Raw genomic sequence first — 57671 nt, 5'->3', positions numbered from 1 at the left:
GACTCATTGATCGATAAATACTGGCCTTCAATAGTAATGCGTTCGGGGTCATCTGCCGTGCTGGCTGATACTGAGGTATTAAAGGTAAGCGCTGCGGCAACTACTGATAGTGCAAATTTCAAACTAAAGTCTCCAGGTATGCTGAGCTGAAATATCGGTCAACAGCCTCACCAATCTGGGTTGGTTGAGGATTGATCGACTGCAAAATTTGAGAGAATAGTAATGCGAATAATTCTTGATTACAACCAGAGTTTTAATTTAGATTAAAGTCTATGTTTAGTTTTACTTAACCTGGATGGCCTGGTTGGAAAGCTGATTGAAAGGGTAAAAAGCAGGAATGAGCCTGCGGTTTAGCAGGTTAAGTGTCTAATTGAAAAGACAGCCTGTCAGTGGCAGGACGGTAAACAAAGCTTACCGTGCTAAGTTCACAGAAGCAGGCGCATTAAGGGGTAAGCACCTGCTGCATGTAGTGTGCAATCATCCATTCTTCATTGGTGGGGATCACTCGCACAGTAACGGCGGATGATGACGTGCTGATTATAGAGCGGTTCTCCAGGTTGGCGGTGTTATCGAGCTCAACGCCAAGCCAGCTCAGCTGCTCGCAAACCCTGCGGCGAATATCTGCTGCGTTTTCTCCCACTCCCGCGGTAAATATCAGCGTATCCAGGCCCTGTAACTCGGCCGTCAGGCTGCCAATGGCCCGCACGATGTAACGGCAATAAAGGGCTAGTGCCTCAGCCACCGCAGGCTCATCAGCATGTTGCGCCAGAATACGCATGTCACCAGAACAACCGGAAACCCCCAGCAGCCCGGATGATTTATACAAGGCACTGGTCACTTCTGCGGCAGACATTCCCAACTGGGTTATGCAGTGTAATACCAGCCCAGGATCCAAAGTGCCGCAACGAGTCGCCATCATCAGGCCATCAAGCGCGGTAAAGCCCATGGTTGAGCTAACGCTTTTGCCTTTAGACATAGCGCAACCACTGGCGCCGCTACCCAGGTGCAATACTACGCACCGGCCACCGGCCTCAGTATCTGAGGCCGCCAGCTGATGACTAATGTAATCATAAGATAAACCATGAAAACCATAGCGGCGAAGCCCCTGACTACGCAGTGAGTCAGGCAATGCATAAGCGGTTGAAACCTCAGCCTGCGTAGCGTGAAAAGCGGTATCAAAGCAGGCTACCTGAGGTAATTCCGGGTGCAGCTCGCGCAGTACTTTTACGGCATGCAAATTATGCGGCTGGTGCAACGGGGCCAGATCGCACAGTTTATCGAGTGATGCGAGGGCGCTATCATCAATCAACAGCGGTTGAGTATAGGCGGTGCCGCCATGCACCACCCGGTGTCCTACGGCGCTGACATAACCGCCATGGTGCAGCACTTCTTCCAGCGTTTCGGCGTAATTATCTTCGCTGAGTTCGAATATCCCCCGTTCCATTACTGCCAGGCTGATAGCGTCAAATACGGCGTATTTCAATGTGGAAGAGCCGCTGTTTAAAACCAGGTAGTGGGGGGTATCGGTTTGCTTGCTCATAGCGGCAGGTCTCCGCGTTTACGCTGATAAACCAGTGCCATGGCACAGGATACTTTGCGGGTAAGCGGGCCGCCAGCCCGGCTGGTAAGAATAATCGGTGCCCGGGCCCCTAAAACAATGCCTGCTCCCTCTATCCCTGAAAGATAGCGCATCTGTTTAAACAGCATATTGCCTGATTCCAGATCCGGTGCTACCAGGATGTCGGCATCACCGGCCACCTGTGACATTATGCCTTTCGATTGAGCCGCTTCAGCAGAAATGGCGTTATCCATGGCCAATGGGCCATCGAGCAGGCCGCCCACTATCTGGCCTCGCTCGGCCATTTTGCACAGCGCCGTGGCATCCAGGGTTGAGGGGATTTTTTCCTCCACGGTTTCTACAGCCGACAGGATAGCAACCTTGGGCGTTTTGTTGGTCAGGGTGTAAACCAGTTCAATAGCGTTTTGGATGATGTCTTTCTTGGTGGCCAGATTGGGCCGGATATTAATGGCCGCATCGGTCAGAAACAGCGACTTGTGATAGCTTGGGGCATCCAGAGCGAAAATGTGACTCATTACCCGGCCGGTGCGTAGCCCGTAGTCTTTGTTGAGCACCTCGTGCATCATTTCGTCGGTGTGCAAATGGCCCTTCATTAATGCTTCTGCCTTGCCACTGCTTACCAGCTTTACAGCGGTCTCTGCCGCGGCATGACTGTGCGGAGTATCCACCAGTTCAAAAGCCGAAATGTCGAGCTTATTTTCCAGCGCCACCTGCTCAATTCGAGCCTTGGGGCCTACCAGTATAGGTGCGATAAGGTTATCTGCTGCGGCCTCGACAGCGCCGGCCAAAGAATTGAGGTCAACAGGGTGCACCACGCAGGTTCTGAGTGGCGACATACCTTTTGCCATGTCCATAAACTGCTGATAGCGGTCGCTGCTCTGTTCTTTTAGCTCAACCGCCGGCAATACGGCCCGGGGCCGATCGATTTGTTCGGTGGGGGCTTTCACCAGCGCCTGACCATCGATCACCACTTCACCCTCCTGATTAGTGCAGGCGCAGTCGAGCAGGATCTGATGATGTTCACGTTTTTCCACCACGGTGACCGTTACTGTCAGGTTATCGCCTAAGGATACCGGGCGGCGAAAAGTGAAATCCTGCTTCAGGTAAATGGTGCCAGGGCCGGGCAGTTGGGTTCCCAGCACGGTGGAAATTAATGCGCCGCCCCACATGCCATGGGCGATGATATGGTGAAACTGGGAGCTGTTAGCGTACTCCTCGTCTACATGGGCCGGGTTAACATCGCCCGACATAATGGCAAACAGCTGAATATCTTTACGGGTCAGCGTGCGGGTGAGTGCGGCTTTATCGCCCACTGTAATGCTGTCGTAGGGTTTGTTGCGGATCATTTCCATATTGATTCTCCGGCCAGAGGCGCCAAAAAGTAAATTCTGTAATTCGCTTTGTAATATTACATGCTCACACTACAAGTAGATGAATAAATGTGCATTGATACCCATCAAGATCAAGCTTTTTAAGGGCGGGTACTGCTATGCTGGGCAAAATAGTCAGGGAGACTTGTTATGATAAATCACGAAAGTAACGTTATTGAGTACACTTACACCGATCAGCATGCGGTCCCCGACGATGTTAGCGAACCGCTAAAACCTGATTATGCCATTAACCAGTTACTCGCACAGTTTACCGGCGGTATCGATCCGGTGGCCTATTCGCTGGCCTTCACCGACTGGTTTATTCATTTACTGTTGTCGCTGGGTAAGCAGCAAGCGCTGGCGGACCTGACACTGACCAACGCCAGTACGCTGAACAAAAATCTCGAAGACGCCGCAGACGACAACCGGTTGTCCGGGCCTGAATGGCAAGCCTGGCCCTATGCTGTGTACCGGCAGAATTACCTGGCTATGCGGCAGTGGTGGCAACTGGCCACCCGTGATGTGCAGGGCGTTGAGAAGCACCATACTGACATGGTGAATTTTTCGGTGCGCCAGTGGTTAGAAGCCTTATCACCGGCTAACTACCTGACCACTAACCCCAACGTCATTCACAAAACCCTGGAATCTGCTGGTGCTAACCTGGTGAAAGGGGTTGATAACCTAATCGAGGATATCCAGCAGCAGTACTTCAGGGAAGCTGAGCCCAAACGCGAGGAAACCTACCGGGTTGGTGAAAATATTGCCGTCACACCTGGCCAGGTAGTGTTCAAAAACAACCTGCTGGAGCTTATTCAGTACAGTCCGGCCACCGAAGAAGTCTGCGCTGAGCCAGTGCTGGTGGTGCCGGCGTGGATAATGAAGTATTACATTCTCGATTTGTCGGAACATAACTCCCTGGTGCGTTACCTGGTCCAGCAGGGCCATACTGTCTTTATGATCTCCTGGAAAAACCCTCAGCATGAGGATCACAACGTTAGTCTGATTGATTACCTCAAACAGGGCCTTGGTGAGGCGATAGAAGCGGTGCAGCAACGGGTACCCGGAGAACAAATCAACGGGGTTGGCTATTGTCTTGGTGGTACTCTGCTGACGATGGCCGCTGCCTGGCTGGCCCGGGAAAAGCGTAATCCATTCTGCGCGCTAACGTTACTGGCGGCACAGACCGATTTTAGTGATGCTGGCGACCTGCGGTTGTTCATCGATGAAAGCCAGCTGTCGATGCTGGAGGCGGTAATGGCTAAAAACGGTTTTCTGCCCAAAGAGAGTATGGCGGGCACTTTTACCCTGCTGCGGGCAAACTACTTATTGTGGTCGCGCTGGGTAAAAGAATACCTGCTGGGAGAGCGTCAGCATCCCAATGATTTGCTCACCTGGAATAAAGACGCCACCCGCATGCCTGCGCGCATGCACGCTGAATATTTACGCCAGTGTTATTTGCATAACTCGCTGGCCAGCGGTCAGTTTATGGTTGATAACCGGCCCATTGCCCTGGCCGATATTCAGGTGCCACTGTTTGTTGTGGGTACGGCGAAAGACCACGTGGCACCGTGGCAGTCGGTATACAAAATCAATTTGCTGATTGATAAAGACATAACCTTTCTGCTGACGAACGGTGGCCATAACGCCGGCATTATCAGCGAGCCTGGTCATGCTCACCGGGTCTATCAGATGGCTACCCGCAAGGAAGACGGGGCTTACCTGCCACCCCAGGCATGGCTTGATGAAGTACCCTTACAGGAAGGCTCCTGGTGGCCGGCATGGCAGCAATGGCTGGCCTCGCAGTCAAGTCGTAAGGTTAGCGCCAGAACTGTGGAAGCGGTTAAGCCGTTACCGGCCGCGCCGGGTGATTATGTTCTGGCACCTTAGCATAGGCCATTAATCAGGCAGATTGGTGCGCACCAGTCGCAGGTAGACGGCCCGTTGCTTTTCTTTAATGGAGTAGCTGGCGTTAAAAAAGGCTACGGTCCAGACCCTTTCCGGATCGTTCAGGCTCGGCGTAGAAGACCAGAAGCTGTCTTGTGGTGTGGCCGGAAAAAAACTGGTATTCACCGACGGTCTGACACAGTTACGCTCGGTTAGCGAGGCCAGCTCTTTGACGTTAGGCATGCGCCATCCCTCCAGTAACTCAGCGTCGTAGTCACGGGCGTACACCAATGCCTGTTGCCAGGTAAGTTGCTCGGCATCGCCGGTACAGGTTTCGGTTTCACCATTCCAGGTTTGCCCCACCGCGCAGCGCTGCCAGATTAGACCGGTTGGGATGTGTAAAATGGTATCGTCGGTCACCTGACTGAAAACCTCATCCGGCGTGGTTTCTACGGCGTTAGTCAGGCATTCCTGCGCTGTAACCTCAGCCACCCAAAGTAAGCTAAACAAGACAGTGATTAAGCGTTTCATGATTATCGTCCCGCTCTGACCAGTCGGATGCTGACGGCATCTGACTTATTAAGAAAATTATCCACCCCACTGATGAAGTCAATGGCCCAGGCGTTCTGCGCCGCATCATTGCTTACACCATCGGCGCTGGGCTGGGCGGTCCAGTACCAGAGCGTAGCGGCGCTGTCGGCTCCGGTGTTGGGAAAGTATTGCGTGTCAATGCGGGGCAGGGCGGTACGGCCAAAATGCACCAGCGACATTAACTCCTGATGATTGGGCAGGCGCCAGTCATAGAAACCACACAATCCGGCGCTGTTTACTGCGTCGATGTATGCACTGGTGTTACAGCTCGCCAGCGTGCAACTGGTGTTTGTGCCATTAAGGTTGCCGGGCGCGCCGCCGTTGTCTTCTTCGGCATACCAGCTGTAGCGGTGATCAAGGTCGCGCAGGCCGCCGTCGGTAGTTTTTACTTCCCACACCAGCCCGGTAACATTATCCCGTACACAGCTGAACTGCGGTGCATCCACATCCTCTTCATCGCCATTGGCATTTAGCTTGGTAAAATCGAAGCCGTTTTCGCCGCGCCCCGCTTTTTCCAGTACATTACTGTCGGCCAGCGCATCGGCACCGCGCTGACCATCCTGGCCGGGAAACGCGTTTTGCTGAGAGGCCGATAAAGTCGTGTTGGTGGCTTGCTGCGTCATGCCGGTATCATTGAGCACCCGCACAGGGAATGGGCGTACCAACACTCGCAGATGGTCGGTTACTTCGTTACCGAACATATCTTCCCCGGTGAGGTAAAAATCCAGGGTGGTGGCACTGTCTACCAGCGGCGCTATAGCATAGGTGTCGGCAGTATTGGGGTTGATGATTTGCGGCGCTGCATCACCGCTGTAAGTCCACAAGGTGGCAATCGGCGCGGCTGCCGGTACTGTACTGGTGGCAGTGCCGGCCAGCACAATTCGTTCACCGCCAAACAATGCCTGGTCGATACCAGCATCTACCTCGGGCGGCGTATCAGCGTCGGATAATACGGTAATCGAATGGGTGGTTGTATCCTCGGCCCCTTCATCGTCTGTTACCGTCAGGCTGAATGTCAGAGTTTGCCTGGCATCGGTAACCGGCGTGTCGATCACCAGTGTCGACTGGTCGGTTTCAATGCCGGTTAGCACATCGTCACCAGCGGTTTGTTGCCATGCCCAGGCGCTGATTTCTTCGCTGCTGGTACCGTCGGTGTCAGTGCTGTTGCGCCCGTCAAAGGTCAGGGACACGCCTGCCGGGTAGGTGCCGGGCTGTAAATCGGGCCAGTCGCTAAGGGTGATAATGGCGGTGGGAGGCAGGTTGTCCGGGGTTACGGTAAGCGTAAAACTATCTGAGGCCGATTGACCGGCACTGTCGGTAGCACTTACGGTGACCACATACTGCGTGTCGGCGGTAACAATCGGGGTGGTAAGGCTGGCCGTGGCAACGCTGGTGTCATCGTGGGTGATGGTAAGCGCCGGTGTTGACGACCAGCTGTAAACTACCGCCCCGGATGGGAAAGACACCTGCGCCGATAAACTAACATCAGTTTGCTCCGCTGCTGAGCGATCGCGACCAGCATTGACGGCAAAGGCTTCGTCCGAGTCATCCTTACTCAGCCCACCGCCGCAAGCACTCAATAGCAAGGCTAGCGTCAACAGGGCGGCCCGCATCATCAAATGACGGGTACGTAAAGGCAACAGGCTCATTCTTTTCATCAGACGTTATCACTCTTTTTGGCACAACACTGTGGGTGTTATCGGCCACCCCCGGCTGATTATTGAGTATTTTGTGTAATTTTACGCTGTACAGTGGCAGGAACGCCGTAAGCGACGGCATTGGCAGGGATGTCGCTGGTCACCAGGCTGCCCGCACCAATCACCGCGTTATCGCCAATCGTCACGCCGGCGCATATGATGGAGTTAGCGCCAATCCATACCCGATGACCAATTAAAACCGGCATGCCCGCCTCCTGTGACGGATAATGTTCTGGCCAAATCTGTGTCCTGCCCACTGCGCTGGAGATAATGCAATTGGGGCCGATAAGTACCTGATTACCCAGTTCGATTGGGCAGACATCAATAAAGATAGCGTTATGATTGATAAAGCTGCCTTTGCCAATTGAGCAGTTAAGGGCGTATTCGATTTGAAAAGTAGATTCAATCTGAACCGACCCCGGGCACTTTAGTTGTGATATCAGCATAGCCTGGCGCTGGCGGGTATCGGTAAGCTGGTTGAAACCGTGACACCATTGCCGGGCAGCCTGCCTTGCCTGCGAGAAAGACACGTCAGCCGGGGCGTTTTGGGTGGCTTTACTGGTCAAAAATTTACCTTGATGTCAGAGAGTTAAGTTGAAATTATAAGGGGTAGCAGTGATTTGGTACATTGTTCGACAAAAGTGTGGTACCCGACACTGGTACTTTGAGCTAAACTCTGTTGTAATTTAACTAATAATTATACGAAGTTATAAAAATATATGCGCATTGGTTGGCGTTCTTTCCTCAAACAAAAATTCCAAAAAAAATCTGGCTACCACGCAATCGGAATTGCAGTGTCGCTGGATTCGGTAACGTTTTGCGCGCTTAAAAAACAAAACGGCGAAGTTACCCTGGCGTTTGAAGAGACGGTCAGCTTTTCTCATTGGGGCGCTCACCTTGCCAAATGGGTCGATAAACACGGCCTGACCGGTACCCCAGCCTATGTTTCGTTTTCAATTCACTGGTATCAGATTCTGCAGATCGACCGCCCTTCCGTGGAAGCCGATGAAATCACCGCGGCACTATCCTGGTCGGTAAAAGAACTCACCGGCAGCGATAAAGAAATGGCTATCGATTACACCGATTTACCGGTGCCGCTGGCCGGCAATGCCAGAATTAACGTGTTTGCCCTACCCAAAGAAGATGTCGAGAATGTCAGCGAAGCGGTATTTAACGCAGGCCTGGTACTCCAGTTAATTACCGTTGAGGAGCTGGCTACCTGCGAATTAGTGCCGGTGCAGTCTGACCCTATCCTGACCGTGGTTCAGGAAGCCGGGGAAGAAATTTGTCTGAATATCATCAAGGATGGCCAGCTGTATTTCAGCCGCCGTCTCAAAGGCTTTGAGAACCTGGGGAGCTTTACTGAAGACGAGCTCAGAATGGGCATTGGTGAGTCGTTAAGTGTGCAGATTCAGCGCTCTATGGATTTTTATGAAAGCCAATTACGGCAGGCTCCGGTCAGACAGATTATGATGCGCCTCGATACGCCTCATCGGGATGCCCTGGCCAGCCAGATTGAGCAGGTGGTGAGCGCCACTGTCAGTGATCTCACTCCCGCAGTGACTGCCGCCGAGCCGGGCATCTCGGTAACGCGGGTGAATTACTCTAGTCTTGGCGCAGCGATTTGCGGATCTGCTGAGCCGCAGAGCAAAAACGAGGCTGCGGCATGAAGAACAGAATTAACTTTTATTCTGCCGAGTTTGCACCGCGCCTCGACTTGCTCTCACTTACCAGTGTGCTGCTGGCATGGGGAGCAACCCTTACTGTATTGCTACTGATTTGGGCCGGTGTCGCCTGGTACGGCGCATCGAAACGTACCGAACTGGCAGAGGTTCAGGATCAGCAACAGCAGTTATCCGCCTCGGTAAACAATCTTAAAACCACGCTTGAGCAACGTAAGCCTGATGCCGGGCTTACCCGCACGCTGGAGCAACGTCAGCAGGAACTGGCAAATCGAGAACTGCTGGTGCGTGAACTCAGTCAGCGGGAACAAATTAAGCAGCAGGGCTTTGCCGGGATGCTCGATAGCCTGGCTCAGAAAGACAGTCAGGATATCTGGCTCGATACCATTGAAGTCAGTGAAAACATGATGGTGCTACAAGGGCAACTGAGTACCCCGCAGGCCATGCCCAAGTGGTTACAACGTTTGGGACAGACTACGGCTTTCTCCGGCCGCACCTTTGATTCCACCCGACTGTACCGGGACGACGAGCAACTGCGCTTTGAATTAAATATGGCCCGGGTGCCGGAAACAACGCAACAAGGTGGTCTGCGGTGACTTTTGACCAGTATGAAGAAAAATTTGCCGCGCTGAGTCAGCGCGAGAAGGTGTTAATCTTTGCCTCGGGAATGGTGGTGGTCCTTGCCGTGCTGGTTTTTTTGCTGATTGAGCCTGGCATTAAGGAAAACGGTAAAACGAGCAGTAGTATTGAGATTGCCCGCAACGAAGTTACCACCCTTAAAGAGCTGCAACTGGTTTATGAGCAGGCGCTGGCCGAAGATCCGGATGCCAGCCTGAAGCAGCAGATAGCCCAGGTAGATAAGCGCATGGTGCGCCTGCAGGAAAACTTTGCCGCGCAATTATCTGATTTAGTCCTGCCCCGGCAAATGCCCGCGCTCATCGAGCAGGTGTTTTCCCAGGCCGATGGGCTAAAACTCATCGAAATGGCTTCAGTCAGCCCGGAAAATATTTTTGCCGATAACCCGGCTATGGCAGAGGTCCCGCTCTACCAGCACGGGGTTACGCTGACCTTCGAAGGGCGTTATTTTGCGGTACGCGATTTTCTGGCCCGCCTGGAGCAACTGTCAGACAAACTGTACTGGCGCTCCATGGCCTATCATGTAAAGGAATATCCCACTGCTGAGGTAACCCTTCAGGTTTACACTCTGAGTACTGAAAAGGCGTTTATAGGTGTTGAATAAAGTGTCCCCTTTGTTGCTGATATCCATGCTCGTTAGCCCCGCGGGAGCGCAGGTGCTTGAGGATCCAACGCGCCCGTCACGCACGGCCCCTCAGGCCAGTACGGCGGTAGCAGCAGCGGCAGTTGATTTACAGCTCGAAGCAGTGTTGCAGCTAGGCGCCAGCCGGACTGCAGTAATAAACGGTAAAACAGTTAAACCGGGGCAGACAATACAGGGCGCAGTAATCAAAGAAATTAATCCACGTAGCGTGGTGATTGCGCGTGATGAGAACGGGGTTTGGAAAACAATGACTTTATGGGTCAGCCAACGGGGCAACGTGAAAACCAATGCAGCAGAGAATTATTAAAATGAGTAGCATGAATAAACGTTTGATATACATCGCTCTGGCTATGGCACTGGCGGGCTGTCAGTCGACACCCGAAGAATCCGTGGTAGAACAATCACTAAAACAGCAACTGGCTGAACAAATTGCACATGAACAAGCCGCGCAGAAAAATGCCAAAGCGACACCGGATTCCTTGCAGGATGTGCCGGACAGTGTAACCAATCTGCTTGGCGATGTGGCAACCACTGGTGAGCGCCCGTCGTTATTCGGCCCGGAAAAATACGATATCGAAGCCGACGGCGTTGGCGTAAAAGCCTTTTTTACCGGCCTGGTGGCAGATACCCCCTACAGCGTGGCGATTCACCCCGACGTCAGCGGTGAAATTTCCCTGAGCTTAAAACAGGTCTCCATGGAGCAGGTGATGGAGCTGTTGGGCGACCTTTACGGCTTTGATATAAGCCGTAAGAGTAATGTGTTCAGGGTTCTGCCGGCCGGCATGCGCACTGAAACCCTGGCGGTAAACTACCTGCTGATGAAGCGTGATGGCTCGACCCAAACCAGCATTATCTCTGGCGGTGTTTCCCAGGCCGATAACAACGGCAACGGTAATTCCAACAGCAATTTTAATAATTTCAGCGGTAATTCGGCCAACAGTAACAATCTGGGGAACCAGTTTGGAAACAACATAAACGGCACCTCTATTTCAACCCGAACAGAGACCGATTTCTGGACCGATCTGAAAGCGTCACTGGAATCGATGATTGGCACCGAAGGCGGTCGCGCGGTATTTGTTACGCCACAGGCCGGCCTGGTCACCATTCGTGCTATGCCGGATGAGATCCGTGATATTAAACGTTTCCTGAAAACCTCTGAGGCAAGCCTGCAGCGCCAGGTTATTCTGGAGGCCAGAATTCTTGAAGTGGCGCTTGATGACGGCTACCAGCAGGGCATTAACTGGTCTGAGGTAGTTGCAAATGTTGGCAGTACCGACTTTACCTTCAGTAACACCGCGGCCACCATTGGTAATGAAATCTCAGCGTCGCTGGGTGGCGTTACCAGCTTATCCTTCCTTAACCAGGATTTCTCCGGAGTTATCTCACTGCTGTCTACGCAGGGAAATGTACAGGTGTTGTCCAGCCCCAGAGTCACCGCCATTAATAACCAAAAAGCGGTGATAAAAGTGGGTGACGATGAGTATTTCGTAACGGATGTGTCGAGTCAGAACACCATTACCTCCACCACCACATCGGTTGTTCCTAATATCGAACTTACGCCGTTCTTTTCCGGGATCGCGTTGGATGTAACGCCGCAAATTGATGAAAACGGCTCGGTGTTGCTGCACGTTCACCCTTCTGTTATCGAAACCCAGGAGCAGGAAAAAGTGGTAAGCCTGAATCAGGAGCAAATTGTCCTGCCGCTGGCGCAAAGTACCATACGTGAGTCTGACACCATCATTAAAGCAGCGTCGGGCGAAATTGTTGTAATTGGTGGCCTGATGCAAACCAGCCTGACTGATTCAGAATCAAAAACGCCGCTGCTTGGCGATATTCCGCTACTGGGCGAATTGTTTACTAACAAAAGCCAGCGTGAGACCAAGAAAGAGCTGATTATTCTGCTTAAGCCCACGGTTATCGGCAGTGGGACATGGGCAGAGCAAATTGAATTAAGCCGTGAAAAAATGGCCGACTGGTTGTACGTAGACTAATTATGTACCTGTATCACTTTGGTATCCGTGAACTGCCTTTTACGCTGACCCCGAATACCAGCTATTTTTTCGGTTTGCCGAGCCACAATGAGGCCATGCAGGTATTGCTGACGGCACTGAAAACCGGTGAGGGCTTTATCAAGGTTACCGGCGAAGTGGGTACCGGTAAAACGCTGATTTGCCGAAAGTTGCTTAATGAGTTACCGGATTTTTTTGTGGCTGCCTACGTGCCGAATCCGATGCTGTCACCGACCGAGTTACGGCGTGCGGTGGCCAATGAGTTAGGCGTGGAGCTGGGCAACGACTGCGATCAGCAGGAGTTCACCCAAAAGATTCAGGAACGTTTGATTGCCATTCATCAGCAGCAGAAAAGTGCGGTGCTGATTATTGATGAGGCTCAGGCGTTGCCCACAGAGAGTATTGAAGCGTTGCGGTTGATGACCAATCTGGAGACTGAGTCGCGCAAGTTACTTCAGGTAGTGTTATTCGGGCAGCCGGAGCTGGACGAAAAGCTGGCCTTGCCGGAGTTACGCCAGTTACGGCAGCGAATTACCTTTAGTTACAGCCTGGCGCTTATGGATCCCGATCAGGTGTATCAGTACGTCAGGCACCGGGTCAATGTGGCTGGATATCATGGCACCGATTTATTTAATCGCCAGTGCTGTGAGTTACTCTACCGCGCGAGTGCCGGCACGCCACGGGTAGTGAATGTGCTGGCCCATAAAGCGTTAATGCTGGCTTATGGCGAAGGCAAGTCTGCCGTAGAACCGGAGCACATCGCTGCGGCATCTGCCGATACAGAAGCAGCGCAAACGGTGAGCAGTAAGTGGTGGTTTAACCCGCAGAGTAAATGGTTGCTATTAGCGACCACAGTAGTAGTGATTGCGATGATTGCAGGGATATGGAACATGAGGGCGACACTGTGAGTGTAGTCAATAAAATGCTGAAAGACTTAGAGAACCGGGAAGCCAGTCAGGCTACGCCGGCTAACTATCAGCCGCCTGCTAAAAAGTCCTCGTCAGTGTTGCGCATTGCTGTCATTCTGCTGCTTGGCGTAATAGCTATTGGCGCCGTTTACTTATGGCCGGTTGCCAACGAGGATAATCTGTCACAAAGCCCCTCAGTAGGGCCGATTAACCAGATTGTACCTGATGCCGTGGCCGCCCGGGCAATAGCGCCTGAAGAGCCGGAACCACAAACGGCTGAGCCTGAAGAACCCAGACAGATTACAGCTTCACCAATTACAAAGCCGCAAAATACCATGGGCGTAATGGATGGTCCGGTCGATATCACTGCGCAACCTAAACGCACCGAGTCCTCTGCCGGTGATCCTCAACCCAGTGCGCTGGAGAGAGTGGCTGCGTATTCAGGTGGCAACGCATCTGTATCAGAACCTTCCCTAACAGCAGCCCCCGAGCCTGATAAAGCGCCCGCTGAGCCGGTGATTAAGCCCAGTGCCGCGAATCCGGAAGAAGCCCTTAAAGCGCAAATCCGTCAGGCTTTGAGCCAGAACGATACACCAATGGCTGTGCAGTTGTTACGTACGCTGATCCGCCAGCAACCTGATAATGTGGCCGCCCGTAAACGTCTGGCCGCCCTGTATTTCAGTGCTGGCCGCACCACCGACGCCCAGCAGTTACTGCAACAAACCGTGGCGGATATGCCCGCCGACAGTAGTGTCAGACTAATGTATGCGCGCTTGCTGGTGCAGCAAAACGAGACCAAGCTGGCTTATTACACGCTGCAGGACGTTAACGACTACACCCAGCCATCTATTGAACTGTTAGGCTACCGGGCATCGCTGGCGCAAAAGCTCGGCCTGCTCGATGACGCGCTGCAGGACTACGCACAACTGGTTGTGCTTGATAGTCAGACCGCTAAATGGTGGCTCGGTCAGGCGGTGGTTGCCGACAAACAGGGTTACACAGCCCTCGCGCTAAGCAGCTATCGGGAAGCGTTGTCACTAAGGCAGCTCGAGGACGGTATAGAACAATTTATTCGCCAGCGCTTAACTAATCTGACAGGAGTTTCATCATGAGTGGTGTAAAAGTCAGGCTGGGTGATCTGCTGGTTCAGCAGGGGCTGATAGACGAGCCTCAACTGATGTCGGCGCTGGCTGAACAACGCCAGACCGGCCGCAAGCTCGGCGCCACTTTGATAGCCATGGAACTGGTTACCGAAAAGCAGTTGCTGGAACTGCTCTCCACCCACTTAAATGTGCCACTGATCGACATTGATCACTTTAATGTTAATCCGGCTGCGGTCAAACTGCTGCCGGAAGTGCAGGCCCGTCGATACCGGGCACTGGTGCTGGAAGACCGTGGCGATAAGTTACTGGTGGGAATGAGCGATCCGGCCGACCTGACCGCCGTGGATAATCTTGGCGAGATCCTGCCCAAACCTATTGAAGTGGCCGTAGTGAGCGAACAGCAATTGTTTGGCGCTTACGACAGCTTCTACCGGCGCACCGATGAAATTGCCTCTTTTGCCCAACAGCTGGCCAATGAGTACCGCGATGAGCAGGAGTTTGAGCTTACCGCCGGGCTAGAGGACGAGCAGGATACTGCCGTTGCCCGCCTGCTGCAGTCGATCTTTGAGGATGCGGTACAGGCCAAGGCCTCGGATATCCATATCGAGCCAGATGAGCAGCAATTACGCATCCGGCAGCGGGTAGACGGGGTTTTGCAGGAAACTGTTATTCCGGAAAATAACATTGCCGCAGCGCTGGTATTACGCCTTAAACTGATGGCGGGTCTGGATATTTCAGAAAAGCGTTTGCCGCAGGATGGCCGTACCCAGGTCCGCGTAAAAGGTCACCGGGTGGATGTGCGTTTATCAACTATGCCGGTACAAACCGGTGAAGCAGTGGTTATGCGTTTGCTGGATCAGTCAGCCGGTGTATTAACCCTGGATGAAACCGGCATGCCCAGACCATTGCTCGACCGTTTAAGGGTATTACTGAAACGGCCTCATGGCATGATCCTGGTAACCGGGCCGACCGGTTCCGGTAAAACCACCACGCTGTATGGTGCCCTGAGTGAATTAAACCAGCCGCAGCGCAAAATTATTACCGTTGAAGACCCGGTTGAATACCGTTTGCCACGCATTAACCAGGTGCAGGTAAACAGCCGTATCGGGCTTAATTTCTCAAGCGTACTGCGGACCACCTTGCGTCAGGACCCGGATATCATCATGGTGGGTGAGATGCGGGATCAGGAAACCGTGGAAATTGGATTACGCGGTGCGTTAACCGGTCACCTGGTATTATCCACGCTGCACACCAACGATGCCGTATCCAGCGCTATTCGTTTGCTCGATATGGGCGCTGCAGGCTACCTGGTTGCCAGTTCATTGCGAGGCATCATTGCCCAGCGTCTGGTGCGGCGGATTTGCGATAATTGTGAAGTAGAACATCAACCTTCACACGATGAACTGTTCTGGCTCGGGCATATTGATAACAACCTGGATAACGTTACCTTTAAACGGGGCAAGGGATGTCAGAAGTGTAATCATACCGGTTATCGCGGCCGGATGGGCGTGTTTGAACTGCTCGAACTGACCGACCCGATGATGAATGCATTAAAAGCCGGTGACACTGTTGCCTTTGGTGAGCATGCCTTAAAAAGCCCGGGATATAAGCCGCTGTCTCACGTTGCGCTGACCTATGCCAAAATGGGCCAGACAACGGTAGAAGAGGTACTGAAGCTGGTGGAAATGGTTGCCGAGCTCCCGCAAAGCGACGAGCAGGATGAGCAATCCGAAAAGAGCGATTCTGGCAATAATAGCAATACAGGCGGCCTGAGTCTGGAGGACTTACCGGATGCCTAGGTTCAGCTATACCGGCCGTGAGCCTGGTGGCGAAATGAAAAGCGGCATGCTTGATGCGCTTGACGCTAACGCAGCGGCTAAAATGTTGCTGGCGCGCAGCATTACACCTATTTCTATTAATCCGGTAGAGGGCGGGGCGACACAGAGCGAGGTAAAGGTTAATTTCCTTACCCCTAAGGTGAGTCTTGATGAGCTGGTGATTTTGTCTCGTCAGATGTACTCCCTCACTCATGCCGGTATTCCAATTCTGCGAGCGGTAAGCAGTCTGGCCGAATCGTCATCGTCGTTGCGCCTGAAAATAGCCCTGACCGATATCATCAGCCTGTTGGAAAGAGGGCGCACGCTATCTTCAGCTATGCACCAGCACAGCGAAATCTTCGACCGGTTATACGTTAGCGTGGTGCACGTGGGTGAGAATACCGGTCGTCTGGATGAGGCCTTTTTGCAGTTAGCCGGTTACCTTGAACGTGAGCAGGAAACCCGCCGCCAGATTAAAGCGGCAACCCGCTATCCGATTTTTGTAGTGTTCGCCCTGGTGGCGGCGCTCATCATTATGAACATTTTTGTTATCCCGAAATTCGCCGATATGTTTAATAAGTTCGGCGCCGAATTACCGGTGATGACCCGCTTCCTGTTAGGCATGTCTGACTTTTTTATAAATCAGTGGTACATATTAATTGGTGCCCTAATTGCTATAGTTCTCGGTGTACGTAACTACTTACAAACGCCGGATGGAAACCTGACCTGGAGCCGCAAGAAACTGAAGCTACCGATTATCGGAAAAGTCATAGAGCGCTCGCTGCTGGCCCGTTTCTGTCGCAGTTTCTCGATGATGCTGCAAGCCGGTTTACCGTTAACCACGGCACTTAATCTGGTGGCTGAAGCGGTGGGCAACCGCTTTATGGAAACCAAGATAATTGATATGCGCCAGAGTATTGAGAAGGGCGAGAACCTGTCGAGGGTCACCCAGGCTAGCGGCCTGTTTACCCCTATGGTGCTGCAAATGGTCAATGTGGGTGAAGAAACCGGTCGGGTAGATGAGCTATTAGCTGAGGTGGCCGATTTTTACGAACGCGAAGTTGACTATGACCTCAATAGCCTGACGGCCAAGATAGAGCCGGTATTGATTGGTATTGTGGCAGGTATGGTACTGGTGCTGGCACTGGGTATCTTTACGCCGATGTGGGACATGATGAGCGCGATTAAGGGGCAATAAGCTTGAAATCAAAAGACGTTGCCGAACATAACCTTAACCGGGTGCTGGTTAACCTGGCGGTTATCGTTGTGTTTACCATATTGATGGCGACCGCGATTGTTTATGTGTACGACAGTGAACCGGATGTGGAAGCGGAAATTATGCAGGGCTACGCCCGTCAGTTTGCGACCAGCGCAACGAATGCCCACTGGCAGTGGCAGGCCGAGGGTCGTCCGGAAATGATTATGCTGGTGCACTACGACAACGAAGGTAAGGAAGTCGGTCGCCGGCCGGTCAGAATGGCCCACTTTGGCTGGCCAAAAGTCGAGCCGAGTTCAGAGAGTTGTTTGCAGCTCTGGGAGCAGTTACTGAATACTTCAACCCGGGTTGAAGGATTTCGGGTGCTGGGTGATTACTATGCCAGTGATAACGAAGGGGAGCAAACGCCGAATGCACGGTGTCGCTACCGGGTGAGTACCGGGCCCTATTTCGACTACAGTATTTATACGGGTATTGTTCAACAATCAGGGAATGACTAGTTCGTGAATAAATTGGGAGTTCAGGAGTTATCTATGACAAATTGTAAACGTCACAACGCGGGTTCGCATATCGCGGGTGTAAAAGGTTTTACCCTCATTGAGCTCACTATTGTAGTGGTCTTACTGGGGTTACTGGCGGCAGTGGCTATTCCGCGTTTCCTGGATGTTACCGAACAGGCCGAGGATGCCACTATTGAGGCGGTTTCCGGAGGTTTCGCGACCGGTGTTGGCCTGGTCAGGGCAGAGTGGGAACTTGAGGCCCGGCCGCGGGATAATCAGGGCGCCAATCTGTCGTTTGTCACCATCGACGGTATTGTTGTTGGTGTCGACCGTAATACTGGCTACCCTACCGGGCAACTGAACAACGATAACAGTACCGAAGATGACGCCATGTCAGCGCTGGACTGCGAGAGTATTTTTAACCTGATTATGCAGAGCGCACCAACTATTACGTCTAACTGGGCAAACCGCCCGTTTGACAGCTTCCGTTATTTTACTAACTTCAGTAATGGTACAGGCTCCGGCGGTAATGACCTGTGCTTTTATTATTTGAGTAAATCAGTGCGGAATTTACAGAATGCACCAACCGATGACACTGTTGGGGATGGATTTATATACGATCCAAGAATCGGTCAGGTGGTAGTCTTTAGCAACAATACTAGCAATTCGTCTAATTAGTACAGTAAACACTGTACTCGATTGAAAAATAGTGAATAATAGAAAAACTTGTTTTGAGGGGAATTAACATGCAACAGCGTGGTTTTACTTTAATTGAACTGATCATTGTGATCGTGATCCTGGGCATTTTAGCCGTAACCGCCGCACCGCGTTTTATTGACTTCCAGGGCGATGCTCGGGCATCAACCCTTCAGGGTCTTAAAGCTGCGTTACAAGGTGGCTCGCAACTGGTTTACGCAAAATCATCTATTGCTGGTGAGCAGGCGACTGCTGCGGCGGGTGACGCAACTACTCAGGTTACTATCAATACCATCACGGTTGAGACTGACTTTGGTTACCCTGATGCTGAAACCATGGCTTTTGCTAACATCACAGCCTGGGCAGATGTATCTGACACAGACTGGGATCTGACCGTTGGTGATGGTGGAGCCGGAAATCCAGCAGCAGGTATTAATGCGTTTACACCTGAAGGTGTTGATTATACGTCTACCGCTGCAAACGCCTGCCAGGTGCTGTATGAAGAAGCTACAGCTGCAGGTGATTCACCAACTATCACAGTGGAATCTGCAGGCTGCTAACAGGCTGCTTTCCTTCTGAGATTAACTCTGGTCGCGCTATGGCAGGAAAACGTTGTAGTGCGGGCTTCAGTCTTGTTGAGTTAATCACAGTCATTACCTTAATCGGCGTGCTGGCCGTTGTGGCCGGCACCCGACTTCAAAGCCGCCAGGGCTATGTTGAATACGCCTATCAGGACCGCCTCGTGTCCGCCCTTCGTAATATGCAAATCAGAGCCATGCAGGATACCCGCGACGGGTTTTGCTTTCGGCTCAACTTTCAGTACGGCGCCAGTAGCGCATATGGACCGCCAGCTCTCGATTATGCGCCCGGTAATGGCAGTGCTACGTGCGGTAGCGGCATAGCCAGTGATGCACCGGCTTTTCTGGCCACCGTGGGCACCGAGCTTACCGATGAAGGACTGAGCTTATCCAGTGCCGATGGTGCGCTGATTAATTTCAGTTACATAGGTTTTGATGCCCTGGGCAGGCCGCTGAACAATGCTGCTAACTGTGGTACGGGCACGCCTTGCCGGGTAACTATCACCGGTGAGTCCAGTGTGGATGTCTGTATTGAAAGCGAGGGTTACATCCATGCCTGCTAAAGCTGCAAAAGGATTTACCCTGGTCGAGCTGATTATTGGCATTACCGTGTTTTCTATCATTATGATGGTGATCATTGGTTTGATTGGCCCGCAGTCGCGCCTTAGTGTGGAGCCCATCTGGCAGGTCCGGGCCAGCGAGTTGGCGCAATCGCTGATGAGCGAAATTAATGCCCGGGCATTTGATAACAACCTGGCTAACAGCAGCACCGGCGAGCGCTGCAATGAATCTATACCCTGCACGGCCTCGGGAAATCTTGGTCCCGATGCCGGCGAAAGCCGTGCTCAGTATGATGATATTGATGATTACAACGGCCTGAATGAATCCGGAGCAACGATATTGTCGGCTCAGGGCCTGCCAGTGCTTTACAATGGCGAGAGCCTGTATACCGGTTTCTCTGTCGCCGTTCAGGTTTACTATGATGATAACGAAGACGGCGTAAATGACGACGCCGGTGGTAGCGGTGCGGTGATCGGCAATGTAAAGCGGATTGTCATAACCGTAACTACGCCCGGCGGTGAAGCAATAACCTTCAGTAGTTACCGGTGGAACGTATGATTAGCACCACCCAGCGTAACCGCGGATTTACCCTCATTGAACTGGTCACCGTTATTGTCATCCTCGGTGTGGCCAGCGCTGGCATTGCCAGTTTTGTGCGTGGTTCCATGCAAACCTATATTGATGTCAGTACTCGTGAGCAACTGCTGTCCGAAAGTCGTTTTGCTATTGAACGGCTAAAACGTGAACTACGCAATGCCTTACCTAACAGCGTTCGGATAACCGGTAACACCAGCTATCACTGTATGGAGTTTGTGCCGATTAACTGGGCCACGGTGTATACCGATTTGCCTGATGCCGGCGATTCCACCTACGAAATCGACGTGGTTGCCCTGCACGATATAAACAATGTGCCCTATGAGCTGCCCGGCGGCGATAATTTTGCAGTAGTGTATCCTACACGCAGTGAGGATGTGTTTGATGCTAATAATGGCCACCGGGTTACCGTGTCCGGTTGCAGCGATGATGGTGACGGCGACTGCACCACGCTGGATGACAGTGATAACATTGTGCAGCTTGAGGTGACCGGGTTACTGGCGCAGGAATCGCCTGCTTCCCGGGTTTATCTTATCGACCGCGCCGTGAGTTACTGCGTATATCAGAATCGCCTGATCCGCTATGAAAATGATTTACTGGTGAATCAGTTAGGGGCTTTTCCCGGCCTGCCGGTGATTGCCGAGCATGTGGCCAATGTCTTGTCGGCTGATCCGGTGAATAATCCGCAGGAGGACGACCCGTTCCGGATTATTTCTACCAGTCTGCAGAGTAACTCGATAGCCGAAATTCGCCTGCGCTTTATCGATAATAATGAACAGATTGCTTACCAGCAGGAGATCCACATTGATAATATTCCCTGACAAACGCCAGCGCGGGAGTATGTTGGTAATGACGTTGTTCATAATAATCATACTCGCCTTTCTGGGCATCACCATGGTTAATCTGCTATCGTCGTCTAATCAGTCGGTGGTGTATGAGGTGCTCGGCGCCAGAGCGAAAATGGCGGCTCAGAGTGGAGTACAGCGATTACTCAGCACCGCTTTTCCATTAAACAGTCCGGTAGCAACCTGTAGTACCACTGTTACCAGTAATGCTGCCTTCAGCACCGGCGATGGGCTGGAAAACTGCAGTTATCAGGCAACCTGCACTACCACTCAGGTGGTAAAACAAAATGTCGATTATAATTACTATCGCTTTGAGAGTACCGGTATCTGCCGGGCGAATGATACTTGGGCCAGCCGGACCTTCGAGCTGGATGCGTTCGAAGAACGTTAATAAAGGGTAAGCAGTGACTGTATTGCGTTGTTGTATTCTACTGTTATGGTTGCCTGCCATGTTGGCGGCGGCTGCCAGCTGCTCCAGTGTTTTTCCCGATCCGGCCGGGTCCTATTCCTCTTCCGGTTATATTCAGTTTCAGCCGCAAACTTCGCTGGTTGGCAGTGACGGGCAAATAAGTTTTGCCAGTATGGTGGATAACAGCGGCGGCAGTAGCTGCGATACCGTCGCCTGTCAGCTAAGCGGCAGCAGTGCAGCGGGAATGGCCATTTCTGCTTACCAGTATTCGCCTTCAACCACCGACCGCTATATTCAGGATAATACCTCGGCAACACTGAGCGCTGGTGATTACCGTAATATTACCCTCGGCAACGGTTCGAGTCTTACCGCTGTATCCAGCAATAACACCTTTAAAATTAAATCGTTGTCAGTAAATTTCAACGCTGTGCTAACGCTGCAAAGTGGGGTGTACTGGATAGAAAGGCTTAACCTTGGACAAAATGCCCAGCTCCAGGTGGCCAGTGGCGCCAAAGTGGTAATATATACCCGCGACTTTTCCACCAATATCAGTAATCAGGTAAATACCAACGGTAATCCGGATCAACTGCTGATGTACTCCGAAGGTAACATCACCTTTGGGCAGTACTCTCAGGTAAAGGGCTATTTTTATGCTGTGGCGTCGGCAAGCTATAACACCGATGTGCAGCATACCGGTGCCGTTAATGCGCTGAATGTGATTATGCAGGACCGCGCAAAAATCACTTACGATCAAAGTGGGGTGTCGACCTTTGCCGCCGATAACCTGTGTACTCAGGCCGCTTTTCTGCCCACAGCTACCGCCCGTTGGACAATGAATGCCTGTGCCTTAACCGGCGCCAGCGGCGAGGTGGTGGATGCCATTGCCGGTGTCAACGGCCAGTCCTTTGAGGACCCGAGTATCGACAGCAATGGTAAGCTCTGTCAGGCCGCTTATTTCAGGGGCGACGGTGATCATATTCGCTTACCCCACAACAGTCGCTACCAGGTTAGTGCTGGTACGGTATCGTTCTGGATGAAAACCGATAACCTGGCTTTCGTTAATTTTGATCGTACCCAGGCGGGTGGCATGGCGCTGCTGTCGAAAGACAGTATCAATAATTACAGTGGCCAGTTCACTATATGGGTTACATCCACCGGTGCAATTAAGGTCAGTCAGGAGTCCGGTAATAATACCTACCAGATAAACTCTACCCCGGTGATCACAGAGGGGCAGTGGCACCATGTGGTTTACAGTGTTGGGGCTGCTGGTATGCAGGTCTACGTAGATAAAGTGCTGGTGGGCTCGAACAGCAGTTACACCTCAGGCTGGCAGAATAACAATCGCACCACGGTGATAGCGGCTAATACCAATCGGCACGATGTTAACAATTCTTCCTATTCTGATATTGGTGATTTTTATCAGGGCCGCATGGATGATGTGCGCCTGTATAATTCTCAGTTGTCGGAAGAACAGGTTGCGCTATTGTTTGCTGAGTCAGAAGCTAACTGCACCAGTTGTAGTTCAAATGCCACGCTGCTTTCACACTGGAATATGGATGTGTGTAGCCTGAACGGGTCGTCTGGCGAGGTAGTTGACGTAGTCGGCGGCATTAATGGTCAGGCGGTCGATGGCGCCCGGGCCGAAAATTACGGGCGTTTTTGTCAGGCGGTCGGCTTCGATGGCTATAATGACCATATTAATATTCCTCATCATAGCAGCTACGAATTAAGCAGTGGTTCTATTTCCCTCTGGTTTAAAGTAGCCAATCTTGATCACAATTTGGATAATAACGGAGAGTCATTCCAGGCTTTATTCTCCAAGGACTCAGCCGGCCTGGATAATGGCGGACAACTAACGATATATGTAAATCAGGAAGGCCGCTTTCTGTTTAAACATGAAACCCAGTCAACCACCTATAACGTATATTCGTTACCAGAGGTCGAAGAGCGTGAGCGTTGGTATCACCTGGTGTACACGTGGAGTTCTGCGGGGCTCAATGCTTACCTGGATGGCGTTTATCTTGGCAGCTATGCGGCTAATGGCCTTACATTACGCTATAACCGCGAACCCATTATTCTTGGCGCCAGCGCCTCTAATTCCAGTAACAACGCGTCTTACAGCAATGAGCTGGCCTATCATATGTTAGGTGATATTGATGATGTACGGATTTACGATGCCGAGCTGTCCACCGCAGACGTGCAGGGGCTGTATACCGCGTCAGACTACACCTGTACTACCTGTACCGGCGCGGTGGCTAAGTTACATTATCAGTTTGAGGAAGCCTCATGGGATGGCGCTGGCTCAGTGATTGATTCATCAGCTGAGGGGAACAATGGTACACCGGTGGGGCTGGTAACGCCTCAGTTACCGGCTAACGACATTTCATGCCGGGCATTGGATGTGCCTTACAATAACAGTTATAACCAGCTCGACGAAGTGGATAGCAATCTGGATCTCAACAATATCGGGCCGCGGGGAACGGTATCGTTCTGGTATCGTAGCGATAGCGCCTGGATGGGCGGCGGCTATCGTATGCTATTTGATGCCAGCCGCAGTGAAGCAAATGACGGCAGTGCCGGCAAGTATTTCTTTATGTCGTTAACCAGTAACGGTGAACTGGCCTTTGGCATGGAAGATTACTACGACGGTGACATGCTGGTTAAATCGCAGTCGCTGGGATATTCCGCTAATGAATGGGTGCATATAGCATTAAGCTGGGACGTCGCCTCTGAAGACGTTAATTTATACGTCAATGGTAGTCGCGTGTACATGTACGGCAGCTGGGCCTTCAGCAGCTCAGCGCTGGGCAATGTCTCGTCGGTAAAAATTGGTGATAGCTCATCGAATTATTTTGTTTCTGAAATGACAGTCAGCTCCGCCAATGGGCAGATTGATGACTTCAGACTGTATGATTACGAACAGTCCCGTGAGGCCATCCGGGCAGATTTAAACAGCACGGTAGACTGTGTGAGCGTGCATCACTATGAAATCACACACCCCGATCAAACCCTCACCTGCAGTGCAGCCACGGTTACCATCAAGGCCTGTGCCAATGCCAGTTGTTCAGAACTGGTGACCGATCCGGTAAGTGTTAATTTACCCAATGGTGACTGGTCGGTGTCGATGCCGGTAACGTTCTCCGGCTCTGTAACAACTACCTTAGAGCAATCTGTAGCGGGCACTTTCCCGCTTTCAGTAACTGCGGCGAATACCGACTCTGCCCCGCAATCTCCCGCGGAGTGTACAACAGACTGTAACATCGACTTTGTGAATGCCGGTTTTGAATTCTACGATACCGCCGCCCCTTATTCCTCAGTACTGCCTGATATTATTGCCGAAGCAGACCTTGGCCGCATTGGCCTCAGGGCGGTACGGGATAACGCCGGCGTTTGTCAGGCGTTACTCACTGGCAATCAGTCGGTTTCGCTAAGCTATGACTGTATCGATGGCGGTACCGGTTATTCACCGGATCAGTGTTCAGTACCGTTAGCTGGTGTACCCGTAAGTGGCTCGGGCACCGGCCAGAATACTGCCAGTGTAACGCTGAATTTTGATGCCGACGGCGAAACCAGCCTGAGTGGTTTCTCGTACGCCGACGCAGGTCGGGTTGCACTTTCTGCCACAGCCAGTGTAAATGGCGTGATAATTGATTCGGGCAGTGCCCAGTTTGATAGCATTCCAGACAGTATTTCGCTGGGTGCCACGGCGTCCTATCCGCAAACCGCCGGCGCAGAGTTTACGCTTTCCATGTCAGCCCGAGGGGCTAACAACAGCGTTCTGCCCGGTTATCAGCCTGGTACTATGCAGATGAGCCTGCTTAGGGTTGCGCCGGTTTCGGCAAATGCGGCAGAGGCGCAGTTGTTTGTGGCAGCCTCACAATCGGTGACCAGTGCTGCCAGTCAGGCCTGGTCAGATGTCAGCATCGCCGCTTTCAATAGCGGTAACTGGAGCTTTGCCCAGGCTTATGTTAGTGAGGTGGGGTCATATACCTGGGATGTGCAGGATGCTGACTATCTGGGCAATGTTATCAGCGCCAATCAGGTGGGGCCGGGGCGGATCATTCCTGCGTATTTTGACGTTAGCGCCTCCACCACCCCGCAATTTGAAGATCAGTGCAGCAGCCAGTTTACCTATATCGGGCAACCTTTCGATTTTGTTACCGGCAGCGAACCTGAGTTATCAGTAACCGCCTATAATGCCAGGGGCCAGGTGACCCGCAATTATTCGGACAGCCTGTGGCAGTTAAACCCGGGGAGCAGCGGTTTAAGTGCCATCAGTTTTGCTGATAACTCTGCTTATAGCGGCGCACTGAATATCCTGAACGCAGGGGATATACCCGTTGTTACGGATCACACTGATTATGACGGCGAAGGTAAGATAACTGTGCTCAACACTCAGGTTAGCTACAGTAAAATTGCAACACCATCTGCAGGTACAGGCAATGGCTCACCATTCACCGCTGATGCCGCTATGACTTTTTCCGCGTCATTCCTTACCGATGCTGACGGGGTGTGTTACCAAACCGCTTATCCTGGTAGTTGTGAGGCATATAGTTTTAGCTCAATTCAGGGCACTGATCTTCGCTATGGCCGGTTACGCATTGAGAATACCTTTGGTCCGGAAACCGAAACCCTGACGGCCCCTCTGGTCACGGAATACTATGATAGCGGTAACTGGATGGTAAACGTGCAGGACAGCTGTACTGCATTGAGTTTGTCGCAAAGCAGTGGGCAGGTGTCGATTGCCAGCGCTTCTGAAGGTACCGATGAGCAGGATATTACCAGTCACCTTCCAGGCATTAGTAGTACCGGCGTGTTATCCGCGGGTAAAAGTCCGGACTCTATGATTAATCTGGGGCCGGCCATGCAGAACGGCGTAGCGCTGCGTGGGGCGGTGAGAATAACCCTGGAGCCCGGCGCAACCGGAGCGAACTGGGCCGGGTATCTCAACATCGACTGGGATGGCGACGGTGATATCGACACCGATGACAAACCAAGCGGTGAGGCCTTCTTTGGTATTTACCGTGGCAACGACCGCACTATACACATTCGGGAAGGCTACTAAACCATCGGCTGGCAGGGCAACAGCGTAACCTTGTATAGGCATAAATACCTGCCGTCAGGTTAAAGCTTGTATAATAGTTGAACGCTGCGCATGCTCCATGGTCGAAGCGACAGGCAAATCAGGGCAATGGCTGGTTTTTTTCGGTTTAGTCAGGGAGTTTACTTGCTCAAAATAGCCCCCATTGTTAAAGTGTGCGGATAGTTGTTAAATCACGTCCAGCCGCCTTATTCCCGCACTTCACGGCGCAGTGACAGGTGCTTATTACAGGAAATACCACTTCATGTTTAAAAAACTTCGAGGCATGTTCTCTAACGATCTGTCCATCGACCTCGGAACAGCCAATACATTGATCTACGTAAAAGATCAGGGCATCGTGCTGAATGAACCCTCCGTTGTTGCTATCCGCCAGGAACGTGCTGCCGGCCCTAAAAGTGTTGCTGCGGTAGGTGCCGAAGCTAAGCGCATGCTGGGCAGAACGCCGGGTAACATTCGTGCCATCCGGCCAATGAAAGATGGTGTTATCGCCGATTTCTACGTGACCGAGAAAATGCTGCAGCACTTCATCAAGCAAGTGCACGACAATAACTTCCTGCGCCCCAGTCCTCGTGTACTGGTGTGTGTTCCCTGCGGTTCTACCCAGGTTGAACGTCGCGCAATCAAAGAGTCGGCGCTCGGTGCCGGTGCTCGTGAAGTGTATCTGATTGATGAGCCCATGGCGGCGGCCATCGGTGCTGGCTTACCCGTATCCGAAGCAACCGGTTCAATGGTGGTTGATATCGGTGGTGGTACTACCGAAGTGGCGATTATCTCTCTTAACGGTGTGGTCTATTCCTCTTCCGTGCGTATCGGTGGTGATAAGTTCGATGAAGCGATTATCAACTATATCCGCCGTAACTTTGGCTCGCTGATTGGTGAAGCCACAGCTGAACGCATTAAGCACGAAATTGGTGCCGCCTATCCGGGTGAAGAAGTACGCGAAATTGAAGTTCGTGGTCGTAACCTGGCCGAAGGGGTACCACGCGGCTTTATTCTTAATTCAAATGAAATTCTGGAAGCACTGCAGGAGCCATTAACCGGTATCGTATCGGCAGTCATGGTGGCCCTTGAGCAGTCACCGCCAGAATTAGCCTCTGATATTTCAGAGCGAGGCATGGTGCTCACCGGTGGTGGCGCATTGCTTAAAGATCTCGACCGACTCCTGATGGAAGAAACCGGTATACCGGTGGTAATAGCCGATGATCCACTCACTTGTGTGGCGCGTGGCGGAGGCAAAGCCTTCGACATGATAGACATGCATGGTGGGGATTTGTTTAGCTACGAGTAAATAGACAAGGCAACCTTCTCAGGTTGCCTTCTTGCATTATGGATACAATATTTACCCGTGGTCCCTCACTCAATATCCGGCTGGCATTAGCTCTGGCAATGTCGGTGATGTTGATCGTACTCGATTTTAAGCTCGATGCGTTTTCGACCACCCGGGTATTTCTGAACTCCCTGGTCAGCCCGGTTCAGTATCTTGCCAATTTGCCCGGTCAGCTGCTCAATGCCAGCGCCCAGCGCCTTACCTCTCAACAAGCTCTTATAGAAGAAAACGAACAGCTCACCAATCGCCTGCTGTTGCAAAACGAGAAGCTGCAGCGGTTTGAGGCGCTTGAACAGGAAAACAAAGAACTGCGTCGTTTGCTCGATGCGCCGGTGCGTCAGAATATGCGTAAGATGGTGGCTGAGTTAATGGCGGTGGATAATACCCCCTACAGCCAGCAAATCGTCATTAACAAAGGCGCCATAGACGGCGTCTACTTGGGCCAGTCTATTCTTGATGAAAGGGGTATTGTGGGTCAGGTGATGGAAGTAGGCACCACCAATAGTCGTGTGCTGTTGATCAGTGATGTAACCCATTCCATCCCGGTGCGCTCAATCCGCAATAACAGCCGCTTTATAGCCTCAGGCAGTGGCGCTATCGATGAACTGTATCTTACTCACGTGGCACACAGTGCCGATATCCGCGAAGGCGATGTGCTGGTGTCCTCCGGGCTTGGAGAGGTGTTTCCGGAAGGTTATCCGGTGGCGGAAGTGACTCAGGTGATTCGTGATGAATCACGCCCCTTCGCACAGGTAACCATTGCGCCACAGGCTCGCTTAAATCGCCTCAAGTACCTGTTATTACTGTGGCCGCAAACCTCCTCTGAGCCTGACGAGCAGGCAGCGGAGGCAACCGATGATTAAGGTGCGTCACTACACCATAGCTATCACGTTGCTGATTGCCATGGTATTTCAGATTATTCCGGTACCGGTACAGGTCGATTTATACCGGCCGGACTGGGTACTGATTGTGCTATCTTACTGGGTGATGGCCTTACCGCACCGCGCTAACGTGGGGGTAGCCTTCACCAGCGGTCTGGCACTGGACATTCTGCTTGGCACCGCCATGGGGGTACACAGTTTTGCATTGAGTATCTCCATTTATGTGTTAGCGGCTAATTACCAGCGGCTGCGTAATTACTCGGTGTGGCAGCAAGCGGTGATTATTGGCGTGGTATCGGCGTTGTATCATTCTTTATTGTTCTGGTTACTCCGCTTACTGACCGACGTTACCTTTCGTTTTGAGGAACTCTGGCCGGTGCTTACCTCGATGGCACTGTGGCCCTGGATTTTCTGGTTATTACGTAAAGTCAGACGGCAACTGAGGATCACATGAGTCAGCTTCGAAAACTGGTGCTGGCCTCAGCATCCCCGCGCCGCACCGAACTATTAACCCAGATTGGGGTCAAATTTAGTGTCAGGCCTGCGGATTTGGATGAGTCGCCATTAGCCGGTGAGCAGCCCGAAGCACTGGTAAAGCGTTTGGCAGCCGAGAAAGCAAAGGCCGCTGCACAAGTGCATAATGATACCGATGGCTGCGTGGTGCTGGCTTCTGACACCGTTGTGGTGCTGGATAACCTGGCGTTAGGTAAACCTAACGATTTTGCCGATGCGGCGGCTATGCTGGGTGCATTAAGCGACCGCAAACATCAGGTGATGACGGCAGTCAGCCTTCTTGATGATAACAGGCAAAAAACCATTTGCGTGACAACCCAGGTGCATTTTGGCCCTTTGTCGGCCACACAAATTGCCCGTTACTGGGCAACCGGAGAGCCCGCAGACAAAGCCGGGGCTTACGGTATTCAGGGAATTGCCGGCCAGTTTGTAAAATCGATTGAGGGCAGTTACAGCGCCGTTGTGGGATTACCGCTGTATGAAACCGTACAACTACTGCAAGAGTTTGGAGTGATTGAATGAGTGCAGAACTACTGATTAACGTTACACCGTCAGAGTCACGTGTTGCGCTGATAGAAAATGGTATTCTGCAGGAAGTCCATGTGGAACGTCACACTAAGCGCGGCTTGGTGGGCAATATTTACCGCGGTAAAGTAAGTCGGGTATTACCCGGTATGCAGGCGGCCTTTGTGGACATCGGTTTGGATAAAGCGGCATTTTTGCATGCATCTGACATCGTCATTCATAACGAGGTAGTCGGCGAAGTTTCTACCAGTCATATTGAAAAACATGATATACGCGACCTGGTTCGCGATGGTCAGGATATTGTGGTGCAGGTGGTGAAAGATCCCATTGGCACCAAAGGCGCACGGCTTACCACTGATATTACCATTCCATCCCGTTATCTGGTGTTTATGCCCAGCGTAACCCATGTTGGCGTATCTCAGCGGATTGAAGATGAAACCGAGCGCGAACGCTTAAAGGAACTGGTGGCCGAGTTTTGTGACGAGGAAGGCGGATTTATCCTGCGCACTGCTGCCGAAGGCGTTAGTCAGCCGGAGCTGAAAGCCGATGCCGCCTTTTTACGCCGCCTCTGGAGCAAAATTCAGCAGCGCATGAAGAAGCGCCGCTCTCATGTATTGTACGAGGATTTACCTCTGGCTCGCCGCGTACTACGGGATTTTGTCGGCACCGAATTGGATCGCATCCGAATCGACTCCAACCTGTCTCACCATGAACTGGGACAGTTCACCAAAGAATACGTGCCGGAGATGCATTCAAAGCTGGAGTATTACCCCGGTGACCGGCCCATTTTTGACCTCTACGATGTTGAAAACGAGATGCAGCGGGCGCTGGAGCGTCGCGTGGATCTAAAATCCGGTGGTTATCTGATTATCGATCAAACCGAAGCCATGACTACCATCGACATTAATACCGGCGCGTTTGTTGGTCATCGTAATCTCGAAGAAACTATTTTTAATACCAATATCGAAGCAACACTGGCCATTGCCCGTCAGCTACGGCTGCGTAACCTCGGTGGTATGATCCTTATCGACTTTATCGATATGACCAATAACGACCACAAACGCCGGGTACTCAACAGCCTGGAAGCCGCTACCAGTAAAGACCGAGCTAAAATTAATATTCATGGTTTTACCTCGCTGGGGCTGGTGGAAATGACCCGCAAGCGGACCCGCGAAAGCCTTGAGCATATTCTGTGTGGCGATTGTCCGGTTTGCAAAGGACGCGGCACGGTTAAAACCATTGAAACCATTTGCTTTGAGATCATGCGTGAGATAGTCAGGGTAAACCGTGCTTACGATGCCGACATGTTTGTGGTTTACGCGTCGCCCACTGTGGCCGATTATTTGTTGGGAGAGGAATCTCACATGTTGGCCGAACTGGAAGTATTCGTTTCGAAACAAATAAAAGTACAAACAGAAACCTTATACAACCAGGATAAGTATGATGTGGTAATGATGTGAACCGACCCCTCTCCGTTGCCGCTTACATCGTTAAAAAACTCTGGCTGTTCTGCGCCATTGTACTGGTACTGTTTGCTGTTTTACTTAGCGCTCTGCGCTACACCCTGCCTTATCTTGACGAAGAAAAACAACTCATTGAAGATTACCTGAGTGCCCAGTACGGTATTCAGCTGACTATCGACAGCCTGTCAGCGGCCTGGCAGGGCACCGGGCCGAGCATAGTGCTCAATGGCGTTGAGTTCCAGCAAAACGATCTGTCACCGGTAGAGCTCAAACTCGAGCAGGTTTATGTGGAAGTGGACTTCTGGCAATCCCTGCAACAGCGGGAGCTTTCCTCCAAGCGTTTTGATTTGGTTGGCCTGCATGCCCGGGTGGATACTCAGCGGATGGAAAAGGGCAGTGAAGGGGACTTCCCCATTGTGGAAGCGCTACGCAGCCTGTTTCTCGATCAGTTACAAAGTTTCTCGCTGTTACACGGTGAGGTGACGCTGGTCACTCCGGCCGAAGAAGAGGTTATTGAATTATCCCAGCTGTACTGGGTTAACCGCGACAGCCGCCACCAGGGCCGGGGCGAGATTCGGGTACAGGATATCGCTAATAACTCGGCCGCTTTTGTACTTGATTTGTACGGCGGTAAATCAGACCTTTCTGGTACCCTTTATGTAAAAGGGGAGTCTCTGGACATTTCACCGTGGATCAGTGCTCTGTTACCCACTCGCTCACCGGTTGAGCGTAGTCGCGGTAATTTTGAGGTCTGGGCGAGTCTGCAGAATAATCATATCGATGCCGTCCAGGTGGAGTTTGACGACAGTGACATCGCCTGGCGACTGGCCGGGGAAAATAATACCCTGCAATCGCAGATCCTTGGCGGCAGTATCCAGGCACTGCCATCGGCGGATGGCTGGTCAGTCAGGGTCGATCAGTTAATTCTGCAAGCCGACAACAATACCCTGGTCACCGATCTGGTCGGGCGCCTTAATAGCGAAGGAGATTTAACCATCAATACGGTTAAGCCTATCTCGCTGGCCCCCATCATGGCCCTGGCGCCGCTGTTTACCGAAGGGAACAGCGGGCAACTGGTTAAACGGCTTAACCCAACCGCCGAGCTGGCTACCTTACAATTACAATGGCAGCAAAAAGCCCTTTCTGTTGCGGCGAAGATCTTTGATATGCACTGGAATCAGAGTGGCAAGGTGCCTGGACTCAGTGCCATTGATGGTGAGTTTTTCTGGCACCATGATCATGGCGTACTTGAGCTGGAAGCCAGTGACTCAGAGCTCAGTATTAATAACCTGTTACCGCAGAACCTGACCCTCGATAAAATCCGCGGGCGCGCTTATCTTTACCCGGAAAGTAAGGGCGACTGGGTGCTTAGCCTGCAAAATATGCAGGTTGAGAGTGAGCTGTTGAGCTTTACCCAGGATATCCGCTATCAGTTTGGCAGTGGTGTACTGAGTGCCGCCATGGACATTGAGCGCATGGCGCTAACTGACGTGCCTGGATTCTTTCCGGCTGCCTACATGGGCGAGGGTACGGTTAATTATCTGCAACGGGCCTTTAGCGACGGTGGTCAGGTACAAAATGCCAGCGTGCTATGGTTTGGTAACCCGGCACAATTTCCCTTTGCCGACGGGCAGGGCGTATTTCAGGCCCGGGTAGACGTTGCTGACGCCGGATTTACTTTCGCGCCGGACTGGCCGGCGCTGGCAGATCTAAATATGCGCCTGATGTTTGAAAATGAATCATTAACCATGACCAGCCCGGCCAGTCAGTTAATGGACATCCAACTGTCAGACCTGTACGCCCGTATTCCACGCCTTAGCGGCTCCTCAGTGCTGACCATCGACGCAAAAGGGCAAGGCTCCGGCGAGCAGGTAGCCGCACTGATGCGTAATTCGGGTTTAAAGGATTCTCTGGGTAAAATTCTTACTCAGGATGTGGTGGTTAACGGGCCGGTTGCCAGTGAGGTGAAGCTGGAAATTCCCCTGAATGGCAAGAATGTGAAAGCCACAGGCCTAGCCCGGCTTGACGGTAACCAGGTTAAGGTTAACAGCCTGGATCTTGAGTTTGACCAGGCCAGCGGTGCAGTGGGCTTTTCTAACGCCAATATTTCGATTAACGGTCTGACTGCTTCGCTATTTGGCCAGCCGGTGGCGGTAGAACTTGCCGGAAATCAACTGAGTGATGAGTATTTACTGGATATTGAACTAAGCGGGAACTGGGCCGCGCAGCCATTAATCGAAAAGGTTAATCCGGCATTTGCCGACTACCTTAGCGGCGATGCGCAGTGGCGAACTGATGTATCGGTATCGCTGGGCAAGGATGGGTTTCAGTATAATGCCAGTATGACCAGCGAGCTGGCTGGCGTTGAATCGCGTTTACCTGCGCCGTTTTATAAAGATGCAATGACGGTGAAAGAGCTCATGGTGTTAGTGGATGGCGATCAGGATGCGTCAGACATTACCCTGAGTGTGGGTAATGATATTAATTTCTCCGGCGTGCTGCCCCACGATACCAGGCAGTTTGCCGGTGCACACCTGGCCCTGGGCAACAGCGATATTGTTGGGCTTGGCACAGGGTTTAGTATTTCTGCGGCCATGCCGGAAGTCGATGTCGCCCGCTGGTATCACGTTATTGATTTACTGATTGGCGGGTTGTCGTCAGACAAAGGCCAAACCGCTAAAGTTTCGCAGCAGCCTGGCTACTTCTCTGTGCCCCAGCGGATATTTGTTGAAGCGGAAAACCTGATTGTGGCCGGCCAGACCCTCACCGATGTGACCATTTCGGCGCGCCAGCAGAGTAATAACTGGTCGCTGAACGTGCTCTCTTCCCAGGCTAAAGCAGAAGTAAAACTGTTTGATGCGTGGCTGGAGCAGGGCATTGAAATTGATGCCGATTTTATCCGTCTTGCCGAGTGGCAAACCGATGACAGTGAACAGGAAAAGGTAGAATACGATTACCAGCCAGATGCGCTGCCACCTATTCGTTTCCATTGTGATGCCTGTAACCTGCTCGACAGAGACTTCGGCACGGTGGACTTAGAGGTTACCCGCACCGACAACGGCATGTTAATCAATCGCTTTGATGCGACCAATGATTTTGGTGAGTTACGGGCGTCCGGCAGTTGGTTAACTACTGGCAATAATTCTTCGGTAACGCACTTTGAAGGCGACATTAACAGTCACAATATAGGCGGTATGTTGTCAGAGTTAGGCGTTAACTCCGGCATAAAGGACTCTAAGGCGAGTATTGATTTTGTGCTTAACTGGGATAACTCGCCGTTTAATTTTGCCATGGAATCGTTAAACGGTAGCGTGCAAACCGAACTCACCGATGGCTACCTTACCCAGGTGAGCGATAAAGGCTCACGTATATTTACTCTGTTCAGCCTTAACTCACTGGTCAGAAAGCTCAGCCTAGATTTTCGTGATGTATTTGCCCAGGGCTTTTTCTATGATGACATTAAGGGCAGCCTGGAGATTGTTGACGGGGTAGCAAATACAACCGATACCATAATCGACGGTGGTGCCGGCGAGATTGAAATCAAGGGTTATACCGATCTGGCCAATAAAACACTGAATTACAACGTTAGCTTTGCGCCCAACGTGACCGGTAACCTGCCTTTCCTGGTGTACTTTATGGTGAATCCTCCAACGGCACTGGCGGCACTGGCACTGGATCAGGTATTGACCTCAGCCAAGGTGATCTCTAATGTGAATTATCACATTACCGGCACCATCGATAACCCGGAACTGGAAGAAGTCGGCCGCGATAGTACCGACATTGAGCTGCCGGCGCAACGTCAGCCAGCGCAGCCCGAGGGGATTGATAATGAGCCGGTAGAACCCGCAGAGTCAAAGGAGCCTGTAGATGCAGACAGTTAATCTCGCCGCCCTGCAAATGACATCCGGCCCGGATGTTGAGGTGAATCTGGATTTTGTTGAAGCCCAACTGGCAGAAGCCGCATTACCCGCCCATACTGTGGTAGTGCTCCCCGAATGTTTTGCCTGCTTTGGCACCCGTGACGGTTTTTTACTGACAATCGCCGAGTCACCCGGTGACGGGTCCATACAAGCGCGACTGGCTAGGATTGCGGCCCGATTCGAATGTTACCTGGTGGCCGGAACGATTCCGGCAACTTGTGACGACGCGCAGAAATTTACCGCTTCCTGCTTTGTGTTTGGTCCGGATGGTAAGACGCTCGACTGCTATCAGAAGATCCATCTATTTGATGCCGCCGTGGCCGATAACACCAAAGCCTATAAAGAGTCAAAGTACACGCAGGCGGGCGAGAGGGTCGTAGTGATTGATACTCCGCATGGGCGAATCGGCGTTGCGGTGTGTTATGATGTGCGCTTTCCCGGCTTGTTCGACGCCATGGGCGATATTGATGTACTGGTGTTACCCGCTGCTTTTACCCAGGTTACCGGTGCTGCCCACTGGCATACGCTATTGCGTGCCAGAGCGATTGAAAAGCAATGTTTCGTGGTGGCCGCCAATCAAACCGGCACCCATGAAAATGGCCGTGAAACCTACGGCCACAGCGTGATATATTCGCCCTGGGGAGATTTGCTGGCAGAGCGGGAAACCGCAACGGGCATTGTGCAGCATACCGTGTCTCTGACGGACATCAATAAATACCGACAAGCCATGCCATTGGCTCAACACAATCGTTTCAGGAGTCACTTTGATAAATCAAGTTGAAACTAATTTGCTGGCTGATTCAGGGTTATCCCGACAATCGCTGGATACCGCACTTGCTTCGATTCATTCTCATCAAACCGATTACGCCGACCTGTATTTCCAATCCAGCCAACACGAAAGCTGGGTAATGGAAGACGGCATTATTAAAGAAGGCAGCTTCAACCTGGAACGTGGTGTAGGTGTGCGCGCGGTAAGTGGTGAGAAGACCGGCTTTGCATACTCAGACGAAATCAGTGTGGAAGCGATTACCAAGGCCTGTACCGCGGCCCGCAGCATTGCGCCTGCTGGTGGCCAGGTCAATGTGGGCACTTTAAGCGATATCAGGCCGGCGCCACGGTACGCGGCTGATAACCCTATTCTGGCCATGGCTGAGGCGGAAAAAATTGCCTTGCTGAAGGCCGTAGACGGCTATATCCGCAAACAGGATAGTAGTATTAATCAGGTAGTAGTGTCAATTAGCGGCGTGTATGAAGAGGTGCTGGTGGCTGGCAGCGATGGTACCCTGGCTACCGATATTCGCCCTTTGGTGCGTCTTAACTGCTCAGTGCTGATGGAAAATGGTGACCGCCGTGAACGCGGCAGCGCCGGTGCCGGCGGCCGACACACTTATGCCTTCTTCACCCGTCAGGAAGATGGTCGCCCGTTTTACGAACAAATTGCCGATGACGCATTGCATATGGCCAGAGTGAATATGCAGGCAATTGCCTCACCAGCCGGCCTGATGCCTGTAGTGCTTGGCAGTGGCTGGCCGGGTGTCTTACTGCACGAAGCGGTTGGTCATGGTCTTGAAGGGGACTTTAACCGCAAAGGCGCTTCTACCTTTGCCGGCCGAATGGGTCAGCAGGTTGCCGCTAAAGGTGTTACGGTGGTAGATGACGGTACCCTGGATAATCGCCGTGGATCGTTAACGGTCGATGATGAAGGCACACCAACAGCACATAACGTGCTGATAGAAGACGGTGTTCTGACCGGCTACATGCAGGACAAAATGAATGCCCGCCTGATGGGTGTTAAACCTACCGGGAATGGTCGCCGTGAGTCCTATGCGCATTTACCGATGCCGCGAATGACTAACACCTACATGCTGGGTGGTGAGTATACGCCAGATGAAATTATCAGCTCGATTGATAAAGGCATTTACGCGCCTAACTTTGCCGGCGGACAGGTAGATATTACTTCCGGTAAGTTTGTGTTCTCCAGTGCCGAGGCCTATTTAATCGAAAACGGTAAAATTACCGCGCCGGTGAAAGGCGCTACGCTAATTGGCAATGGCCCGGAAGTAATGCAAAAGATCTCCATGATCGGCAACGATGTGGCGTTGGATCGTGGCGTTGGGGTATGCGGTAAGGATGGCCAGAGCGTGCCGGTAGGCGTGGGTCAGCCCACCTTGAAAATAGACGAGCTAACCGTCGGCGGGACCAGTTAATCCTGGTCCAGCATATGTTCTTTAAGATATTGAAATAACTCGCGATAAGCTTTTGGTGGCGCATTTTTACTGCGCTCCTTAGCGATAGAGCGGTGGAACTGCCGGAGTTTTTGGCGCTCCAGGCTCGGGTGCTCATCGAGGACCTCCTGGATGGCTTCGTCGCCCCGGTCGGCAATCGCATCGCGGGTTTTTTCTAATTGATGGAAGCGTGCATTTTGTGCCTGGTGCTGGTGTTGCAACTTGGCCAGGGCTTCTTCAATAGGTGTTAAGTCGCGACTGCGCATTAACTTACCAATAAACTGTAACTGGCGGCGAAAGCCATCTTTTTTACGGTTTATTCTGCGGGCCAGTGTTACGGCATCGGCCAGTTCATCATCCATAGGGATGGTTTTAATATGCGCGTCAGACAAATTTACGAGTTGCTCGCCAACTTGCTGACGTAAGGCAGACAGGCGTTTAAGCTCAGATTTACTAACGAATTCATCGTGCTCGGGATAGCTGTCGTCGTTATCCCAATTCGCGTCATCATGCTGACTTGGGTCGTTCATTGGACTCTCGTTTATAACTGATAATGGTGAATTGTAGCCATGAACAACGGACATTTATAGCGAAACTTCTATGCAGATCGAACAACAACTAGCAGAAATTCAATCGAAAGTGGCTGATACGCTTAAGTTAGCGCTGAAAAAAGGCGCTACACAAGCCGAGGCCAGCATGTCGAAGGTTGAGGGAATTTCGGTTTCCTCTCGCTTACGGGAAGTGGAAAATATTGAGTTTACCAACGATGGTGGCCTGGGGATCAGCGTTTATGTAGGTAAGCATAAGGGCAGCGCCTCAACGGCAGACCTCAGCATGGAGGCCTTAGCGCTGGCGGTCGAAAAGGCCGTGGATATTGCTAAGTATACCAGTGAAGATCCTTGTACCGGATTGGCGGATGCTGAGTTAATTGCTACTGAATTCCCCGATTTAGATCTCTATCACCCGGTTCCACTGGATCCTCAGAAAGCGATTAAGACTGCTGTGGCAGCAGAGTCGGCAGCACTGGATTATGATCCCCGGATCACCAATTCCGACGGGGCCAGCTATAACGCCAATATGGGCATGCGGGTGTACGGTAATACCCATGGAATTAACGCCGGGTATACCAGCAGTCGTTACAGCCTGAGCTGTATGGTGATCGCCAGTGACAACGACGATATGCAACGCGACTATGCCTATACGGTGAGCCGGGATGCCAGCAAGCTGGACTCAGCCGAAGCGGTGGGTCTGGAAGCGGCACAGTGCACAGTGGCTCGCCTTGGCGCACAGAAAATTAAAACTGCCACCGTACCGGTGTTAATTGATAAGCAACTGGCTTCCAGCTTATTTGGCCATTACGTTGGCGCTATCAGCGGCGGTTCGTTATATCGCCGGTCTTCTTTCCTGCTCGACAAGCTCGGCAGTCAGGTATTCCCCGAGTGGCTGAATATTGTTGAACGCCCGCACCTAAAAGGCGGACTGGCCAGCAGTAACTTTGATCACGAAGGCGTGGCCACCAAAGACATGACTATCGTCGATAGCGGTAAATTATCTACCTACCTGTATACCAGCTACTCAGCCCGCAAACTTAACACGGTAACCAATGGTCACGCCGGTGGTATTCATAACTGGATTGTCAGTGATTCCGGTCAGTCAGACGCAGAGCTGCTGAAAACCATGGGCACAGGTTTGTACGTTACTGAAATGATGGGGCAGGGCGTTAATATCGTAACCGGTGATTACTCCCGTGGCGCAGCCGGTTTCTGGGTTGAAAACGGAGTGATTCAATACCCGGTACATGAAGTAACAATTGCCGGCACTTTGCAGGATATGTTCGCTAATATTGTTGCGATTGGTGCCGAACGTGACGCGCGGGGAAGTGTTAGTACCGGCGCTGTATTGCTCGAAAAAATGAAAATTGCCGGCGCCTAATCGCAGGCTTTTTTGTCGGTATCTTTTACACTTTAGGGTAACTGGTCTGTTCTCTTTGTCGTAATGTATTACAAAACAAGGGGTTAACTTTATGGTTTGTATTTTGCATTAATCAGGCCAGTCCAACCTTTGATGAAAAATTTAATAAAATGAAAATGTTAAGTCGTATTAGTGGTCTCGTTTTATGTGCTTATGCTGCATCTGGCTTCGCTTCGGTAGATAACGTTGGTACTTACAACTTAATATTGAAAAACGATCTGAGTACGTCCAGCGATATTGAAGGGCGGATCATGATTGGTGGTGATATTAATATGGCTGGCAAGTCGCTGGATGTCGGAAGCCGTATTCCGGCCGATCCTCTGGTTGATGCAGTAACCGTCGTTGGTGATATCACTGCAAACGATGTTAAAACGCAGACCGGGAATATCATTTACGGTGGCAGCGCGGGTTCAACAACTCTGATTAACAACGGCACTGGCAGTGCGTTCCAATTGGCTCAGGGCTTACTGCAAACTCGCTTCGATGCAATCTATCAAAGCGTGATTGATGACAGTGATTATTACCAGACATTGGCCGCAAACGGTACGTTCAATACATCAGACATGAACAAAAAACTGTTTGAATCATCCAGTAGCGATGATTTGCTGGTGTTTAATATTAACGGTAATGATTTACAAAGCGGTGGCCTGGAGTTTGGCTTTACGCCAAGCGTACCTATGATCATTAACGTATCAGGTAGCGGCACACTGAATATCAATGCGAAAGCACAGGGCAATTTCGACAAGAGCACGGTTTCGCCACTGGTGCTTTGGAATTTCTACGACTACACCGGTCTTAACTTTAATGGTGATGGCTGGAATGGCTCAGTATTGGCGCCTTACGCTGATATCACCAGCTATACCGGTAGCCTGGATGGTGGTATCGCCGCACTGTCTTATACAGGTGGTGTAGAAGTTCATAATAAACTTTTTACCTACGAACCCCCGCAGGACGAACAAACGCCGGTATCAGCACCTTCAGCAGCAGTCTTGTTGTTTGGCGGAGTGTTGTTAGTCATGCGTAAGCGTCGTAAGCACGCCGCGGTATGAATTCTCCGGGCTCATCCGTCAGGCACGGGTGAGCTATTGTCTGCCGAACCCTTGCAGATGTTCCAGGTTAACCGCTTGTGAGTTGTATTAATGTGACCGGACGTTTATTTTTTGCTGCTTTATGTTGGTGTGGTTTTCTTGCACAGGGGCTGGCGCAAAGTCAGCAAGCTGAAGCTGTAGTGATTGACTGCGAGAAAGCAGAGTTTGCCTACCTCGACGGTAATTCCGAAGAAGCACTAATTTATCTGAAAAGATGCCGTCAGCAACTCCCCGATTATCTGCCTGCACTCACCCTGCTGGGCAAAATACAAACTGAGTATAGCCGCTATAACCTGGCTGTAGACACCTTCCAACAGGCCCTTGAGCAAGGGGCTGACGCTGAACTCTTTGCCCGAGAGTGGTCAAGGTCACTGATTGCAGCAAGGCAGTTTGAATCGTTAATCAGCTTCACCGGTTTTAAGTCTTTCACGCCAGCTATGCGTGCAGACTGGCTGAAACAGCGCGCAGTGGCTTGTCGGGAAACTCACAATGACAACTGTGCCAGAGAAAGTTACTCCGCTCTTAAGTTGCTGGGGGAAGACTTCGAAGCAGCACTGGGCTTTGCCGAGCTGGCGATTGAAAACAAGGCCTGGCAGGAAGCAGAAAAACAACTTGAATTAGCTGCCTCTATGGCACGCAACGACATTCGGTTACTGCTGGCTAGTGGCCGATTAGCGCTTTATCAACAACGTTATGACGAGGCGCTTGCCTTTGTGGATAAAGCTTCTGTGCTTGCACCACAGGATCCGTTGGTGTTACGCACGCTGGTAGATATTTATCTTGCTGCTAATCAACGCTCGGAAGCGGCCAATACGCTGGATCTTATTCTTAGCCTGACACCGGAAGATCCTTTCGCCATGTTGGTGCGCAACAGCCTGAACCCGAATGACAAATACGCTGAAATCCTCACAACTTATAAAGCACGTATCGAACAACTGGATAAAACTACCAAGGCAAGTGATCAAACCCTGTATTATCTGGAAGGCTTAATTGCTTATCAGTCCGGAAGTTACGAACAAGCCCTCAAGGCATTCACTTTTTTAGTCAAAGAGCGGGCCTTTTACCCGCAGACATTAACGCTACTGGCCAGAACGCATGTTGCGTTAAAGCAACCCGTGCAGGCGATCGGCCTGTTGGAGCCGGAACAGGATACGTTGCTGGCAGAAGCGCCAGAGTCCATGGCACTGCTGATTGAACTGTTTATAGAAGACGGTAAGGTATTTAAAGCACTACCGGCCTGGCGCAGTTTTGCTGAGCGGTATCCACAGCGTCTGGAAACAGGGTTGCTGGAAGTCAAAATCCTGTTTGCCCGGGGTATGCAAGACCGTGCAATGCAACGACTGGATAAATTGCTGCAGACCTTTCCGGAGTCAGAAGAGGTGGCCCGCGTATCAGCAGTGGCCCTGAGTTTTGCCGGCGATTACTCAAAAGCGCTAAGTGTGGTGGAACAGCAGTTACACCACTCAGCACAGGCGCAGGTCTGGTATAATTTTAAAGGTACCCTGCACCTGATGTCGGGAAACGCCGGTAATGCCAGAGTGGCATTTGAAAATGCGCTGAGCCGGGATCCCAACATGGTACCGGCCCGGGCTAACCTGGCCTGGCTGGATTTTTACCAGGGCAATCAAAGCACAGCTTTACAAAGCGTTGAGGAACTGGCGACGCAATATCCCGCTCAACTACCATTGCAACAAATGTATGCCGGCATGTTACTTTCGTCTGGCCAAACAGAGTTGGCCAAAGAACGTTATGAAAGCTTGTATAAACAAGACAGTACCGAACGTTCAGTGATTGAAAGCCTGATAGCCATCTATCAGCGAGAGGGTGATACGGCGGGTGTCATCAAAATGCTTTCCAGGCTCATAGAACTGGAGCATGATACTGCCAGAAACTTGCTAAGACGCGCGCAGCTTTATGTGTCTCAACAAGAGTCAAATCGGGCTGACCTGGATCTCTACAAAGCGCTGCCACTGAGTAACGGTGATGCTACCTTGTTGCTGGGAATTGCCAATATAAGCATTCAGTCAGGTAATCAGCGTCTGGCGATTAAATCATTGCAGCAGGCCCGGCATATTAATCCTGATGATCCCTTACCACCGATAAAACTGGCCGAGATATACCTTAATCAGAATCAGACTGAGGAGGCGGCAAAGGTACTTCGGGCAGCCTCAGATTTTAACAATATTCCTGAATTATGGTTAGTAAAAGGACGCCTTGCAGAGCAGCAGGGACAGGCGGTTAAGGCCAGTGAATATTATCATCATGCCTTACAGTTAAATCCTGAATTTGAACTTGCCTACGCCAAATTATATGGCTTAACCCGGTTTGATATTGGCAAAGATGCTTTCGAGGAAGCGCTTAAAAAGCGGGTGGCTGTAGCGCCTGATTCCATATTTAGCCGCAGTTTGCTGGGCCAGTATTATTATTATGAACAGCGTTTCAAAGAGGCTGTACCTCACTATGAAGCGCTCTACCTGACTGCGGTAGAAGATTCCAGGAAAGCTGGCTACGCGCGCCGTCTCGCCCAGATATATTTTCACTTCGAGCCACAAAAAGCGATTGAGTATGTCGACACTGCTGAGGCGATTAACCCGGCCGATCCTTATATTCTGGCGCTAAAAGGCTGGGGGCTGGTGCAGCGTAACCGCATGGAAAGCGGCCTTAAACTGTTGCGCGAGGCATATACCCGCAATGGTCAGGATGCCGATACCCAATATTTTCTCGCTCATACTCTCAACGCGCTGGGCATGCGTGAAGAAGCACGTAAATTTCTTACGCCGTTGGTAGACACAAAAGTACCATCAACCTATCCACTGGAGATTCAACAACTGCATCAACAACTAATGATTGAACCTGAGTAAGTTTGTCAGGCAAGTTGGTGACCGGGTAGGGTCGTCTCAGGAACGAATGATGTAGTAAATCGCAGACACTAAAACAACAGCAACAAGCTAATGCCTGTGCTGTTGTCCCAGTACGTAAATGAGCGTTTTGGGGGTGTTTTAGCTGTCTACCGAACCACAGAAGCGATAGCCTTCACCGTGAATGGTGACGATCAATTCTTCTTCATTTGGCTCTGATTCAAAATGCTTACGAATACGGCGAATGGTAACATCCACGGTACGGTCGTTCGGACGCAGTTCACGGCCGGTCATTTCCATAATCAGCTGTTCACGGGTAAGGATCTTACCAGGGTTGCTCAGGAACAGGTGTAAAGCACGGAACTCACTGCGTGGCAGGCGGAATTCATTACCGCTAGGCGCAATCAGAGAGCGGCTGTCGCCGTCCAGAGTCCAGCCGTTAAAGCTAACACGGCTTGGTAAATCATCGTCTTCAGTGCTGCTGGTGGTGCGGCTCAGCAGGTTACGTGCGCGGATGGTCAGCTCACGTGGGTTGAATGGTTTGGTGAGATAATCGTCTGCACCAATTTCCAGACCCAGGATACGATCCACGTCGTTATCACGACCAGTTAAGAAAATCAGGCCGATATTTTTACGGTCGCGTACTTCGCGAGCGAGAATCAATCCGTTTTTACCAGGCAGGTTAATGTCCATGATAACCAGATTGATTGTGTGATTTTCAAAAAAATCATGCATTTGTTCGCCGTTTTCGGCTTCGAAAACGTTATACCCTTCGGCTTCAAACAAACTTTTCAATGTGGTTCGGGTGACCACTTCATCTTCTACTATTAATATGTTGGGCGTCTGCATGTTCACACTCTATTTACAAAAATTAGTACTCTGTACAAAGTTTATCAGATTTTATTGTTATCGATCTTTTTATCTTGCAAATTAATTGCCACATTCGTAAAAGTACGCTTAAGGGCAGGTTAAGTCCAAGAAAAAATGTGTTAAATAACGGTTTTATGGTTTTTTTACTGTTACCGGGAACGTTAGCGTAAACTCAACGCCGTTTCCTTCTTCGCTTTCTAACTTTATATTGCCATTAAGCGCCTGCGTTACCAAGTTAAATACTAAATGCATCCCTAACCCGGAGCCGCCCTGGCCACGTTTTGTTGTAACAAAGGGATCAAAAATACGCTTCTTGATGCTTGTTGGTATACCGCTTCCGTTATCCTTGTAAATTATTTTCAGTTTTTGGTCATCCGTCAACCTAGCTATGACGTCAATTTTGCCGTTTTCAACCGTTTCGAAGGCGTGGATCAGTGAATTCATGATTAAATTGATCAAAATCTGATTTAACGGCCCGGCTTTGCACATAACATTAAGGGTTTCTGAGCAATCAATATTAATGGTATGGGTTACCTTTTTCAGCCGCGGCCGCATCGACATCAGGGTTTCTTCAATCAACTGCTTAACATTGACTTCCCGGGCTTCTTCACTGGTTTGATCCACCGCTACCTGTTTAAAGCTCGAGATTAATTGCGCGGCACGGTCGAGGTTGCGGTAAATAATATTCAGGTTTTCCCGGCTTTCATTAATAAAGCGCTCCATGGCACTGGCCTTGAGCGTTTTATCCTTAAACTGCTGATCGATAACCGCCAGCCTGTCGAGCATCATGGTCGAGGCAGTAATACCCAGTCCAATGGGCGTATTTACTTCATGGGCAACGCCTGCAACCATATCGCCGAGTGACGCCATCTTCTCGTTTTCTACAATCTGGCGCTGAAACTGGTGTAGTTTCTCGAGAGTCTGAATCAGTTCGTTGTTTGCGCTCTTCAGCGCGATGGTGCGTTGATTAACTTCTTCTTCAAGACGGCTGTTGAGGGTTTGTAATTCACGCTCGGCCTGCTGCTGTTTGCTGATATATTCCTCAACCCGCGACAGTAAAATGTTAATGGAATCGAGCATATGGTCGTACTCGCGGACATTGCTGGCTGAGAATCTCAGGGAGTAGTCGCGACTGCGGGCAACCTTCTGCAGCATCAGGTTGGTATCCTGGATCGGATTAGCCAACATCTGGCCGTATTTAAGCGCAACCAGAAAAGCGGCAATGATAATCAGCACTATTGTGGCCACTTGCACCATTCGGGTGCCACTGACGTAGCTGAAAAAAGATTCGGATGACATCCGCACGTAGACATAGCCCAGGGTTTGTTCTTCTATGTTAATGGGACGGATTATTTCTATTACCTGATTATCTTCGTCTAACCGGGCAGTGAAGTAGCGCGCCATGTCATTGATCTTGCTCTTGGCGGCGGTACTGGTTGATTTGGTATATAACGCGAGCATTTGCGGCGTCTGGCCATTTATCAGAGCACTATAGATATGCGCGTTTAATACGTCCGGAAAACTATCGAGCCCTTGCAGCATATTGGCGAGCTGATCGCTGCGATTCATCTCCTCGTCTAAATCGGTGGGCGTGACAGCCATGATGGGACGCACATTACTGGCTACCATATCGGCCAGTGAACGCACGTTTTGTAGCAGTTGCTCTTTTACCTCTGCGTGTTGCAGATAGTTTGTCACCAGGGTGGATAACAACATAGCGCTGCCCGATACGACAATAACGAGCCATATCATGATACTTTTAATCGAAAGTCTGGCGGCCGACAGCGACATGAGAAGGTTAAATAAGCCCACAAGGATTAGTCATTTAATAGTGGCTCATAAAGGCTAAAAAATAAAGTATTGCGGGGGCTTAAAGGTGTGATTTTGGGTTATAAAAGCCCTATTTGTGCCAGACTATTGGTTATTTTCTGCTGCCCAGTCTGGTGCTGGTATTTCCAGAAGCTTAAAAAGTGCCTGCGGTGGCAGCGCATACTCGCGGGCAATATTGGTAAAGGCAGCTTGTTGACGGCTGACCGGTAAATCGGTGAGGTCGGATAAACACAGGCACACCATTCCGCCCTGATTAATGGCCAGTGACGGCACTGCTACGCGCGCTACCCGATACAGGGTGTGAGGGCAGTAGGTTTGTCGCTCCGGTGCCTGAATACATTCCTCAGGCACCTCCGCCCATACCGCAGGACTCGCCAATATACAGGCTACTATTAGTATTAAAGCCCGTGGCGACATTAATTGATGCTCTGGTAGAGAGCCAGATATTGTTCAGCGGCTTCCTGCCAGGTAAAACGAGTGTGCATGCCCTTTTGCTGCATAGCACGGAAAGTCACCGGACATTCGTAGTAAGTTAACAGTGCTCGGCGAATACAGCTGAGTAAAGCCTCGCCGCTGGGCTCTTCAAATACAAAACCGGTTGCCGCATCCGGAGCGTATTCGGGATCGACCACAGTATCTTTAAGACCTCCGACCGCGCGTACAATAGGCACAGTGCCATAGGCCAGGCTGTACATCTGGTTAAGACCGCAAGGCTCAAACTGAGAAGGCATCAAAAAGAAATCAGCGCCAGCTTCAATCAGGTGGGCATGTTCGGTACTGAAACCATTAATAAAGGAGAACTGCAGGGGATGTTGCTCGGCAAACTCGCCAAGATCCTGACAAACCCTGGGATCGCCGGTGCCAATAATAACCAGTTGCAGTTTGTGGCGGATTAGGCGATCAAGAATAGGAATAAGATACCCAAAACCTTTCTGTTCGGTAAGCCGACATACCATACCAAACACAGGCACGTTAGGCTCCGCCGGCAGGCCGGATTTACGTTGCAGGGCCTGCTTACATTCTGCCTTGCCACTCACATCATCCGCGTTGAAGTGGGCCGGAATATAAGGGTCGGTCATTGGATCCCACTGGCTGTAGTCACAACCATTTAAGATACCGGATAAGTCGTTGCTGCGCTGCATAAGCCGGTCATGCAGGCCATGGCTGCCTAGGTCGGTAAGGAGCTCCGAGGCATAATTAGGGCTTACTGTAGTAATTTTATCTGCGCATTCGATGGCGGATTGCAAAAAGTTGATGTAGCCGCCATGGACCTGCTCAAAAATAGCCGGATGATGGCGCAGGTACGGAATTTCTTCAATCCGGTGCACACCCTGAAACGCGGCATTGTGAATGGTAAATACCGAACGCGTGTTGCTGAAATAGCCGCTGCGATCGCTGCGTAATAAAAACGGCAGCATGGCGGTATGCCAGTCATGGCAGTGGATGATATCCGGCGCCATGCCAAGCGCCTGAATCGCACTTAATACCGCACCGCAGAAGAAACTGAAGCGCTCGCCGTTGTCGTTATAGGCTTCATACGCACTATTATACAAACCTTCCCGGTCGAAGTATTCAGGGTAGTCAATAAAGTAAACGTCGATACCGTGCCAGTTAAGCTGACGAACGGCATAGTGGTAAACCTTACTTTCGGCAAACAGGGTCTGGCTGCTACAGGCTTCAGAAAGTGAGAATTGCTCGGCGATGGCCCGGTAATAGGGCATAAATACGCTAACGGTATGCTCGGGCGATTTCAGTGCCAGAGGCAGTGCTTTGCCCACATCGGCCAGGCCACCGGTTTTGACCAGCTCTTCAACTTCAGAAATCGCAAAAACAATGTTCACACTACTCTCCAGCGTTTAATTTGATGCTTTACACAAATTATCACACAAGACAGGGATTTAAACGCTAACTTTGTGCAAAATACACAGAAAATCGATTGTCCTGGGTGAGCACTGATGGGCTTGAAAATTGTTCCGCGAGCAATTCCGCATAGGGTAAAAAGCGGTTGGCGACCAGATAGAGTTTTCCCTTTGGCTGCAGATGTTGCCGGGTGGCCTGAATAAATTCACGGCTGATGCGGTAATCGGTTTTAACCCCGGTATGAAACGGCGGATTTGTTACAACCGTCTGGTACTTAGCGCTGATACCCTGCAGTGTGTCGGTGGCGATAATAACGCCTTGCTGATTATTCTCATGCAACGTGTGGGCGCTGCACCATAGCGCCAGAGCACTGACATCCAGCAGCTCTACACTGGCCTTACTGCCAGCAGATAACAGGTAGCTGGCAATAACACCGGCACCACAAGCAAAGTCCAGAACCTTGCCGGACAGAGACGAGGGCAGCTTATCCAGCAGCATGGCAGTACCTGCATCCAGCTCGCGATGACTGAATACACCGGGTAAGGAACATACGGTCCACTCAATACCGTTACGGCTGTAGGTGTCGCGGCTCATATAATTGTTAAGGGTAAACGGAGCGGGCGCCTGGTTGAGATGACAGGTTAACCAACTACAATGACGGGCAGAGTCTATTTTATCTACATCACCGTAAGATTGGATGGTTTTACCCGCACTTTTTATGCCGCCGCGTTTTTCGCCAATCACGTGTACCCGGTTACCTTCACCAACCAGCGCAGCTGCCATGGCCATCAGCATTGCCAGATGCGCTTTGGCTTTAGGCATAAAAATCAACACATCGGTAATGGCTTCGACATCATCAACTACTGGAGCAAAGGTATGAGTGTGATTGCCAGAACTGGCGGTGAGGGCAAAATTAGCGTTATTACTAATCAGGTCGCGACTGTCAAAACGGGCCGCGTCACTACGCCGGGCACACTGTTTAAATACATCGTAATATTGATGCAAAACTGTGAGTTTTAGGTCACTTAGCGCACTGAATAGCGCCGCATCGTCGGGATTGATAATCAGCCAGTTACCCTGCTCAAACTGCTCTTCGTTTCGCAGGATTAACTGGCTTTGTGGCGACAGACTCATGCTGTGCGCTCGTATATCAGATCCCAAACGCCGTGGCCGAGTTTCTGGCCGCGTACCTCAAACTTAGTGGTGGGGCGGTAATCAGGGCGCGGTACGTAATCACCTTCGGCTGCGGTGTTAATGTAGCCCTCGGCTGCGTTCATCACCTCGGCCATGTGCTCTGCGTAAGGCTCCCAGTCTGTGGCCATGTGGAATGTGCCGCCAACAGCCAGTTTGGTGCGAACCAATTCAGCAAATTCCGCCTGCACGATACGGCGTTTGTGGTGGCGCTTTTTATGCCAGGGATCGGGGAAAAACAACTGCAGGCGATGCAGGCTGGCATCAGGGATCATGTTTTTAAGCACTTCAACAGCATCATGCTCCATAACGCGCAGATTCTCTACGCCCAGTTCACCGGCATCGGCCAGACAAGCCCCAACGCCCGGACGGTGAACTTCGATACCAATAAAGTTAAGCTCAGGGGCCTCATGAGCCATGGTGACCAGTGACTTACCCATACCAAAACCGATTTCAACGACTACCGGCGCATCACGGCCAAATACGGCAGCAAGATCCAGCGGCTCGTTCTGGTATTCGATACCTTTAGTTGGCCAGAACTCTTCCAGCGCACGGCCCTGGGCTTTGGTTAAGCGCCCTTCGCGCTTCACAAAACTCTTTACTTTACTGATATAAACGCCGGCCGCTTCGGCTTCGGCCTGGGAATTAAATTTTGCCATGATAGTCTGTCACCTGTTAATTGCCGCGGCATTATCCACGACGCGTACAAAATTGCAACGGTCTGGCGTGCAGCCACGACGGGTCGCTGGTTGTATGATAGCGTAAACCCAGCTTAAACGAATGGAAACTCAGCTAATGTCAGCTCATTATTGCCCAAAGTGCGGCCAGCGGACTTTTACCAGTCAGGACAACAACTGTTACCAGTGCAGCCACTGCCAGTTTGAAGTGTTTCGCAATGTGGCTGCCGCGGTAGGCGGGATTCTGGTGTATCAGCAACACGTGTTGCTGGTAAAGCGTAGTAAAGCTCCGGCTACTGGCGAGTGGGATTTGCCGGGCGGGTTTGTTAATCCCGATGAGTCGGCAGAGCAGGCGCTGCGTCGTGAGTGCAGGGAAGAGACCGGAGTCGATCCCGGCGAGTCATTGCAATACCTTGGGGCCTGGCCGAATCAATACCCGTATAAAACACTGGTATACCCCACCATGGATATCTTCTTTGCTGCCGAACTGCACAATAAGCCGGCCTGCGAAGTGGATAACAGTGAGGTGAGTGGTTTTAGCTGGCGGCCCTTATCTGACTGTGCGGAGCTTAAACTGGCGTTTCCCTCCGCACAGCAGGCTCTTAGCCGTTACCTTAGCTTAAGCCAATAGCTTGTTTAGCAGCGCCGCCACACTTGCCGGTTGTTCCAGCATCATCATATGGCCGCTGTCTTCAACCGGCAGCAGCCGGGCACCTTTAATTTGTTGGTGGGCGGTTTCCATAGCCGGGAATGTTGCCACTGCGTCCTGACGGGCGGCAATTAAATTTACCGGGCAGTTGAGCTGGCCGAGCTTGGCGGTGAGGTCTTTTCTGGGTGTGGTGCTTTGTACATGCGCCCGTAATGTCGCCGTGCCTAAATCGCTGGCCATATCGGTGAGTATTGGCAGTATCTCATCACTGTGTTCTGGTAGCATCATGTTAGCCAGATAGGCTTTAGCCGTGATATCCACTTTGCCGCCTTTTAACTGCTCCAGTAGGGTTTTACGCCGTTTTAACTCTCGTTCCGACAAACCGGTAGGGGCGTAGCCCATCAGCGTTAGCGAGGCGACTTTATCCGGATAGGTAAGCGCCCACAGGGCAGCGATATAGGCCCCCATGGAATAACCAATCAGGTGGTTTTTACCGTCCGGGTCGGTGCGGTCGCTGGTGAGCGCTAACATTTCTTCTAAACTATTTGCCCACTGTAGCGGTACATAAGCACGGGCAGACAAACTGAGTTGCTTCCAGACGGGCAGCCATACACGCTCATCACATAGGGTACCGGGTAAAAAAACGTATCGCATGAAACGCTCCTGGGAAAAAGTTGGTCAGAGCCTATCAGGCTCTACGGGATTGGTGCAATCACTGTTACACTGCGCCGCAGTAATTGGGAGTAAAAAGTTGTGAATTCATTTTCTACACGGGTATTAAACTGGTTTGACGAACATGGTCGTAAGCATCTGCCCTGGCAACAGGCCATTTCTGCTTACCGGGTATGGGTGTCTGAGATCATGCTGCAACAAACGCAGGTGACCACGGTGATCCCGTATTTTGAGCGCTTTATGGCGCGTTTCCCCACCGTGATAGAGTTGGCCGAGGCGCCGCAGGACGACGTGCTACATCTGTGGACCGGCCTGGGGTATTACGCCAGAGCGCGTAACCTGCATAAAGCGGCGCAGCAGATTGCCACACAATATAATGGTGAGTTCCCGCCTACTCTGGATGAGGTAGTAGCGCTGCCGGGTATTGGACGTTCTACAGCGGGTGCCATTTTATCCATCGCCTGCGGTCAGTCACACCCTATTCTCGACGGCAACGTTAAGCGTGTACTGGCTCGTTATTATGCCGTAGAGGGCTGGCCCGGCAAGCGTCAGGTAGAAGAACAGCTCTGGCAGTATGCTACGCAGAATACGCCGGACAACCGCACAAATCATTACACCCAGGCGATGATGGATTTAGGCGCGATGATTTGTACCCGGAGCAAACCGGCCTGCGATCGCTGCCCGTTGCAAAGTGACTGCATTGCCTATGCGCAGGGTAATCAGACTGATTACCCGGGCAAAAAGCCGAAAAAGACCCTACCGGTAAAAAGCACCGTGATGTGGATCCCGTTCTACCAGGGCAGCGTGTTACTCAGGCAGCGTCCGGCAACAGGCATCTGGGGCGGACTCTGGAGTTTTATCGAAAGCCAGGACGTTGACACCGTGCCAAAGGATGTTGCGCAGTTCATCGGCAGTGATTTCGATGCGCAGTTGCTTACCCCATTCAGGCACACCTTCAGCCACTATCATTTAGATATTCAGCCCAAGCTGTTACATTGCGAGTCGTTAAGTGCGGTGATTGCCGAGGCTGGTCACAGCTGGGTGTCGTTACATAAGCCATTGCAACTGGGCGTGCCTACGCCGGTAAAAAGACTTCTCACTGATTTAACCAAACAGTTATAATCACAATAAATTAATGCGGAGAATAACAATGCCCAGAACGGTACATTGTGCACACTACGACAAAGAAGCAGACGGACTGGATTTCCAGCTTTACCCGGGCGAACTGGGTAAACGTATTTTTGATAGCATCTCGAAAGAAGCCTGGGCCGAATGGCAGAAAAAGCAAACCATGCTGATCAACGAAAAAAAGCTTAATATGATGGAGCCCAGCGATCGCAAGTTTCTTGAAGAACAGATGGAAGCCTTTCTGTTTGAAGGTAAAGAACCAACGATTGAAGGCTACGTTCCGCCCAAAAAGCCGTGATTTTGCACAGATTGCGCAAAGAACACGCAGTTGATTAAAATATTCAAAAAAGTGGTTGACTTAAAAGCGCGAAACTCGTTAAATACGCACCCACAGCAGCACGGCACCAGCCGAATTGCTAACAAGTTTCGCCTCGATAGCTCAGTTGGTAGAGCAGCGGATTGAAAAGTGAAAGCTTTTTCAGTCAGCCTAACCGGACTAAGCTGTTAGGATAAGAGATATAAAGTTAGTAAGCACTTCGATTTGGCTTGCAAAGTTTTGCAAAGAAAAATTAAAGCTTACACTGCACAGTTTATGTGCCTCGATAGCTCAGTTGGTAGAGCAGCGGATTGAAAATCCGCGTGTCCCTGGTTCGATCCCGGGTCGAGGCACCATTCATACAGAAGCCCTGATCAGAAATGGTCGGGGCTTTTTTGTTATATTTGCGCTTTGTGTATGGTTAGACGCAGCGGATTCAAAATCCGCCGGTAGCAATACTGTGCCGGTTCAAGTCCGGCCTCTGGTACCATTCTTTGCAAGATGATTTAGCAAACTAAACCGACCTTTGAGTCGGTTTTTTTGTGCCTGATTAAAACAAACTCAGCTAGCGCTGAAAAAATACCAGTTACCAAATCGTTACATACTTTCTACACAACTTCGATTTAAAGTGTATTATATTACCTATCAATAACTTAGTCTTCTTTTGTAATTTGACATGCTTATTTCAGTTGTTTCTTAAGGATGACTAACTTTATATGCGTGGTTTAAGGGATGGGACAGAATTTTAAATTTTATCAACGCAGGGACGATTGTAAAAACCTTATCCTGTTTGTTCATGGTTTCACGGGAGACGCTGAAGATACGTGGACGAATGCTAATGGCAACGAATTTCCGAATTTACTATTAGCAAATTCAGACATCCAGTCTCAATTTGATGTAGCCTCTTATAGCTACTTCACCACACTTTTGGACCTTTTTGCGCAAGCAAAAGAAAAAGCAAGATGGCTAAAGAGCATAATCCGAAGTAAAACTCACACTAAAGAAAAGAACCTTGAGATAAGTGAATTATCAAATGACCTCCATAATCACCTAAGGTTTACCTTGGAAGGATATGACAACATCTATGTCATAGCCCATAGTATGGGAGGGTTGATTACAAAAAATCTAATTACCCAAGAAATAAAAGATAGTGGAGTTACCAAGATTCGTCTTTTCTTGTCTCTCGCGGTTCCACACAATGGGGCAAGTATGGCCGTTTTAGGAGGAATCATTAGTGGAAATCTACAGATTAATAACCTGAACCCCGTCGGCCAATTCATCAATACGCTAAATCAAAGCTGGGTTAACTTAGACCTCAAACCAACAACTAAATATTTTTATGGCAGCTATGACCAGTATGTAACTAAACATAGTGCTATAGCCATAGACAAAATCGAAAAAGATATTGTAAGTGTCCAAGCCGACCACAATTCAATATGTAAACCCGAAAACGCCGAAGCACTCATATGTAAAAGCGTCACACGTTTCATTATTGAAGAACACAAAAGTACAAAATTAGATGAAGCAGGATTCCAAAGCCTGCCAGATGATAAAGAATTTGATAAAGAGGTCTTTGTAATCAAATTAATTGTTGCTGATATCGCTGATGAGACCCAGCGAAATGCAAAAGAGCTTTTTTTTAATGCTGAATATATGAGGAAACTGTTTAGCTCGAGACACGAGAGAAAAGAGCTACAAAAGCTATTTGATAATATTAGGCAGCTCTATAAAGACAGCTACGACAAATACTTAGCTCACGAAGATAAAAGCTCTGGAAAGCTGCTCGCTGAAGTTCATAGTAAAATTACAGATCAGGACTCAATTTTATTAAAAAGCCTGTTGCCGGCAATTCAAAATTATCATAAAAAAGGCATGTTGCATCAAATGGCAAATGATCTTTCGAAAGATATTTGGTGGTCAGAAGAGAGAAACCTTTCAGCAAAGGATGATACCAAATAATGCTGCCTTTCATTTCACCTGACGATAATTTTCATTTGAACCTCGGTATTGTTCTTATTGTCACTCAAACATTGGGGGAGTCTTCTCGAGGGGCACTAAAACTTAATAATGAGCGATTACATATCTACACCTATTTAGTCAAGAACCCAGTCAAACTCAACCTATTTTTAAATGTATTAGGTAAAGGAAGTGCTTTAATTAGTCCAAAGGACGCGTATTCAGTTACTTCAATTTCGTCAAATGTAGACCCACTTTTTGACAGGCGAAATCTCAAAGCGTTAATTACCACATTGGTTGGTGAAAGTTTGATCTCGGTGATTTATAAAAAGAAAGATGGATTCTTCTACAAGTTATCTGATTCAGGCTTGGAGAAAGCGAATCAATTAAATACGGAATATTTTTATGAAGTAAGACTGTTATGTGACACGCTCAAATCCACTCTGAGTTCAAGTACTTCATCTCTAAACAAAGCTCTGAATCAAGTAATGCAAAAGGAAATCATTTCTGATGGAAAGTAGCATTTTAGTTAATCAATTAATCGTTGTTGGACGAAGGAAAAATTACACGGTCAATTTCAACCCCGGTGTAAATATAATCTACGGTGACTCTAATACTGGTAAGTCGACTATAGTAAATCTTATTGACTACCTTCTAGGAGCGAAAAATTTTAATTTATATCCGGAGATTGACGCCGCAGCAAGATATGCGGCACTCGATGTAACCTTAAATGAAGACAGGTATACAATAAAAAGAGATTTATTCAACCCGAATGCTCTTATAGAGGTTTATACATGTCCATTTGATAAAGTTGAGCAGTATAGCTGCCGTAAGTATCTACCTAATTTTCAGAAACCATCTGGTAGCGATGATTCAGGCTACTTTTCAGATTTTCTTCTTGATGCGTTAAATTTACCAAACATCAAACTCAAAGAATCCCCCTCGAAGGACGACTCGAAGTTAGCAAGGCTAAGTTTCAGAGACTTGTTTAAATATTGTTACGTTGACCAAGACAATCTTGGCGATAAAAGATTTTTCAATCCAGAAAACTGGGCTGTAGCAACAAAAAACAAAGAAGTTTTTAAGTACATTTTTAACGCTTTGGATAGCCACATTAGCGAAATTCAAAACCAAATTTCTGAGAAAACCAAACAAAAAAATAAACTAGTTGATACATATTCAACTGTGTCAGATTTTTTGAGGGAGTCTGAGTTTGCTTCAATGGTATCTCTGGATGCAGAAATAGAAAATATTGATTCAGATATAGAAAATCTGAACATGCAAATTTTAGAATTAAACCAGAGGCAAATCGCCGACACCGAGGTATATAACACCATTCGTTCAGAATTGAACAAAATATCTTTAGAAAAAAGAGCACTAACCCTGTTAATGCGAGAACAAGAAACAAAGATAGAAAGGTTTACTAGGTTAAAGAACGATTATCTAAATGATATAAACAAGTTTATGGCTACCCTTTCGGCGATGAACGGTATAGGCGAAGTCAATCAACAAATAGAAATCTGTCCGGTATGCGACAACACGCTAAACGTTGAGATAGCCAGAGAGAGATTTGATGTAGCGAATGAAGAAAAAATATCTCATGAGATAAATGCTCTTAAAAGAAGAGCACGAGAAACAGAAAGTATTGCGCATGAAACAAAGAGACTTTGGGAATTAAATAAAGTAAAGCTTGCTGAGCTGGAGTTGGCAGAAACAAATGCAATACATCTACAAGAAATGAATACAAAAGAGCTTTCATCTCCATACCTAGCTGAAAGGGACATGTATGTGAGTAAACTAGGAGAATTACAACAAAAACGTAAAGATATTGTTTCTAAACTAAAAGTACGAAACCAACACAGCACTCTTAATAAATCTATCAACTCGCTAGAAACTAAAATCACTCAATTACAAGAACAACTAGCCGAGTTAAGTAAGAATACCCCCTCATTGAGCAATGTTTTGAGCGATCTAGCTGATAATCTCAGGGACTACCTGATAGCAGTAAAAATAAAGTCACCAACAGGTATAAAGTTTAACGAACAAACATTTCTCCCACAGGTTAGAGATATTGACTATGCAAGAATCACATCCGGTGGCTTAAGAACAATTGTTGGAGTGGGATATCTTTGCTCGTTAATGCAAGAAGCACTGAATCGTACAATGAATTTCCCATCATTCCTTATGATAGATACTGTTGGAAAATATTTAGGGAAAACAAAAGATCAAAAATATGCTCCAGACTCAACGGACACTGCTGCTGACAGTATGGAGGCAGTATCTGACCCTAACAAATATCAAAATATGTTCGAATACATAATTAAACTAAGTGAAATGTATGAAAACCAAAATAAAACTTGCCAGTTCATCTTAGTAGACAATGATGTTCCGGATCATATAGTCGACAAACTATCTGGATTTATAATTGCTCACTTTAGCTCTGAAAGGGTAAATGGACTACCAGTCGGCTTCATTGACGATGCAGATTTAATGTAGTGTTTTACACTTTGACTATTATTCACTTGGAGAATTGGGTCAGTGGATGATCCACTATTAATCAAATTTACTTTAGTTTATTGCAAATAAATTATGTCTTTGATCCGCTGAGCAAAAGCGAATTTCACCTCAACTTTATGTGTCGCTATGTTACTCAGGCCTTTTAGCAGGTTTATGCGCTAGCGGCATAAAAGCCAACATACACGTCCATTTATCACCTCCTTGCATAGTGACACACGCTTTATTTTTCGTTGTTGCAGTGGGATGCTTTAGCTTAATACTACACGATAGAGATATATACCCTATTCTTTATAGCAAGAGAGTACACTTTAGGTAGTTAACACAAGGATGTTTGTGAATGCCAAGAAACAAAACCACCTTTATTGATCTACTGGTAGAGTTACCCTGGTGGGTATCAGTACTCGTATCCGCCACGGCCTATGTGATGATGGCGCATGTGTTGCCATCTATTCAAACCGATAACCAAATTGCCGCCATGGTGTTTAAAGCCTTCGTCATTCCCGCACCTTATATTGCTGGCCTGATATTACTTGCTGCCCCCTTTGCGTTTTTGAATACTCGTCGTAAGGCAATACAACTAGATACCCAGCGTAATATCCAAACCGTGCGTGATTTGCACTGGCGTAACTTTGAAGAATTGGTTGCCGAAGCCTATCGCAGGCAGGGATACCGAGTAACAGAAGGCGGTTATGGTGCCGATGGCGGTATTGATTTAGAGCTTCGAAAGGACGGCCAGCTTACCTTGGTGCAATGCAAAGTAAGCGATCAATTTAGACCGTCTTCCCCAGACAGAATCACTCCGTAAAATAGTCCCC

Annotated in this window: 49 protein-coding genes, 1 tRNA gene and 1 pseudogene (1 of these 51 running past the window's edge); 37 read left to right on the top strand and 14 right to left on the bottom strand. The window is 50.1% G+C overall.

All coding sequences use genetic code 11. The features are described from left to right. The 3 genes from D9T21_RS21230 to D9T21_RS21220 all read right to left on the bottom strand — a co-directional run. Positions 1-122, bottom strand: partial view of a TonB-dependent receptor gene (locus tag D9T21_RS21230; protein WP_123327168.1) — the 5' end (the start) only. Its footprint begins 1969 nt before the window's first position; 122 of the gene's 2091 nt are visible here — the first part of the coding sequence; it begins with the start codon at positions 120-122; its stop codon lies off the left edge, out of view. Between the two features lie 320 nt (positions 123-442). Continuing rightward, entirely contained in the window at positions 443-1540 is a 1098-nt protein-coding gene (locus tag D9T21_RS21225; RefSeq protein ID WP_123327167.1) for an acetate/propionate family kinase, read from the bottom strand. After that, positions 1537-2931: a bifunctional enoyl-CoA hydratase/phosphate acetyltransferase gene (locus D9T21_RS21220; protein ID WP_123327166.1), complete on the bottom strand. Its 1395-nt coding sequence runs from the start codon at positions 2929-2931 to the stop codon at positions 1537-1539. Before D9T21_RS21220 ends, D9T21_RS21225 begins: the two co-directional genes overlap by 4 nt. Positions 2932-3099: 168 nt before the next feature. On the opposite strand from D9T21_RS21220, the gene D9T21_RS21215 reads away from it, so the two are divergent. Continuing rightward, entirely contained in the window at positions 3100-4836 is a 1737-nt protein-coding gene (locus D9T21_RS21215) for a PHA/PHB synthase family protein (protein ID WP_123327165.1), read from the top strand. A gap of 9 nt (positions 4837-4845) precedes the next feature. Here D9T21_RS21215 and D9T21_RS21210 read toward each other — a convergent pair whose 3' ends face one another. From D9T21_RS21210 to D9T21_RS21200, 3 genes are read right to left on the bottom strand one after another with little or no spacing between them, the layout of a single operon-like run. Further along, positions 4846-5364 carry an Lcl C-terminal domain-containing protein gene (locus D9T21_RS21210; protein WP_123327164.1) on the bottom strand — a complete coding sequence of 173 codons (519 nt, stop codon included), beginning with the start codon at positions 5362-5364 and terminating at the stop codon, positions 4846-4848. 2 nt (positions 5365-5366) lie between these two features. Beyond that, on the bottom strand, positions 5367-7082 hold the full coding sequence (locus D9T21_RS21205) for an Lcl C-terminal domain-containing protein (protein WP_123327163.1): 1716 nt from the start codon (positions 7080-7082) through the stop codon (positions 5367-5369). Positions 7083-7141: 59 nt separating this feature from the next. Beyond that, positions 7142-7687 carry a sugar O-acetyltransferase gene (locus D9T21_RS21200; protein WP_123327162.1) on the bottom strand — a complete coding sequence of 182 codons (546 nt, stop codon included), beginning with the start codon at positions 7685-7687 and terminating at the stop codon, positions 7142-7144. Positions 7688-7915: 228 nt separating this feature from the next. Between D9T21_RS21200 and D9T21_RS21195 the strand changes: the two genes are divergently transcribed. From D9T21_RS21195 to tldD, 25 genes are all read left to right on the top strand, one after another. Next, on the top strand, positions 7916-8791 hold the full coding sequence (locus tag D9T21_RS21195) for a type IV pilus biogenesis protein PilM (RefSeq protein WP_164464801.1): 876 nt from the start codon (positions 7916-7918) through the stop codon (positions 8789-8791). Beyond that, positions 8788-9399 (top strand): hypothetical protein, encoded by a 612-nt coding sequence (locus D9T21_RS21190; RefSeq protein ID WP_123327160.1) that lies wholly within the window; start codon positions 8788-8790, stop codon positions 9397-9399. Before D9T21_RS21195 ends, D9T21_RS21190 begins: the two co-directional genes overlap by 4 nt. After that, complete coding sequence (locus D9T21_RS21185; protein ID WP_164464800.1) at positions 9396-10043, top strand: type II secretion system protein M; 648 nt, start codon at positions 9396-9398, stop codon at positions 10041-10043. Before D9T21_RS21190 ends, D9T21_RS21185 begins: the two co-directional genes overlap by 4 nt. Then, positions 10033-10389, top strand: a complete 357-nt coding sequence (locus D9T21_RS21180; protein WP_123327158.1) for a hypothetical protein — start codon at positions 10033-10035, stop codon at positions 10387-10389. Before D9T21_RS21185 ends, D9T21_RS21180 begins: the two co-directional genes overlap by 11 nt. A 10-nt stretch (positions 10390-10399) precedes the next feature. Then, the gene (gene mshL, locus D9T21_RS21175) at positions 10400-12073 is read left to right on the top strand and encodes a pilus (MSHA type) biogenesis protein MshL (RefSeq protein ID WP_377907573.1); all 1674 of its coding nucleotides are present in this window, start codon (positions 10400-10402) and stop codon (positions 12071-12073) included. A 2-nt stretch (positions 12074-12075) separates the two neighbouring features. After that, positions 12076-12999: an ExeA family protein gene (locus D9T21_RS21170; protein ID WP_123327156.1), complete on the top strand. Its 924-nt coding sequence runs from the start codon at positions 12076-12078 to the stop codon at positions 12997-12999. Further along, positions 12996-14111 (top strand): DUF6584 family protein, encoded by a 1116-nt coding sequence (locus D9T21_RS21165; protein WP_164464799.1) that lies wholly within the window; start codon positions 12996-12998, stop codon positions 14109-14111. Before D9T21_RS21170 ends, D9T21_RS21165 begins: the two co-directional genes overlap by 4 nt. Continuing rightward, positions 14108-15901 (top strand): GspE/PulE family protein, encoded by a 1794-nt coding sequence (locus D9T21_RS21160; protein WP_164464798.1) that lies wholly within the window; start codon positions 14108-14110, stop codon positions 15899-15901. The genes D9T21_RS21165 and D9T21_RS21160 overlap by 4 nt, the downstream gene beginning before the upstream one ends. Further along, complete coding sequence (locus tag D9T21_RS21155) at positions 15894-17117, top strand: type II secretion system F family protein (protein WP_123327153.1); 1224 nt, start codon at positions 15894-15896, stop codon at positions 17115-17117. The genes D9T21_RS21160 and D9T21_RS21155 overlap by 8 nt, the downstream gene beginning before the upstream one ends. Before the next feature lie 2 nt (positions 17118-17119). Continuing rightward, the gene (locus tag D9T21_RS21150; protein WP_123327152.1) at positions 17120-17635 is read left to right on the top strand and encodes a hypothetical protein; all 516 of its coding nucleotides are present in this window, start codon (positions 17120-17122) and stop codon (positions 17633-17635) included. Between the two features lie 33 nt (positions 17636-17668). Beyond that, positions 17669-18313 (top strand): pilus assembly FimT family protein, encoded by a 645-nt coding sequence (locus D9T21_RS21145; RefSeq protein WP_123327151.1) that lies wholly within the window; start codon positions 17669-17671, stop codon positions 18311-18313. A gap of 68 nt (positions 18314-18381) precedes the next feature. Continuing rightward, the gene (locus D9T21_RS23190; RefSeq protein ID WP_206427314.1) at positions 18382-18891 is read left to right on the top strand and encodes a prepilin-type N-terminal cleavage/methylation domain-containing protein; all 510 of its coding nucleotides are present in this window, start codon (positions 18382-18384) and stop codon (positions 18889-18891) included. A gap of 38 nt (positions 18892-18929) precedes the next feature. Further along, positions 18930-19472: a type IV pilin protein gene (locus D9T21_RS21135; protein WP_123327150.1), complete on the top strand. Its 543-nt coding sequence runs from the start codon at positions 18930-18932 to the stop codon at positions 19470-19472. Next, positions 19462-20028 (top strand): type IV pilus modification PilV family protein, encoded by a 567-nt coding sequence (locus D9T21_RS21130; RefSeq protein WP_123327149.1) that lies wholly within the window; start codon positions 19462-19464, stop codon positions 20026-20028. The genes D9T21_RS21135 and D9T21_RS21130 overlap by 11 nt, the downstream gene beginning before the upstream one ends. Beyond that, on the top strand, positions 20025-20885 hold the full coding sequence (locus tag D9T21_RS21125; protein WP_123327148.1) for a PulJ/GspJ family protein: 861 nt from the start codon (positions 20025-20027) through the stop codon (positions 20883-20885). The genes D9T21_RS21130 and D9T21_RS21125 overlap by 4 nt, the downstream gene beginning before the upstream one ends. A 28-nt stretch (positions 20886-20913) precedes the next feature. Beyond that, entirely contained in the window at positions 20914-21300 is a 387-nt protein-coding gene (locus D9T21_RS21120; protein ID WP_164464797.1) for a type II secretory pathway component, read from the top strand. Between the two features lie 13 nt (positions 21301-21313). After that, the gene (locus tag D9T21_RS21115) at positions 21314-26383 is read left to right on the top strand and encodes a laminin G domain-containing protein (RefSeq protein WP_164464796.1); all 5070 of its coding nucleotides are present in this window, start codon (positions 21314-21316) and stop codon (positions 26381-26383) included. Positions 26384-26663: 280 nt separating this feature from the next. Then, the gene (locus D9T21_RS21110; protein WP_073316955.1) at positions 26664-27707 is read left to right on the top strand and encodes a rod shape-determining protein; all 1044 of its coding nucleotides are present in this window, start codon (positions 26664-26666) and stop codon (positions 27705-27707) included. Between the two features lie 38 nt (positions 27708-27745). Further along, positions 27746-28609: a rod shape-determining protein MreC gene (gene mreC, locus D9T21_RS21105; protein ID WP_123327145.1), complete on the top strand. Its 864-nt coding sequence runs from the start codon at positions 27746-27748 to the stop codon at positions 28607-28609. Continuing rightward, a complete protein-coding gene (mreD, locus tag D9T21_RS21100; RefSeq protein WP_377907574.1) occupies positions 28602-29081 on the top strand; it encodes a rod shape-determining protein MreD in 480 nt (159 codons plus the stop codon). Before mreC ends, mreD begins: the two co-directional genes overlap by 8 nt. Then, on the top strand, positions 29078-29662 hold the full coding sequence (locus tag D9T21_RS21095) for a Maf family protein (protein ID WP_123327144.1): 585 nt from the start codon (positions 29078-29080) through the stop codon (positions 29660-29662). The genes mreD and D9T21_RS21095 overlap by 4 nt, the downstream gene beginning before the upstream one ends. Further along, positions 29659-31125, top strand: a complete 1467-nt coding sequence (gene rng / locus D9T21_RS21090; protein ID WP_123327143.1) for a ribonuclease G — start codon at positions 29659-29661, stop codon at positions 31123-31125. Before D9T21_RS21095 ends, rng begins: the two co-directional genes overlap by 4 nt. Further along, entirely contained in the window at positions 31122-35009 is a 3888-nt protein-coding gene (locus tag D9T21_RS21085; protein ID WP_123327142.1) for a YhdP family protein, read from the top strand. Before rng ends, D9T21_RS21085 begins: the two co-directional genes overlap by 4 nt. Further along, entirely contained in the window at positions 34996-35829 is an 834-nt protein-coding gene (locus D9T21_RS21080; RefSeq protein WP_241155782.1) for a carbon-nitrogen hydrolase family protein, read from the top strand. The genes D9T21_RS21085 and D9T21_RS21080 overlap by 14 nt, the downstream gene beginning before the upstream one ends. Then, positions 35813-37255, top strand: a complete 1443-nt coding sequence (gene tldD / locus D9T21_RS21075) for a metalloprotease TldD (protein WP_123327141.1) — start codon at positions 35813-35815, stop codon at positions 37253-37255. Before D9T21_RS21080 ends, tldD begins: the two co-directional genes overlap by 17 nt. Here tldD and yjgA read toward each other — a convergent pair. Further along, positions 37252-37803 (bottom strand): ribosome biogenesis factor YjgA, encoded by a 552-nt coding sequence (gene yjgA, locus D9T21_RS21070; protein WP_123327140.1) that lies wholly within the window; start codon positions 37801-37803, stop codon positions 37252-37254. The genes tldD and yjgA overlap by 4 nt on opposite strands. A gap of 70 nt (positions 37804-37873) precedes the next feature. Here yjgA and pmbA point away from each other — a divergent pair, with 70 nt between their 5' ends. The 3 genes from pmbA (at position 37874) to D9T21_RS21055 (ending at position 43193) form a co-directional block, all read left to right on the top strand. Continuing rightward, positions 37874-39205 carry a metalloprotease PmbA gene (pmbA, locus tag D9T21_RS21065; protein ID WP_123327139.1) on the top strand — a complete coding sequence of 444 codons (1332 nt, stop codon included), beginning with the start codon at positions 37874-37876 and terminating at the stop codon, positions 39203-39205. Between the two features lie 149 nt (positions 39206-39354). Further along, on the top strand, positions 39355-40293 hold the full coding sequence (locus tag D9T21_RS21060) for a choice-of-anchor A family protein (RefSeq protein WP_123327138.1): 939 nt from the start codon (positions 39355-39357) through the stop codon (positions 40291-40293). A gap of 77 nt (positions 40294-40370) precedes the next feature. Then, the gene (locus D9T21_RS21055; protein ID WP_123327137.1) at positions 40371-43193 is read left to right on the top strand and encodes a tetratricopeptide repeat protein; all 2823 of its coding nucleotides are present in this window, start codon (positions 40371-40373) and stop codon (positions 43191-43193) included. Positions 43194-43331: 138 nt separating this feature from the next. On the opposite strand, the gene arcA is transcribed toward D9T21_RS21055, so the two are convergent. The 6 genes from arcA to trmB form a co-directional block, all read right to left on the bottom strand. Beyond that, positions 43332-44039, bottom strand: coding sequence for a two-component system response regulator ArcA (gene arcA / locus D9T21_RS21050; RefSeq protein ID WP_070178677.1), 708 nt, complete (start codon positions 44037-44039; stop codon positions 43332-43334). Positions 44040-44192: 153 nt separating this feature from the next. Further along, positions 44193-45776 (bottom strand): sensor histidine kinase, encoded by a 1584-nt coding sequence (locus D9T21_RS21045; protein ID WP_241155781.1) that lies wholly within the window; start codon positions 45774-45776, stop codon positions 44193-44195. Between the two features lie 198 nt (positions 45777-45974). Next, complete coding sequence (locus tag D9T21_RS21040) at positions 45975-46268, bottom strand: hypothetical protein (protein WP_164464795.1); 294 nt, start codon at positions 46266-46268, stop codon at positions 45975-45977. 38 nt (positions 46269-46306) lie between these two features. Beyond that, entirely contained in the window at positions 46307-47731 is a 1425-nt protein-coding gene (glgA, locus tag D9T21_RS21035; protein ID WP_123327135.1) for a glycogen synthase GlgA, read from the bottom strand. A 64-nt stretch (positions 47732-47795) separates the two neighbouring features. After that, entirely contained in the window at positions 47796-48884 is a 1089-nt protein-coding gene (locus tag D9T21_RS21030; protein WP_123327134.1) for a methyltransferase, read from the bottom strand. Then, positions 48881-49600 (bottom strand): tRNA (guanosine(46)-N7)-methyltransferase TrmB, encoded by a 720-nt coding sequence (gene trmB / locus D9T21_RS21025; RefSeq protein WP_123327133.1) that lies wholly within the window; start codon positions 49598-49600, stop codon positions 48881-48883. Before trmB ends, D9T21_RS21030 begins: the two co-directional genes overlap by 4 nt. Before the next feature lie 136 nt (positions 49601-49736). Between trmB and D9T21_RS21020 the strand changes: the two genes are divergently transcribed. Then, a complete protein-coding gene (locus D9T21_RS21020; protein WP_164464794.1) occupies positions 49737-50249 on the top strand; it encodes an NUDIX hydrolase in 513 nt (170 codons plus the stop codon). Here the strand turns inward: D9T21_RS21020 and D9T21_RS21015 are convergent. After that, the gene (locus tag D9T21_RS21015) at positions 50238-50921 is read right to left on the bottom strand and encodes an alpha/beta fold hydrolase (protein ID WP_123327131.1); all 684 of its coding nucleotides are present in this window, start codon (positions 50919-50921) and stop codon (positions 50238-50240) included. The genes D9T21_RS21020 and D9T21_RS21015 overlap by 12 nt on opposite strands. A 99-nt stretch (positions 50922-51020) precedes the next feature. On the opposite strand from D9T21_RS21015, the gene mutY reads away from it, so the two are divergent. The 7 genes and pseudogenes from mutY to D9T21_RS20975 form a co-directional block, all read left to right on the top strand. Beyond that, positions 51021-52061 (top strand): A/G-specific adenine glycosylase, encoded by a 1041-nt coding sequence (mutY, locus tag D9T21_RS21010; protein WP_123327130.1) that lies wholly within the window; start codon positions 51021-51023, stop codon positions 52059-52061. A 28-nt stretch (positions 52062-52089) separates the two neighbouring features. Next, on the top strand, positions 52090-52365 hold the full coding sequence (locus D9T21_RS21005) for an oxidative damage protection protein (protein WP_123327129.1): 276 nt from the start codon (positions 52090-52092) through the stop codon (positions 52363-52365). Between the two features lie 298 nt (positions 52366-52663). Then, positions 52664-52739 (top strand) — tRNA-Phe (locus D9T21_RS21000). A 376-nt stretch (positions 52740-53115) separates the two neighbouring features. Beyond that, positions 53116-54342 carry an ABC-three component system protein gene (locus tag D9T21_RS20990; RefSeq protein WP_123327128.1) on the top strand — a complete coding sequence of 409 codons (1227 nt, stop codon included), beginning with the start codon at positions 53116-53118 and terminating at the stop codon, positions 54340-54342. Next, positions 54342-54860, top strand: a complete 519-nt coding sequence (locus D9T21_RS20985) for an ABC-three component system middle component 4 (RefSeq protein WP_123327127.1) — start codon at positions 54342-54344, stop codon at positions 54858-54860. Before D9T21_RS20990 ends, D9T21_RS20985 begins: the two co-directional genes overlap by 1 nt. After that, a complete protein-coding gene (locus D9T21_RS20980) occupies positions 54850-56835 on the top strand; it encodes a hypothetical protein (protein ID WP_123327126.1) in 1986 nt (661 codons plus the stop codon). The genes D9T21_RS20985 and D9T21_RS20980 overlap by 11 nt, the downstream gene beginning before the upstream one ends. A gap of 358 nt (positions 56836-57193) precedes the next feature. Beyond that, positions 57194-57613, top strand: a pseudogene (locus tag D9T21_RS20975) (restriction endonuclease); the annotation flags it as partial. Positions 57614-57671: the final 58 nt, after the last annotated feature.

The organism is Marisediminitalea oceani (assembly GCF_003731635.1).
Classification (GTDB): domain Bacteria; phylum Pseudomonadota; class Gammaproteobacteria; order Enterobacterales; family Alteromonadaceae; genus Alteromonas; species Alteromonas oceani.
The sequence above is the reverse complement of the archived record's forward strand: the minus strand, read 5'-3'. Positions and strand labels throughout refer to the sequence as shown.

What these genes read in the sequence shown, in the direction of transcription:
- D9T21_RS21130 (WP_123327149.1), top strand. Translation starts at nt 19,462, where the DNA reads ATGCCTGCTAAAGCTGCAAAAGGATTTACCCTGGTCGAGCTGATTATT.
- D9T21_RS23190 (WP_206427314.1), top strand. Translation starts at nt 18,382, where the DNA reads ATGCAACAGCGTGGTTTTACTTTAATTGAACTGATCATTGTGATCGTG.
- D9T21_RS21215 (WP_123327165.1), top strand. Translation starts at nt 3,100, where the DNA reads ATGATAAATCACGAAAGTAACGTTATTGAGTACACTTACACCGATCAG.
- D9T21_RS20980 (WP_123327126.1), top strand. Translation starts at nt 54,850, where the DNA reads ATGGAAAGTAGCATTTTAGTTAATCAATTAATCGTTGTTGGACGAAGG.
- D9T21_RS21170 (WP_123327156.1), top strand. Translation starts at nt 12,076, where the DNA reads ATGTACCTGTATCACTTTGGTATCCGTGAACTGCCTTTTACGCTGACC.
- D9T21_RS21155 (WP_123327153.1), top strand. Translation starts at nt 15,894, where the DNA reads ATGCCTAGGTTCAGCTATACCGGCCGTGAGCCTGGTGGCGAAATGAAA.
- D9T21_RS21225 (WP_123327167.1), bottom strand. Translation starts at nt 1,540, where the DNA reads ATGAGCAAGCAAACCGATACCCCCCACTACCTGGTTTTAAACAGCGGC.
- D9T21_RS20985 (WP_123327127.1), top strand. Translation starts at nt 54,342, where the DNA reads ATGCTGCCTTTCATTTCACCTGACGATAATTTTCATTTGAACCTCGGT.
- D9T21_RS21145 (WP_123327151.1), top strand. Translation starts at nt 17,669, where the DNA reads ATGACAAATTGTAAACGTCACAACGCGGGTTCGCATATCGCGGGTGTA.
- rng (WP_123327143.1), top strand. Translation starts at nt 29,659, where the DNA reads ATGAGTGCAGAACTACTGATTAACGTTACACCGTCAGAGTCACGTGTT.
- D9T21_RS21220 (WP_123327166.1), bottom strand. Translation starts at nt 2,931, where the DNA reads ATGGAAATGATCCGCAACAAACCCTACGACAGCATTACAGTGGGCGAT.
- D9T21_RS21160 (WP_164464798.1), top strand. Translation starts at nt 14,108, where the DNA reads ATGAGTGGTGTAAAAGTCAGGCTGGGTGATCTGCTGGTTCAGCAGGGG.
- D9T21_RS21205 (WP_123327163.1), bottom strand. Translation starts at nt 7,082, where the DNA reads ATGAAAAGAATGAGCCTGTTGCCTTTACGTACCCGTCATTTGATGATG.
- D9T21_RS21020 (WP_164464794.1), top strand. Translation starts at nt 49,737, where the DNA reads ATGTCAGCTCATTATTGCCCAAAGTGCGGCCAGCGGACTTTTACCAGT.
- trmB (WP_123327133.1), bottom strand. Translation starts at nt 49,600, where the DNA reads ATGGCAAAATTTAATTCCCAGGCCGAAGCCGAAGCGGCCGGCGTTTAT.
- D9T21_RS21210 (WP_123327164.1), bottom strand. Translation starts at nt 5,364, where the DNA reads ATGAAACGCTTAATCACTGTCTTGTTTAGCTTACTTTGGGTGGCTGAG.
- D9T21_RS20990 (WP_123327128.1), top strand. Translation starts at nt 53,116, where the DNA reads ATGGGACAGAATTTTAAATTTTATCAACGCAGGGACGATTGTAAAAAC.
- arcA (WP_070178677.1), bottom strand. Translation starts at nt 44,039, where the DNA reads ATGCAGACGCCCAACATATTAATAGTAGAAGATGAAGTGGTCACCCGA.
- mreD (WP_377907574.1), top strand. Translation starts at nt 28,602, where the DNA reads ATGATTAAGGTGCGTCACTACACCATAGCTATCACGTTGCTGATTGCC.
- D9T21_RS21095 (WP_123327144.1), top strand. Translation starts at nt 29,078, where the DNA reads ATGAGTCAGCTTCGAAAACTGGTGCTGGCCTCAGCATCCCCGCGCCGC.
- D9T21_RS21190 (WP_123327160.1), top strand. Translation starts at nt 8,788, where the DNA reads ATGAAGAACAGAATTAACTTTTATTCTGCCGAGTTTGCACCGCGCCTC.
- D9T21_RS21135 (WP_123327150.1), top strand. Translation starts at nt 18,930, where the DNA reads ATGGCAGGAAAACGTTGTAGTGCGGGCTTCAGTCTTGTTGAGTTAATC.
- D9T21_RS21015 (WP_123327131.1), bottom strand. Translation starts at nt 50,921, where the DNA reads ATGCGATACGTTTTTTTACCCGGTACCCTATGTGATGAGCGTGTATGG.
- mshL (WP_377907573.1), top strand. Translation starts at nt 10,400, where the DNA reads ATGAATAAACGTTTGATATACATCGCTCTGGCTATGGCACTGGCGGGC.
- D9T21_RS21125 (WP_123327148.1), top strand. Translation starts at nt 20,025, where the DNA reads ATGATTAGCACCACCCAGCGTAACCGCGGATTTACCCTCATTGAACTG.
- D9T21_RS21045 (WP_241155781.1), bottom strand. Translation starts at nt 45,776, where the DNA reads ATGTTGTTATCCACCCTGGTGACAAACTATCTGCAACACGCAGAGGTA.
- mreC (WP_123327145.1), top strand. Translation starts at nt 27,746, where the DNA reads ATGGATACAATATTTACCCGTGGTCCCTCACTCAATATCCGGCTGGCA.
- D9T21_RS21110 (WP_073316955.1), top strand. Translation starts at nt 26,664, where the DNA reads ATGTTTAAAAAACTTCGAGGCATGTTCTCTAACGATCTGTCCATCGAC.
- D9T21_RS21060 (WP_123327138.1), top strand. Translation starts at nt 39,355, where the DNA reads ATGAAAATGTTAAGTCGTATTAGTGGTCTCGTTTTATGTGCTTATGCT.
- D9T21_RS21005 (WP_123327129.1), top strand. Translation starts at nt 52,090, where the DNA reads ATGCCCAGAACGGTACATTGTGCACACTACGACAAAGAAGCAGACGGA.
- yjgA (WP_123327140.1), bottom strand. Translation starts at nt 37,803, where the DNA reads ATGAACGACCCAAGTCAGCATGATGACGCGAATTGGGATAACGACGAC.
- D9T21_RS21030 (WP_123327134.1), bottom strand. Translation starts at nt 48,884, where the DNA reads ATGAGTCTGTCGCCACAAAGCCAGTTAATCCTGCGAAACGAAGAGCAG.
- pmbA (WP_123327139.1), top strand. Translation starts at nt 37,874, where the DNA reads ATGCAGATCGAACAACAACTAGCAGAAATTCAATCGAAAGTGGCTGAT.
- D9T21_RS21120 (WP_164464797.1), top strand. Translation starts at nt 20,914, where the DNA reads ATGACGTTGTTCATAATAATCATACTCGCCTTTCTGGGCATCACCATG.
- D9T21_RS21080 (WP_241155782.1), top strand. Translation starts at nt 34,996, where the DNA reads ATGCAGACAGTTAATCTCGCCGCCCTGCAAATGACATCCGGCCCGGAT.